At 56.3% G+C, this 56281-nt stretch carries 54 protein-coding genes and 1 riboswitch (1 of these 55 only partly in view); of the genes, 29 read left to right on the forward strand and 25 right to left on the reverse strand.

The genetic code is table 11. The features are described 5' to 3' along the window. Positions 1-44 precede the first annotated feature (44 nt). Positions 45-1085, forward strand: a complete 1041-nt coding sequence (locus ACOTZD_RS06330; protein WP_032610129.1) for an aldo/keto reductase — start codon at positions 45-47, stop codon at positions 1083-1085. A gap of 58 nt (positions 1086-1143) precedes the next feature. Here the strand turns inward: ACOTZD_RS06330 and ACOTZD_RS06335 are convergent, their stop codons facing one another. Then, positions 1144-1632, reverse strand: coding sequence for a TIGR00645 family protein (locus ACOTZD_RS06335; protein ID WP_003862473.1), 489 nt, complete (start codon positions 1630-1632; stop codon positions 1144-1146). Between the two features lie 43 nt (positions 1633-1675). Beyond that, positions 1676-2179: an ESA_00282 family adhesion-associated protein gene (locus tag ACOTZD_RS06340; RefSeq protein ID WP_003862475.1), complete on the reverse strand. Its 504-nt coding sequence runs from the start codon at positions 2177-2179 to the stop codon at positions 1676-1678. Positions 2180-2281: 102 nt separating this feature from the next. Between ACOTZD_RS06340 and ACOTZD_RS06345 the strand changes: the two genes are divergently transcribed. Both ACOTZD_RS06345 and ACOTZD_RS06350 read left to right on the forward strand, forming a co-directional pair. Beyond that, positions 2282-2686 carry a hypothetical protein gene (locus ACOTZD_RS06345; protein WP_032610130.1) on the forward strand — a complete coding sequence of 135 codons (405 nt, stop codon included), beginning with the start codon at positions 2282-2284 and terminating at the stop codon, positions 2684-2686. 1 nt (position 2687) lies between these two features. After that, positions 2688-3113: a hypothetical protein gene (locus ACOTZD_RS06350; protein ID WP_003862479.1), complete on the forward strand. Its 426-nt coding sequence runs from the start codon at positions 2688-2690 to the stop codon at positions 3111-3113. An 80-nt stretch (positions 3114-3193) separates the two neighbouring features. Here the strand turns inward: ACOTZD_RS06350 and exbD are convergent, their stop codons facing one another. Both exbD and exbB read right to left on the reverse strand, forming a co-directional pair. Then, positions 3194-3619, reverse strand: a complete 426-nt coding sequence (gene exbD, locus ACOTZD_RS06355) for a TonB system transport protein ExbD (RefSeq protein WP_001251472.1) — start codon at positions 3617-3619, stop codon at positions 3194-3196. Positions 3620-3623: 4 nt separating this feature from the next. After that, entirely contained in the window at positions 3624-4355 is a 732-nt protein-coding gene (gene exbB, locus ACOTZD_RS06360) for a tol-pal system-associated acyl-CoA thioesterase (protein ID WP_003862482.1), read from the reverse strand. A gap of 251 nt (positions 4356-4606) precedes the next feature. Between exbB and metC the strand changes: the two genes are divergently transcribed. After that, positions 4607-5794, forward strand: a complete 1188-nt coding sequence (metC, locus tag ACOTZD_RS06365) for a cystathionine beta-lyase (RefSeq protein WP_003862484.1) — start codon at positions 4607-4609, stop codon at positions 5792-5794. A 142-nt stretch (positions 5795-5936) separates the two neighbouring features. Continuing rightward, a complete protein-coding gene (yghB, locus tag ACOTZD_RS06370) occupies positions 5937-6596 on the forward strand; it encodes a DedA family general envelope maintenance protein YghB (RefSeq protein ID WP_023314846.1) in 660 nt (219 codons plus the stop codon). A gap of 43 nt (positions 6597-6639) precedes the next feature. Here yghB and ACOTZD_RS06375 read toward each other — a convergent pair whose 3' ends face one another. Continuing rightward, positions 6640-7539, reverse strand: a complete 900-nt coding sequence (locus tag ACOTZD_RS06375) for an AraC family transcriptional regulator (RefSeq protein ID WP_032660319.1) — start codon at positions 7537-7539, stop codon at positions 6640-6642. 195 nt (positions 7540-7734) lie between these two features. Between ACOTZD_RS06375 and yqhD the strand changes: the two genes are divergently transcribed. Both yqhD and dkgA read left to right on the forward strand, forming a co-directional pair. Then, complete coding sequence (gene yqhD, locus ACOTZD_RS06380) at positions 7735-8898, forward strand: alcohol dehydrogenase (protein ID WP_003862492.1); 1164 nt, start codon at positions 7735-7737, stop codon at positions 8896-8898. Positions 8899-9003: 105 nt separating this feature from the next. Continuing rightward, positions 9004-9831 carry a 2,5-didehydrogluconate reductase DkgA gene (gene dkgA, locus ACOTZD_RS06385; RefSeq protein ID WP_174402429.1) on the forward strand — a complete coding sequence of 276 codons (828 nt, stop codon included), beginning with the start codon at positions 9004-9006 and terminating at the stop codon, positions 9829-9831. Positions 9832-9917: 86 nt separating this feature from the next. Here dkgA and ACOTZD_RS06390 read toward each other — a convergent pair whose 3' ends face one another. The 5 genes from ACOTZD_RS06390 to ACOTZD_RS06410 form a co-directional block, all read right to left on the reverse strand. Then, positions 9918-12092: a YgiQ family radical SAM protein gene (locus tag ACOTZD_RS06390; protein ID WP_023323746.1), complete on the reverse strand. Its 2175-nt coding sequence runs from the start codon at positions 12090-12092 to the stop codon at positions 9918-9920. A 130-nt stretch (positions 12093-12222) separates the two neighbouring features. After that, entirely contained in the window at positions 12223-13635 is a 1413-nt protein-coding gene (ftsP, locus tag ACOTZD_RS06395; protein ID WP_003862496.1) for a cell division protein FtsP, read from the reverse strand. Between the two features lie 61 nt (positions 13636-13696). Further along, entirely contained in the window at positions 13697-14434 is a 738-nt protein-coding gene (gene plsC, locus ACOTZD_RS06400; RefSeq protein ID WP_003862497.1) for a 1-acylglycerol-3-phosphate O-acyltransferase, read from the reverse strand. 162 nt (positions 14435-14596) lie between these two features. Continuing rightward, positions 14597-16855, reverse strand: a complete 2259-nt coding sequence (gene parC / locus ACOTZD_RS06405) for a DNA topoisomerase IV subunit A (protein ID WP_003862499.1) — start codon at positions 16853-16855, stop codon at positions 14597-14599. Between the two features lie 118 nt (positions 16856-16973). After that, the gene (locus ACOTZD_RS06410; RefSeq protein ID WP_003862501.1) at positions 16974-17375 is read right to left on the reverse strand and encodes a YgiW/YdeI family stress tolerance OB fold protein; all 402 of its coding nucleotides are present in this window, start codon (positions 17373-17375) and stop codon (positions 16974-16976) included. Between the two features lie 139 nt (positions 17376-17514). Between ACOTZD_RS06410 and qseB the strand changes: the two genes are divergently transcribed. The 6 genes from qseB to ACOTZD_RS06440 all read left to right on the forward strand — a co-directional run bounded on the left by qseB (position 17515) and on the right by ACOTZD_RS06440 (position 21710). Beyond that, on the forward strand, positions 17515-18174 hold the full coding sequence (gene qseB, locus ACOTZD_RS06415) for a quorum sensing response regulator transcription factor QseB (RefSeq protein ID WP_023323747.1): 660 nt from the start codon (positions 17515-17517) through the stop codon (positions 18172-18174). Then, complete coding sequence (gene qseC / locus ACOTZD_RS06420; RefSeq protein ID WP_174402461.1) at positions 18171-19520, forward strand: quorum sensing histidine kinase QseC; 1350 nt, start codon at positions 18171-18173, stop codon at positions 19518-19520. Before qseB ends, qseC begins: the two co-directional genes overlap by 4 nt. A gap of 103 nt (positions 19521-19623) precedes the next feature. Beyond that, complete coding sequence (locus tag ACOTZD_RS06425; protein WP_032607911.1) at positions 19624-20205, forward strand: NAD(P)H-dependent oxidoreductase; 582 nt, start codon at positions 19624-19626, stop codon at positions 20203-20205. A 30-nt stretch (positions 20206-20235) separates the two neighbouring features. Then, complete coding sequence (locus ACOTZD_RS06430) at positions 20236-20550, forward strand: putative quinol monooxygenase (protein ID WP_003862506.1); 315 nt, start codon at positions 20236-20238, stop codon at positions 20548-20550. Between the two features lie 152 nt (positions 20551-20702). Continuing rightward, positions 20703-21143 (forward strand): peptidoglycan-binding protein LysM, encoded by a 441-nt coding sequence (gene lysM, locus ACOTZD_RS06435; protein WP_421636259.1) that lies wholly within the window; start codon positions 20703-20705, stop codon positions 21141-21143. A 39-nt stretch (positions 21144-21182) separates the two neighbouring features. Then, the gene (locus tag ACOTZD_RS06440) at positions 21183-21710 is read left to right on the forward strand and encodes a hypothetical protein (RefSeq protein WP_023314858.1); all 528 of its coding nucleotides are present in this window, start codon (positions 21183-21185) and stop codon (positions 21708-21710) included. A 12-nt stretch (positions 21711-21722) separates the two neighbouring features. Here the strand turns inward: ACOTZD_RS06440 and ACOTZD_RS06445 are convergent, their stop codons facing one another. Genes ACOTZD_RS06445 through ACOTZD_RS06455 form a run of 3 tightly spaced genes read right to left on the reverse strand, consistent with a single transcriptional unit; the run spans position 21723 to position 26050 of the window. Further along, positions 21723-22910, reverse strand: a complete 1188-nt coding sequence (locus tag ACOTZD_RS06445) for a glycoside hydrolase family 88 protein (protein WP_032660336.1) — start codon at positions 22908-22910, stop codon at positions 21723-21725. A 28-nt stretch (positions 22911-22938) separates the two neighbouring features. Next, complete coding sequence (locus tag ACOTZD_RS06450) at positions 22939-24204, reverse strand: oligosaccharide MFS transporter (RefSeq protein WP_023314860.1); 1266 nt, start codon at positions 24202-24204, stop codon at positions 22939-22941. Between the two features lie 31 nt (positions 24205-24235). Beyond that, positions 24236-26050, reverse strand: coding sequence for a DUF2264 domain-containing protein (locus ACOTZD_RS06455; protein WP_174402462.1), 1815 nt, complete (start codon positions 26048-26050; stop codon positions 24236-24238). A gap of 166 nt (positions 26051-26216) precedes the next feature. Between ACOTZD_RS06455 and ACOTZD_RS06460 the strand changes: the two genes are divergently transcribed. Continuing rightward, positions 26217-27053: an AraC family transcriptional regulator gene (locus ACOTZD_RS06460; RefSeq protein WP_174402463.1), complete on the forward strand. Its 837-nt coding sequence runs from the start codon at positions 26217-26219 to the stop codon at positions 27051-27053. Between the two features lie 101 nt (positions 27054-27154). Here the strand turns inward: ACOTZD_RS06460 and parE are convergent, their stop codons facing one another. Genes parE through nudF form a run of 5 tightly spaced genes read right to left on the reverse strand, consistent with a single transcriptional unit; the run spans position 27155 to position 31563 of the window. Then, on the reverse strand, positions 27155-29047 hold the full coding sequence (gene parE / locus ACOTZD_RS06465) for a DNA topoisomerase IV subunit B (protein WP_003862513.1): 1893 nt from the start codon (positions 29045-29047) through the stop codon (positions 27155-27157). Between the two features lie 28 nt (positions 29048-29075). Continuing rightward, positions 29076-29657 (reverse strand): esterase YqiA, encoded by a 582-nt coding sequence (yqiA, locus tag ACOTZD_RS06470; RefSeq protein ID WP_023314863.1) that lies wholly within the window; start codon positions 29655-29657, stop codon positions 29076-29078. Beyond that, positions 29657-30484, reverse strand: coding sequence for a 3',5'-cyclic-AMP phosphodiesterase (cpdA, locus tag ACOTZD_RS06475; RefSeq protein WP_023314864.1), 828 nt, complete (start codon positions 30482-30484; stop codon positions 29657-29659). Before cpdA ends, yqiA begins: the two co-directional genes overlap by 1 nt. Positions 30485-30511: 27 nt before the next feature. After that, positions 30512-30934, reverse strand: coding sequence for a DUF1249 family protein (locus ACOTZD_RS06480; RefSeq protein ID WP_003862516.1), 423 nt, complete (start codon positions 30932-30934; stop codon positions 30512-30514). Then, positions 30931-31563 carry an ADP-ribose diphosphatase gene (gene nudF, locus ACOTZD_RS06485; protein ID WP_003862517.1) on the reverse strand — a complete coding sequence of 211 codons (633 nt, stop codon included), beginning with the start codon at positions 31561-31563 and terminating at the stop codon, positions 30931-30933. Before nudF ends, ACOTZD_RS06480 begins: the two co-directional genes overlap by 4 nt. A gap of 203 nt (positions 31564-31766) precedes the next feature. On the opposite strand from nudF, the gene tolC reads away from it, so the two are divergent. The 3 genes from tolC to ACOTZD_RS06500 all read left to right on the forward strand — a co-directional run bounded on the left by tolC (position 31767) and on the right by ACOTZD_RS06500 (position 35265). Then, positions 31767-33245 carry an outer membrane channel protein TolC gene (gene tolC / locus ACOTZD_RS06490; RefSeq protein ID WP_023314865.1) on the forward strand — a complete coding sequence of 493 codons (1479 nt, stop codon included), beginning with the start codon at positions 31767-31769 and terminating at the stop codon, positions 33243-33245. 191 nt (positions 33246-33436) lie between these two features. Beyond that, positions 33437-34102 (forward strand): DUF1190 family protein, encoded by a 666-nt coding sequence (locus tag ACOTZD_RS06495; protein WP_003862522.1) that lies wholly within the window; start codon positions 33437-33439, stop codon positions 34100-34102. Between the two features lie 2 nt (positions 34103-34104). Then, positions 34105-35265 (forward strand): glutathionylspermidine synthase family protein, encoded by a 1161-nt coding sequence (locus ACOTZD_RS06500; protein WP_023314866.1) that lies wholly within the window; start codon positions 34105-34107, stop codon positions 35263-35265. 82 nt (positions 35266-35347) lie between these two features. On the opposite strand, the gene ygiD is transcribed toward ACOTZD_RS06500, so the two are convergent. Beyond that, positions 35348-36136, reverse strand: coding sequence for a 4,5-DOPA dioxygenase extradiol (ygiD, locus tag ACOTZD_RS06505; protein ID WP_023314867.1), 789 nt, complete (start codon positions 36134-36136; stop codon positions 35348-35350). A gap of 130 nt (positions 36137-36266) precedes the next feature. Between ygiD and zupT the strand changes: the two genes are divergently transcribed. The 5 genes from zupT to ACOTZD_RS06530 all read left to right on the forward strand — a co-directional run bounded on the left by zupT (position 36267) and on the right by ACOTZD_RS06530 (position 42205). Further along, entirely contained in the window at positions 36267-37040 is a 774-nt protein-coding gene (gene zupT / locus ACOTZD_RS06510) for a zinc transporter ZupT (protein WP_023314868.1), read from the forward strand. A gap of 267 nt (positions 37041-37307) precedes the next feature. Beyond that, complete coding sequence (locus ACOTZD_RS06515; RefSeq protein ID WP_003862529.1) at positions 37308-37868, forward strand: fimbrial protein; 561 nt, start codon at positions 37308-37310, stop codon at positions 37866-37868. 76 nt (positions 37869-37944) lie between these two features. After that, positions 37945-40389 (forward strand): fimbria/pilus outer membrane usher protein, encoded by a 2445-nt coding sequence (locus ACOTZD_RS06520; protein ID WP_421636261.1) that lies wholly within the window; start codon positions 37945-37947, stop codon positions 40387-40389. A 9-nt stretch (positions 40390-40398) separates the two neighbouring features. After that, positions 40399-41160 carry a fimbrial biogenesis chaperone gene (locus tag ACOTZD_RS06525; RefSeq protein ID WP_022651871.1) on the forward strand — a complete coding sequence of 254 codons (762 nt, stop codon included), beginning with the start codon at positions 40399-40401 and terminating at the stop codon, positions 41158-41160. After that, positions 41144-42205, forward strand: coding sequence for a fimbrial protein (locus ACOTZD_RS06530; RefSeq protein ID WP_003862536.1), 1062 nt, complete (start codon positions 41144-41146; stop codon positions 42203-42205). The genes ACOTZD_RS06525 and ACOTZD_RS06530 overlap by 17 nt, the downstream gene beginning before the upstream one ends. Before the next feature lie 44 nt (positions 42206-42249). Here the strand turns inward: ACOTZD_RS06530 and ribB are convergent, their stop codons facing one another. Then, entirely contained in the window at positions 42250-42903 is a 654-nt protein-coding gene (gene ribB, locus ACOTZD_RS06535; protein WP_003862538.1) for a 3,4-dihydroxy-2-butanone-4-phosphate synthase, read from the reverse strand. A 105-nt stretch (positions 42904-43008) separates the two neighbouring features. Next, a riboswitch (FMN riboswitch) is annotated at positions 43009-43159 on the reverse strand. A gap of 120 nt (positions 43160-43279) precedes the next feature. Here ribB and ubiK point away from each other — a divergent pair. Next, positions 43280-43576 carry a ubiquinone biosynthesis accessory factor UbiK gene (ubiK, locus tag ACOTZD_RS06540; RefSeq protein WP_003862539.1) on the forward strand — a complete coding sequence of 99 codons (297 nt, stop codon included), beginning with the start codon at positions 43280-43282 and terminating at the stop codon, positions 43574-43576. Positions 43577-43653: 77 nt separating this feature from the next. On the opposite strand, the gene hldE is transcribed toward ubiK, so the two are convergent. Genes hldE through ACOTZD_RS06555 form a run of 3 tightly spaced genes read right to left on the reverse strand, consistent with a single transcriptional unit; the run spans position 43654 to position 49303 of the window. After that, positions 43654-45084 (reverse strand): bifunctional D-glycero-beta-D-manno-heptose-7-phosphate kinase/D-glycero-beta-D-manno-heptose 1-phosphate adenylyltransferase HldE, encoded by a 1431-nt coding sequence (gene hldE, locus ACOTZD_RS06545; RefSeq protein WP_003862540.1) that lies wholly within the window; start codon positions 45082-45084, stop codon positions 43654-43656. Positions 45085-45124: 40 nt separating this feature from the next. After that, positions 45125-47980, reverse strand: coding sequence for a bifunctional [glutamate--ammonia ligase]-adenylyl-L-tyrosine phosphorylase/[glutamate--ammonia-ligase] adenylyltransferase (gene glnE, locus ACOTZD_RS06550; RefSeq protein ID WP_421636260.1), 2856 nt, complete (start codon positions 47978-47980; stop codon positions 45125-45127). 21 nt (positions 47981-48001) lie between these two features. Continuing rightward, positions 48002-49303 (reverse strand): inorganic triphosphatase, encoded by a 1302-nt coding sequence (locus ACOTZD_RS06555; protein ID WP_048209624.1) that lies wholly within the window; start codon positions 49301-49303, stop codon positions 48002-48004. A gap of 237 nt (positions 49304-49540) precedes the next feature. Between ACOTZD_RS06555 and ACOTZD_RS06560 the strand changes: the two genes are divergently transcribed. Beyond that, entirely contained in the window at positions 49541-50161 is a 621-nt protein-coding gene (locus tag ACOTZD_RS06560; protein ID WP_001303390.1) for a TIGR04211 family SH3 domain-containing protein, read from the forward strand. A gap of 60 nt (positions 50162-50221) precedes the next feature. Then, on the forward strand, positions 50222-51463 hold the full coding sequence (locus tag ACOTZD_RS06565; RefSeq protein WP_047654220.1) for a multifunctional CCA addition/repair protein: 1242 nt from the start codon (positions 50222-50224) through the stop codon (positions 51461-51463). 13 nt (positions 51464-51476) lie between these two features. On the opposite strand, the gene bacA is transcribed toward ACOTZD_RS06565, so the two are convergent. Both bacA and folB read right to left on the reverse strand, forming a co-directional pair. Next, positions 51477-52298, reverse strand: coding sequence for an undecaprenyl-diphosphate phosphatase (bacA, locus tag ACOTZD_RS06570; protein ID WP_003862545.1), 822 nt, complete (start codon positions 52296-52298; stop codon positions 51477-51479). Between the two features lie 105 nt (positions 52299-52403). Next, complete coding sequence (folB, locus tag ACOTZD_RS06575; protein WP_003862547.1) at positions 52404-52772, reverse strand: bifunctional dihydroneopterin aldolase/7,8-dihydroneopterin epimerase; 369 nt, start codon at positions 52770-52772, stop codon at positions 52404-52406. A 107-nt stretch (positions 52773-52879) separates the two neighbouring features. On the opposite strand from folB, the gene plsY reads away from it, so the two are divergent. From plsY to ACOTZD_RS06595, 4 genes are all read left to right on the forward strand, one after another. Then, entirely contained in the window at positions 52880-53494 is a 615-nt protein-coding gene (gene plsY / locus ACOTZD_RS06580) for a glycerol-3-phosphate 1-O-acyltransferase PlsY (RefSeq protein ID WP_003862548.1), read from the forward strand. Positions 53495-53586: 92 nt separating this feature from the next. Beyond that, positions 53587-55053, forward strand: a complete 1467-nt coding sequence (locus ACOTZD_RS06585) for an MFS transporter (protein WP_048209626.1) — start codon at positions 53587-53589, stop codon at positions 55051-55053. A 156-nt stretch (positions 55054-55209) separates the two neighbouring features. Next, positions 55210-56037 carry an urease accessory protein UreD gene (locus tag ACOTZD_RS06590; RefSeq protein ID WP_047654222.1) on the forward strand — a complete coding sequence of 276 codons (828 nt, stop codon included), beginning with the start codon at positions 55210-55212 and terminating at the stop codon, positions 56035-56037. A 10-nt stretch (positions 56038-56047) separates the two neighbouring features. After that, positions 56048-56281 carry the 5' portion of an urease subunit gamma gene (locus tag ACOTZD_RS06595; RefSeq protein ID WP_003862556.1) on the forward strand. It continues 69 nt past the right edge of the window, so only the first 234 of its 303 coding nucleotides appear in the window; it begins with the start codon at positions 56048-56050; its stop codon lies beyond the right edge, outside the window.

The following is a 56281-nucleotide window of genomic DNA, read 5'->3' on the forward strand; positions in this document are numbered from 1 at the left end:
TGAAAACGTTGTTTCGAAAATTCACCGACAAGAAAGGAGACATCATGTCCTGGCACCCTTACACCGGCCGATACGAAAACATGCAGTACCGATACTGCGGCAAAAGCGGCCTGCGCTTACCGGCACTGTCGCTGGGCCTGTGGCACAGCTTCGGTCACGTTCAGCCGCTCGATTCCCAGCGCGCGCTGCTGCGTAAGGCCTTCGATCTCGGCATTACCCACTTTGACCTTGCCAACAACTACGGCCCCCCTCCGGGCAGCGCTGAAGAGAATTTTGGCCGCCTGCTGCGGGAGGATTTTGCCGGCTATCGTGACGAGCTGATCATCTCCACCAAAGCGGGCTACGACATGTGGCCAGGACCGTATGGTTCGGGCGGTTCACGTAAGTACCTGCTCGCCAGCCTCGACCAGAGCCTGAACCGCATGGGTGTGGAGTATGTGGATATTTTCTATTCTCACCGCGTAGACGAAAACACGCCGATGGAAGAGACCGCCGCCGCGCTGGCACACGCGGTGCAGAGCGGAAAAGCGCTGTATGTCGGCATTTCGTCTTACTCCACGGAACGCACGGCGGCGATGACCAAATTGCTGCGCGAGTGGAAGATCCCGCTTTTGATCCACCAGCCGTCTTACAACCTGCTTAACCGCTGGGTCGACAAGACCGGCCTGCTGGACGCGCTGGAGAAAAACGGAACGGGCTGTATCGCCTTTACCCCGCTGGCACAGGGCCTGCTCACCGGAAAATACCTGAACGGCATTCCGGACGGTTCACGTATGCAGCGCGAAGGGAAAAAAGTGCGCGGCCTGACGGAGAAAATGCTGACGGAAGCCAACCTGAGCAGCCTTCGTCTGCTGAACGAGATGGCGCACGCGCGCGGGCAGACGATGGCGCAGATGGCGCTAAGCTGGTTGTTGAAAGATGAGCGTGTAACGTCGGTACTGATTGGCGCGAGCCGCCCGGAGCAGCTGGAAGAGAACGTTCAGGCGCTGAATAACCTGCGCTTTAGCGAAGATGAACTGATGCGGATTGACCAGCACGTTGCGGATGGTGAGCTGAATTTGTGGCAGGCGTCGTCGGATAAATAGTGCGGCCTGCTGCCCTTACCACGCCCCCTCTCCCACAGGGAGAGGGGGCGTGGTGAATTTATTTCTTACTGATCTTATCCAGATACCCCATCACAAACGCCGACAGCACAAACGTCAGGTGGATAATCACATACCACATCAGCTTATTATCCGGGACGTTTTTCGCGTCCATAAAGACGCGTAACAGGTGAATAGACGAAATTGCAACAATCGACGCCGCGACTTTATTCTTCAGCGATGAGGCGTCCATTTTCCCCAGCCAGCTGAGCTTTTCTTTGTGCTCGGCGATATCAAGCTGAGAGACGAAATTCTCATAACCGGAGAACATCACCATCACCAGTAATCCTCCCACCAACGTCATATCTACCAGCGACAGTAGAACCAGAATCAAATCGGCTTCTGCCACGGAGAAAATGTTTGGCAGGACGTGGAATATCTCCTGAAAGAACTTAATCGTCAGGGCGACCAGCGCCAGGGAGAGACCAAAATAGACGGGTGCGAGCAGCCAGCGAGAGGCATACATTGCGTTTTCAAAGAAGCGTTCCATAAAATCCTGTCTGCAAACGAAACCAGCGCTGAGTATATCTCAACTATACCTCGTTGGGATCTACATCCGGACGCGCATACTCCGGCCAGACCAGCGCGACCAGTTCCGGGTAGGCTTCCAGGCTAAACTCACGAAAACACTGGCGCAGATTTAATACATCTAAATCGGAGTACGACACCTTCTCGCCATTCAGACAGCGCTTTTTGATATTGTCGTAATATTTATAAACCGCCGAATTAAGGTCGCTACAGCGGCGCTGCGCGTCGAACAGGCCGGGCGTATCATTAATTTCGGCCATTTTCATTCGCTTAATTGTCGCATGGAGGAAATCGATATATTCGTGATTTACTCGCCAGTACCAGACCGGCGTCACGGCGTTCATCAATACGGAGAAATGATCTTCCCCCTCCTCTTTCGACATCAATTCAGGCTGCGGCGGTTCACTGACGTCTTTTGACACTTTCGTTTTATTGAACTCTTGCATCAATAAAAGCACGCCAGCGGTCAGTAATAGTAACGTTATGACCGTGAAGAAAATGCTGTTCATGGGTAGGCTCCATTTTTTTTGATTTTAAAATTGCCTCATGATATTGTCAACGAATCTCACCCTTTTTCCAACCCCACCCTTTTGAAATTAAAGGAAATTAAAATGCTGCCCGACAATCTTGTCCCGGCAAAGTACCACATTACGCCTGTGGAACAGCCTTCGACGGAAGCAGATAAAGAGGCGAATTTCACTCAAGGAAAAAGAAAACTCTCCGACTATGAAGCCGACATATTAATTGGTGTTACACGCACCGGCAAATCCCGTAATATGGTGCTGGAAGAGCACGATCGCCATTTAAAAGAGCGTTTATTTCGCGCGATCAAGATTGAAGCCTTAGTTCATCTGCTGAATGATTTACAGGCCGAAGGGGAAATAGACGCCCAGACGCTAAGTCAAATAATGGTCGGGAAAACGCAGCAAATAAATGAAGCCGGCAATGAAATTTGGCTTAATTTAATTACGCGTGAAAAAAACAATCCCATTTTTTATAACCTGGGGGAAGATTAACGTGAATGATGATAGCGGTAATAACGTTTATTTGACTTTAGATGATAAAAAAAGCGATGAATTTATCTTAAAGCAGAATCTCGACGCCCTGAAAAAGATAAAAAATGACGAGATGACGCGAATTACGCAGGATTTGGTTTCGATTCCGGCCACGCTGGTACGCCTGAAATGGCAGAACCGTCGGGAGATTTACGCCTTGCAGGCCAAGGAGGAGATTTACGGCGCGGTGATGAACGCCATTATTGAACAGCGTCCTGAGCTTAAAGAGAAGATCCTCGGGCGACTGGAGGCGAACTATCAGTACCTGCTGGCACGCGAGACAGCCACCCTGCGCCTGACCCGTAAACTCTCGGAAGGCAATTACCGTACATCAAACGTGACCTGTGTGGCGCTTGATGAAGAGGCGCCGACGGCGCCTTCAGAGTGAGACAACAATGATTGTTGCGGAATGCAGGCCGGGTAATGCGACGCCGCCACCCGGCAGGCAAGGCTGCAAGAGCCTTCGTTTTACTTCGCGGCCGCTTTCTCTTCGCCGACCAGACCAATCTTCAGGTATCCCGCCTGATGCAGCGTGTCCATTACCTTCATCATGGTTTCATAATCGACGGTTTTATCCGCGCGGAAGAAGACGGTGGTGTCTTTCTTGCCGCCGGTGAGCTGGTCCAGCGCCGGAATAACCGAGGCATCCGTTACCGGATCGTTGCCCAGGAACATGGACTTATCGGCCTTCACGGACAGGTAGATAGGCTTTTCCGGACGCGGCTGCGGCTGGCTGGAGGACGCAGGCAGATTCACCTTCACATCCACCGTCGCCAGCGGTGCGGCAACCATAAAGATAATCAGCAGAACCAGCATGACGTCGATAAACGGCGTCACGTTGATCTCATGCATTTCACCGTTATCGTCCAGATTTTCATTAAGACGCATTGCCATACAATCAACCTACGCGCAGTTTGGACGCCGCATGAACCGGTTTAACGGCGCTGGCGTTCAGGTCCAGATCGCGGCTTTGCAGCAGCAGAACCTGCGCGGCAACGTCACCCAGTGTGGCTTTGTAACTGCCAATCATGCGCGCGAAGATGTTATAGATAACAACCGCCGGGATAGCGGCAACCAGACCGATAGCCGTTGCCAGCAGCGCTTCTGCGATACCCGGCGCGACGACCGCAAGGTTAGTGGTCTGCGTCTGGGCGATACCGATAAAGCTGTTCATGATGCCCCAGACGGTACCGAACAGGCCGACGAACGGGGAGATAGCGCCGATAGTCGCCAGGTAGCCGTTACCGCGGCCCATATGACGACCCACGGCCGCAACGCGACGCTCCAGACGGAAGCCGGTACGCTCTTTAATGCCTTCGTTATCTTCACTGCCTGCGGAGAGTTCCAGCTCGTTCTGCGCTTCGTTCACTAACAGGGTAGTCAGGCTTTTCGCATGGAAGGATGAGGTGATATCAGAAGCCTGATCCAGAGAACGGGCTTCCGCCAGCTGCTTCTGCTCACGCTTGAGGCGGCGTTTTTGTGAAAGAAGTTCGGCGCTCTTGCTGAAGAAGATAGCCCAGGTGATCACGGACGCCAGAATCAGGCCGATCATCACAATCTTAACTACGATGTCAGCATGTTGATACATGCCCCAAACGGAGAGATCCGTCTGCATCAAATTATTACCCACTCTGTATCTCCAGGACGCAAATCACAAAATCTGAACGTAATAATATCAAAACGTCGTCGAATTGATAGTAGTTCTCATTAGTATTTACATAGTGCCGTAATTTTCGCTCACTTTCCTTGCGCTTACGCAGTAAAAATTTCTTATGCGAATTTTTGATAATATTTTCTGCTTATTCGATAAGCATCCGGATGCACATTCTGACAATCGTGGTAGTCTGGACGTCCAGACGTATAAAAATAGGGTTAGCGAACATGACTAAAAAGCAGCTTGAGACCACGCTGGTGCAGGCAGGACGCAGTAAGAAATACACTCAGGGCTCGGTCAACAGCGTGATCCAGCGCGCCTCCTCGCTGGTGTTTGATACCGTTGAAGATAAAAAAATCGCTACGCGTAATCGCGCGAAGGGCGGGCTGTTTTACGGTCGTCGTGGCACGTTAACCCATTTCTCGTTGCAGGAAGCCATGTGCGAACTGGAGGGCGGCGCGGGCTGCGCGCTGTTCCCGTGCGGCGCGGCGGCGGTCGCCAATACCATTCTGGCGTTTGTGGAACAGGGTGACCACGTCCTGATGACCAATACCGCTTACGAGCCAAGCCAGGACTTCTGCACCAAAATACTCAGCAAGCTCGGCGTCACCACCAGCTGGTTCGATCCGCTGATTGGGGCCGGTATTGCCGGGCTTATTCAGCCCAACACGCGCGTTGTGTTCCTGGAATCTCCCGGCTCCATCACCATGGAAGTGCATGACGTCCCGGCCATCGTGAAGGCGGTGCGCAGCATAGCGCCGGAAGCGATCATCATGATCGACAACACCTGGGCGGCAGGTGTGCTGTTTAAAGCCCTGGAATTTGACATCGATATCTCCATTCAGGCGGCGACCAAATACCTGATTGGCCATTCCGACGGCATGATCGGTACGGCGGTATCTAACGCCCGCTGCTGGGATCAATTGCGTGAAAACGCCTACCTGATGGGCCAGATGGTGGATGCCGATACCGCCTACATGACCAGCCGGGGCATCCGTACGCTCGGCGTGCGTCTGCGTCAGCATCACGAAAGCAGCCTGCAAATTGCACAGTGGCTGGCGCTGCATCCGCAGGTGGAGCGCGTTAACCATCCGGCGCTGCCGGGCAGCAAAGGCCATGAATACTGGCAACGTGACTTTACGGGCAGCAGCGGGTTGTTCTCATTTGTACTTAAAAAGCGCCTGAATGACGCCGAACTGGCAAGCTATCTGGATAACTTTACCCTCTTCAGCATGGCCTATTCATGGGGTGGGTTTGAATCGCTGATCCTGCCCAACCAGCCGGAGCAGATTGCGGCCCTGCGCCCGGGCGGCGAGGTGGACTTCGAAGGGACCTTAATCCGCCTGCATATCGGGCTGGAAAATGTGGACGATTTAATTGCGGATTTATCGGCAGGATTTGAGCGCATCGTGTAAAGTGCTGACTGAAATGTACTCCCCGGACGCAATTCTGAACACCGCAAGCAGAAAAGTCTGTATGAGATGCGCCTGCGATCAACCCCGACAGGCAAAATTGGGAGTACAATAGCGTTATATCTGCTGTTCCACAGGAAAGTCCATGGCTGTTATTCAAAATATCATCACGGCGCTCTGGCAACACGATTTTGCCGCGCTGGCGGACCCGCATGTCGTCGGGATTGTCTATTTCGTGATGTTCGCGACGCTGTTTCTGGAAAATGGATTACTGCCAGCCTCATTTTTACCCGGTGACAGCCTGCTCCTGCTCGCAGGGGCGTTAATCGGCAAGGGCGTGATGGACTTCGCACCGACAATGGTGATCCTCACCTCTGCGGCCAGTCTCGGCTGTTGGCTGAGCTACCTGCAAGGGCGCTGGCTTGGAAACACCCGCGTGGTGAAAGGCTGGCTGGCACAGCTGCCGCATAAATATCACCAGCGCGCCACCTGCATGTTTGACCGCCACGGCCTGCTGGCGTTACTTGCCGGGCGTTTTCTGGCGTTTGTTCGCACCCTGTTGCCTACCATGGCGGGTATTTCAGGCCTCCCTAACCGCCGCTTCCAGTTCTTCAACTGGCTGAGCGCTCTGCTCTGGGTGGGCGTGGTCACCACGCTCGGCTACGCGCTGAATATGATCCCCTTTGTTAAGCACCATGAAGACCAGGTGATGACGTTCCTGATGGTGCTGCCGATCTTCCTGCTGGTTGCGGGCCTGGTCGGCACAATCGCGGTGGTGATTAAGAAGAAGTATTGCAGCGCCTGATACCCCATCCTGATTCTCTTCCCGCGGGGAGAGAATCAAAAGCCTAAGCGCCCTGCATCGTTCTGATGCGCGACGCATCTTCCCCCGGCGTGACGCCGAAGTAGCGCTTAAACTCCCGACTAAACTGCGACGCGCTTTCATACCCAACCCGCATCGCCGCGGCGCTGGCCTTCATGCCATCGTGGATCATCAGCATCCGCGCCTTATGTAGACGGTAGGTTTTGAGGTACTGCAACGGCGACGTGCTGGTGACGGATTTAAAGTTATGGTGAAACGCCGAGACGCTCATATTGGCTTCCGCCGCCAGCTGGTCAACGCTGAGGTTTTCCGTGTACTGGCTCTCAATGCGCTTCAGCACGCGGCTAATCAGGCTGAAGTGCGTTTGCCGGCTTACCAGCGCCAGCAGCGCCCCGCCGCCCGGTCCCAGCAGCACATGGTAAAGAATTTCTCGGATAATCTGCTTTCCGAGAATACGCGCATCCAGAGGCCTTTCCATCACGTCTAACAGGCGTTCAATCGCGCAGAGAATTTCCTCCGATAGGGTCGCGGAGTTGATACCGCTTGCCGCCATCGACGGCCGGAAAAGTTCGTCCTCCCCAATATCCATCAGCAGCTCCTGCAACTGGAGGATGTCGACGTTGACGCGGATCCCGGCCAGCGGTACCTCCTCTGTCGCGAAAGTTTCACATTCGAAGGGTAAAGGTACTGTCAGAAGCAGATATTCATTGGTGTCGTAACGGAACACGCGCTCATTGATATAGCCAATCTTATGGCCAGAAAAGAGAAACACGATGCCGGGCTGATACATCACCGGGGTGCGCGTCCCGGGCTGGGTACCGTACAGCAATCGAATATCCGGCAACAGCTCAGCCGAATCATTTCCGTTATCAATCAGTCTTTTAATCTGCGACGTTAGCTGGCGGCAGATGGCATCACGGTTCATTTTCAGTTACTCCGGGTACGGTTTCCGACGCTGACAGTGTGCGCATTTTCTTACCGTTTCTCCAGCGCGCTGTAGAAATGGGCAAGACATCGGCAGGAATGTGCATTGAGAGGATAGCGCCTGCCCGCCACAATGAGCAGCATCAGGTTGCCTTCTGCGCCACCACGATTTTTTACCCACTACAGGGAACAAGCCATGAACAACTTTAATCTTCATACCCCAACCCGCATTCTGTTTGGTAAAAACGCTATCGCTGACCTGCGCGCGCAAATCCCGACGGACGCCCGCGTCCTGATTACCTACGGCGGCGGCAGCGTGAAAAAAACCGGCGTACTGGATCAGGTGTACAGCGCTCTGGAAGGTCTGGACGTGCGCGAGTTCGGCGGTATCGAGCCTAACCCGTCTTATGAAACGCTGATGAACGCGGTAAAAATCGCCCGCGAGGAGCAGATCACCTTCCTGCTGGCGGTGGGCGGCGGTTCCGTGCTGGACGGCACCAAATTCATCGCGGCGGCGGCCCATTACGCTGACGGCATCGACCCGTGGCATATTCTGGAAACGGGCGGCAGCGACATCAGCAGTGCGATCCCGATGGGCTCCGTGCTGACGCTGCCGGCCACCGGATCAGAGTCCAACAAAGGCGCGGTCATCTCCCGTAAAACCACCGGTGACAAGCAGGCCTTTATGAACGAACACGTTCAGCCCGTGTTCGCGATCCTCGATCCGGTTTACACCTATACCCTGCCTGCGCGTCAGGTGGCGAACGGCGTGGTCGACGCCTTTGTTCACACCGTTGAGCAGTACGTTACTTACCCGGTAAACGCCAAAATTCAGGATCGTTTCGCGGAAGGCATTCTGCTGACGCTGATTGAAGAAGGTCCGAAAGCGCTGAAAGAGCCTGAAAACTACGACGTGCGTGCCAACGTGATGTGGGCAGCCACCCAGGCGCTGAACGGCCTGATCGGCGCAGGCGTGCCGCAGGACTGGGCTACCCACATGCTCGGCCACGAGCTGACGGCGATGCACGGCCTGGATCACGCCCAGACGCTGGCGGTGGTTCTGCCTGCGCTGTGGAACGAAAAACGTGACGCTAAACGCGCCAAACTGCTCCAGTACGCCGAACGCGTGTGGAACATCACCGACGGTTCCGACGATGCGCGTATCGATGCCGCGATTGAAGCCACCCGTCACTTCTTTGAAAGCCTGGGCGTGCCAACGCGTCTCTCTGGCTACGGCCTGGACGGCAGCTCCATCCCTGCCCTGCTGGCGAAACTGGAAGCACACGGTATGACGCAGATCGGCGAGCATGGCGACATCACCCTTGACGTCAGCCGTCGTATTTACGAAGCGGCACGCTAAGCGTTTTTAGGATCCTGACTTTCGTTTTTTGACATTTCGTCCAGACTTAATGCACATCACATCGTCGGAGGTTCCCTCCGGCGATGAGCACCTGAAGGAGGAAAAATGGCAAACCAAACCGTAATCAAGCTACAGGACGGCAACGTGATGCCCCAGCTGGGGCTAGGTGTATGGAAAGCCGGTAACGACGAGGTCGTCTCCGCCATTCATAAAGCCCTGGAAGTCGGCTATCGGTCCATCGATACCGCCGCCGCCTATAAAAACGAGGACGGCGTGGGAAAAGCGCTTGCCAGCGCCGGCGTTCCCCGGGATGAGCTTTTCATCACCACCAAGCTGTGGAACGACGATCAAAAGCGTCCCCGCGAATCGTTGCAGGAGAGTCTGGAGAAACTCCAGCTCGATTTCGTCGATCTTTATCTCATGCACTGGCCGGTACCGGCTATCGACCATTACGTTGATGCCTGGAAAGGGATGATTGAACTGCAAAAAGAGGGGCTGATAAAAAGCATCGGCGTCTGTAATTTCCAGGTTCATCATCTGCAACGCCTGATTGATGAAACGGGCGTCGCGCCGGTGATTAACCAGATTGAGCTGCACCCGCTGATGCAGCAGCGCCAGCTTCATTCATGGAACGCCACGCACAAGATCCAGACCGAATCCTGGAGCCCGCTGGCCCAGGGCGGCGAAGGGGTGTTTGACCAGAAAATCATCCGTGAACTGGCGGATAAGTACGGTAAAACCCCGGCGCAGATCGTCATTCGCTGGCATCTGGATAGCGGTCTGGTGGTGATCCCGAAATCGGTCACGCCATCGCGTATCGCCGAGAACTTCGACGTCTGGGATTTCCGCCTGGATAAAGACGAGCTGGGTGAAATTGCGAAGCTGGATCAGGGCAAGCGGCTTGGGCCGGACCCGGATCAGTTTGGCGGGTAATCCCCTCACCCTGCCCTCTCCCAGGAGGGGAGAGGGTTAGACCTGTAGACCCGGTAAGCGCAGCGCCACCGGGTATTGTTACAGGTTTAACCGGTCTTACGTTTTACGTTCTTCTTCGTTCCCGCAACACCATTCGAACGCTGATGCGCAATCGGGGTATGTTTGGTCAGCGCCGGGCGCGTGTTGCGGTTCTGGCGGCGCGCTTCGCGCATCTCTTCCAGCGTTGGCGCAGGCACCAGGCAATCACGACGCGAGCCGATCAGGTGCTTTTTCCCCATCTCTTCCAGCGCCTGGCGGATCAGCGGCCAGTTTTTGGGATCGTGATAGCGCAGCAGCGCTTTATGCAGACGGCGCTGTTTATCCCCTTTCGGCACCACCACGTCTTCGCTCTTATAACCAATCTTACTCAGCGGGTTTTTGCCGGTGTAATACATGGTCGTCGAGTTGGCGAGCGGCGACGGGTAGAAGTTCTGCACCTGATCCAGACGGAATCGACGCTGCTTCAGCCACAGCGCCAGATTCACCATGTCTTCATCACGGGTGCCGGGGTGTGCGGAGATGAAGTATGGGATCAGATACTGCTCTTTCCCCGCCTGTTTTGAGTAGGTGTCGAAGAGCTGTTTAAAGCGGTCGTAGCTGCCCATGCCCGGCTTCATCATTTTGGACAGCGGGCCTTCTTCGGTGTGCTCCGGGGCGATCTTCAGATACCCGCCCACGTGGTGCGTCGCCAGCTCTTTAATGTAGCGCGGATCTTCCACAGCGATGTCGTAACGCACGCCAGAGGCGATCAGGATCTTCTTGATGCCTTTCAGGTCACGGGCGCGACGGTAAAGGTTGATCGTCGGCTCGTGGTTGGTGTCCATATGCTCGCAAATGCTCGGATAGACGCAGGAGAGACGACGGCAGGTCTGCTCGGCGCGCGGCGATTTACAGCGCAGCATGTACATGTTGGCCGTTGGACCACCCAGATCGGAGATCACACCGGTAAAGCCCGGCACCGTGTCGCGAATGGCTTCGATCTCGTTAACAATCGACTCTTCGGAACGGCTCTGAATAATACGGCCTTCGTGTTCGGTGATCGAACAGAAGGAGCACCCGCCGAAGCAGCCGCGCATGATGTTGATCGAGAAACGAATCATCTCGTACGCCGGAATGCGGCTGCTGCCATATGACGGATGCGGTACACGCTTGTACGGCAGAGCAAACACGCTGTCCATCTCTTCGGTAGAGAGCGGGATCGCCGGCGGGTTAACCCAGATATAGCGCTCGCCGTGCTTTTGCATCAGCGCTCGCGCGCAGCCGGGGTTGGTTTCATGGTGTAAGATGCGCGACGCGTGGGCGTAGAGTACTTTATCGCTTTTTACTTTTTCGTAGGACGGCAGCAGCACATAGGTTTTTTCCCACGGCTTCGGACGCGGCGGCTGCACCACCACGGCCTTTGCTTCCGCTTTTTTTGGCTCAACCGGTTTGTTATCCGCGCACGGCAGATCGTCACCGTACGGATGCGGGATAGGATCGATTTTGCCCGGCATATCGATAATGCGGGAATCCACCCCGCTCCAGCCCGGCAGCGCCTCTTTCACCATGATCGCGGTGTTGCGCACGTCGCGGATCTCGCTGACCGCTTCGCCCTGCGCCAGACGGTGTGCCACCTCTACCAGCGGACGCTCACCGTTACCGAAGATCAGCATGTCGGCTTTCGAATCCACCAGCACCGAACGGCGCACGGTGTCGGACCAGTAGTCATAGTGTGCGGTACGGCGCAGGCTCGCTTCGATGCCGCCCAGGATCACCGGCACGTCTTTCCATGCTTCTTTGCATCGCTGGGTGTAGACGAGGGTCGCGCGGTCGGGACGTTTACCCGCCACGTTGTCAGCCGTATAAGCGTCGTCATGGCGCAGCTTACGGTCGGCGGTGTAGCGGTTGATCATGGAGTCCATGTTGCCCGCGGTCACGCCGAAGAACAGGTTCGGCTTGCCCAGACGCATAAAGTCGTCTTTGCTGTTCCAGTCAGGCTGGGAGATGATCCCCACGCGGAAGCCCTGGGCTTCAAGCATACGGCCGCAGATCGCCATGCCAAAGCTCGGGTGATCGACATACGCATCGCCCGTCACCAGAATGATATCGCAGCTGTCCCAGCCCAGTTGATCCATCTCTTCCCGGGACATCGGCAGGAACGGCGCCGGTCCAAAGCAGGCTGCCCAGTACTGGGGCCAGGAGAAGAGGTCGCGATCCGGCTGGATCAGGGAAATAGCGCTCATAATGCTTCCGAAGAAAAAATAGACAAAAGGAGCGGGATTATACGCTGGTTTACCGGGGGAAATGAAGGGGTATTGTGCGGGCTGTTGCCCTCACCCCAACCCTCTCCCACAGGGAGAGGGAGAAAGTGTTTTACGGTGCCGGATTCACCAGCATCTGCCCTACCGATCCCCTGTCCATCATCTCCAGGGTCTGGCTGTGGAACAGGAACGGGAAGTGCGGCCAGGAAGGCTGGCCGTAGTAGACGAGCAGTTCGACCTGGCCATCCACCCAGACGGTATCTTTCCAGCCCCTGTCTTCCGGGAACGGCATCGCCCCGTTGACGTTGCGGATCAGGAATGACACCCCTTCAATATGGAACGACTGCGGCATCTCCGAGCGGACGGTCCAGCGCTCCCAGGTTCCCTGCTGGGCGGTGATATCAATGCGGTTTACGTCCCACAGCGCGCCGTTGATGCCCGGATCGTCGCCAAGGCTGATATCGCGACTGCGTACTGCCGGGCCGGTCACAATTTCCTGCGGCAGCAGGCGCATCGGCAGGCTGTCGGTCACCAGCGGCAACAGGCCGGTCGGGCGCAGCGTCAGCACCAGCGTGGAGACCAGCACGCTCGACGGTTCAAAGAAGCCGCGAATACGGTCAACAATGCTTGCCGCTTCGCCGCAGGTCACGGACACTTCATCCCCGTTGGTCATATCCACGAGGATTTCACGACGTTCGCCTGGCGCCAGCGCCAGCTGCTTCACCGACACCGGCGCAGGTAATAACCCCTGATCGCCTGAAATCACGTGCAGCGCGCGGCCGTCGCTCATCTGCAACTGGTAGCGGCGCGAGTTAGAGGCATTCAGCAGACGCAGGCGCACCCAGCCACGAGACACTTCGACATACGGGCTTTGCGCGCCGTTAACCAGCAGCGTATCGCCCACAAAGCCACCGCTGCCCGGCTCGCTGTACTCCGGGGTACCAAAGTTATCCAGTCGCTTATCCTGAATAATGATCGGGAAATCATCGACGCCGTAGTGATTCGGGATCGGCAGCGTTTTACTGACCTCATCTTCAATCAGCCACATTCCGGCCAGGCCGTTGTAGACCTGCTGGGCGGTGCGGTTCGGGGTATTGGCGTGATACCACAATGTCGCCGCGCTCTGACGAATCGGGAGGACGGGCGCCCAGTCGGCATTCGGCGACATCATGCGTGCCGCGCCGCCAATCAGCGGCCCCGGCACCTGCAAACCACTGACGGTCATCGCGACATTTTCCGTCGTACGGTTACTGTAGATGAGCTTAACGTCATCGCCATTCCACACGCGAATGGTCGGCCCGAGGTAGCGTCCGTTAATGCCCCATACCTGCGCGCGCGTTCCCTGGGTAAAGGACCAGTGGCTACGCTGAAGCGTGAGGAATAGCGGCTGCCCGCGACGGGATTCAATCAACGGCGGAATAGGCAGCGGCTGTTGCTGCCCGGCGGCGCTGGCTGTCCGCGGTATCGCACCCGCACAAAGGGCGATACCCGAAGCCTGAATAAACTGACGCCGACTGAGTGACATATAAGCTCCATCTGAAACGACTAACAACGCGGGAATTCGTTTTCCCTTACACGACACCGGGTTAAATCTTACCGGCGGCTTCTCGCTCTGCAACTTCTTTATCGAGCTGCGCAATATGCTGAGCCATCAGCTCGCGGCAGTGCGTGGCCAGCTCGCGCACCTGGTCTTTACCGTATTTAGAGGTATCTACCGGCGGCAGCATTTCGACAATGACCAGTCCGTTATTCAGACGGTTAAGATTAATCTTATTCGATGTATTGGAAACACACACGGGAATAATTGGAACGCCAGCCGCAATTGCAGCATGAAACGCGCCGGTCTTGAACGGCAGCAGGCCGCGACCACGGCTGCGCGTCCCTTCCGGGAACATCCAGATGGAAATCCGGCGCTTTTTAAACTGATCCACCACTTCCGCAATGGTGCCATGCGCTTTGGCGCGGTTGTTGCGGTCAATCAGCAAGTTACCGGTGAGCCAGTACAGCTGGCCGAAAAAGGGGATCCACAGCAGGCTTTTTTTGCCCACGGTTACGGTCGGCGGAAGAACAATATTTGAGGCCGTCACCATATCGTAGTTGTTCTGATGGTTAGCGATATAGATGGCGTTACCGAAATTCTCCGCCCCTTCAGGCAGACGCTTTTCAACCTTCAGGCCAAACAGCGGCGCAAGACGACCAAACATGTGGCCAAACGTCGCGACATGCTTTGGGTTACGCGGGCTGAACAGGCAATAAATCGATCCGAAAATACAGACCAGAATGCAATAAATAACGGTAAGAATGAGACGAACAATGTATAGCATAGCGACCTCTGAAGCCCTGACAGCTGACAATTATACTTCACCTGTGGCCAGGTAAGGACTTTATTACGAGCGCGTATTGTTAATCGCAACGCACGAATTAACAACGTTTTTACGGGAAATTTTATGGTAATACCCCCTCCGGAAAGAGGGGGATGAAACAGGTTACTCTTCGCTGTCGTCCGCTTTGCTGCGCGCCGGCGAGTCAATCTCCACGCGGTCGATTCGCTGGAGGCCGCGCATCAGTGAGCCGCGACGTCCGCGCTCACCCACCACCTTCTGCAACTCTTCCGGACGCAGTTTGATTTTACGCTTGCCGACATGAATGGTCAGCGTGCTCTGCGGTGGCAGCAGGAAGAGATGCGCGAGGCTATCTTCGCCTTTTGCCGCTTCCGCTGACGGGATACTGATGATCTTGTTGCCCTTGCCTTTCGACAGCTCCGGCAAATCGCTGACCGGGAACATCAGCATACGTCCGGCAGCGGTGATCGCCAGCAGCATGTCGCTTTCGTTCTCGATGATCAGCGGCGGCATGACGTGTGCGTTATCCGGCAGGCTAATCAGCGCTTTACCGGCACGGTTACGCGACACCAGATCGTTGAAGGTACAGATAAAGCCGTAGCCCGCATCAGACGCCATCAGCAGTTTTTGATCGTCGGCTTCCATCAGCATATGCTCAACCGTGGCACCCGGCGGCAGCGTCAGCTTACCGGTGAGCGGTTCGCCCTGGCCGCGCGCAGACGGCAGCGTGATCGGGTCGATGGCGTAGCTGCGGCCCGTGGAGTCGATGAACGCCACCGGCTGGTTACTCTTGCCCTTCACCGCCGCCTTGAAGCTGTCACCGGATTTGTAGCTCAGACCCGGCGCGTCGATATCGTGGCCTTTGGCGCTACGCACCCAGCCGCTCTGGGAAAGCACAATGGTCACCGGCTCGGACGGCAGCATGTCGTGCTCGTTCATCGCCTTCGCCTCTTCGCGCTCGTGCAGCGGAGAACGACGGTCGTCGCCAAAGGCGTCGGCATCGGCCTGCAACTCTTTCTTCAGCAGGGTGTTCATCTTGCGCTCGGACGCCAGAATCGCCTGAAGCTGATCGCGCTCTTTTTCCAGCTCGTTCTGCTCGCCGCGGATCTTCATCTCTTCCAGTCTGGCGAGATGGCGCAATTTCAGTTCGAGGATCGCTTCGGCCTGGGTTTCGCTGATGCCAAAGCGCGACATCAGGGCAGGCTTAGGTTCATCCTCGGTACGAATGATCTCGATCACTTCGTCAATGTTGAGGAACGCCACCAGCAAACCTTCGAGGATATGCAGGCGCTTAAGCACTTTTTCCAGGCGATGGTTCAGACGACGGCGCACCGTATCGCGGCGGAAGGCCAGCCATTCGGTAAGGATCTCCAGCAGGTTTTTCACCGCCGGACGACCGTCCAGACCAATCATGTTCAGGTTGATGCGGTAGCTTTTTTCCAGATCGGTAGTGGCGAACAGGTGGTTCATCACCTGCTCCATGTCCACGCGGTTAGAACGCGGCACAATCACCAGACGGGTCGGGTTTTCGTGGTCCGATTCGTCGCGCAGGTCGTCCACCATCGGCAGCTTTTTATTGCGCATCTGGGAGGCGATCTGCTCCAGCACCTTCGCACCGGACACCTGGTGCGGCAGCGCGGTGATCACCACGGCACCATCCTCTTTATTCCACACCGCGCGCATGCGCACGGAGCCGCGACCGTTCTGGTAGATTTTGCGGATTTCCGCACGCGAGGTGATGATCTCGGCTTCGGTCGGATAGTCCGGCCCCTGCACGATATCCAGCAGATCGTCCAGCGAGGTTTTTGGCTGCTCAATCAGGGTGATGGCCGCTTTTGCCACTTCACGCAGGTTGTGCGGCGGAATGTCCGTCGCCATGCCCACGGCGATACCGGTCGTGCCGTTCAGCAGGATGTTCGGCAGACGCGCAGGCAGCATTTTCGGCTCCTGCATCGTACCGTCGAAGTTTGGCACCCAGTCGACCGTGCCCTGCCCCAGCTCGCCCAACAGCACTTCGGCATATTTAGACAGGCGAGATTCGGTATAACGCATTGCCGCGAAGGATTTCGGATCGTCCGGCGCCCCCCAGTTCCCCTGGCCATCCACCAGCGGATAGCGATAAGAAAACGGCTGGGCCATCAGCACCATCGCTTCATAGCAGGCGCTGTCGCCGTGCGGATGGTATTTACCCAGCACGTCGCCGACGGTACGGGCGGATTTCTTGAACTTGGCGGTAGCGTTCAGCCCCAGTTCGGACATCGCATAGACGATGCGGCGCTGAACGGGCTTCAGGCCATCCCCGATAAACGGCAACGCCCTGTCCATGATGACGTACATGGAGTAGTTCAGGTAGGCATTTTCCGTGAATTCATGTAGCGCGAGGCGCTCTGCCATATCGCTCATTACGTGTGATTCCTCAACTCAGAAACCGATGGGTTTCAGGCAATATTGCCGCAGATACTACCTCATCTGGCGAGTTGAGTCACAAAGAAAAAGGGCCGCTCATGCGGCCCTTTCCAGGTTATTTGTTCAGCTTGATAACCTGCTTCACGTCGATTTCAAACTCGTTCCAGTCTTTATCGATTTTACCCTGGAGTTCGACTTTATCCTGCGGCGTCACCGTCACGCCGTTCCAGCGCTTGTGGTCGATCTCCACCACCACCGTGCCGCTTTCATCGCGGAAGGTGTAACGGTCATCGGACAGGCGCTCGGTAATGTTCCCGCGCAGCTTCACCCAGGCATCGTCCTTCAGGTCTTTCACTTTAGCCGCGGTGGTGAGGTTGGCGTTGTTATCGACAAAGCCACCCTGCTGGGTTTGCGTCTGATTCTGTGTCGCAGATGGGCCAGAGAAGCCACCCTGTGCAGCAAAGACAGGGGCCGTGGTCATCATCATGATGGCAGCAATTGCAGCGAATTTTTTCATCTTTATCTCTCCCTTTAATGTCGTTTCACAATCCATTAAACAGGGTAAACCTTAACAACTTCTTAAGGGGAAAATTTATTTATTTTTACTGTACAGCAGGCGCTTGCAGAAGGTTTACTGACGGCATCAAGGAGGAAATATGCGCATTTTACTGGTAGAAGACGACAAGCTCATTGGCGACGGCATCAAAGCGGGCTTAAGCAAAATGGGCTTTAACGTGGACTGGTTTACCGACGGGAAAACCGGGCAGGCGGCCCTGTACACCGCGCCGTATGATGCCGTGGTGCTTGATCTGACGCTGCCGGAAATCGACGGGCTTGAGATCCTGCGCGCCTGGCGCGAAAGCGGAAAGAGCGAACCGGTGCTGATCCTGACCGCGCGGGATGCGCTGAATCAGCGCGTCGAAGGTTTACGCCTGGGGGCGGATGATTACCTGTGTAAGCCGTTCGCGCTGATTGAAGTGGCGGCCCGCCTCGAAGCGCTGGTACGCCGCAGCCACGGTCAGGCGCGCAGCGAGTTGCGTCACGGCAAGGTCACGCTCGATCCGGCAAGCCTTGTCGCCACGCTGGAGGGCGAAACGCTGGTGCTCAAACCCAAAGAGTTCGCCCTGCTGGAACTGCTGATGCGCAACGCGGGCCGCGTGCTGCCGCGCAAGGCCATCGAGGAGAAGCTCTACAACTGGGATGATGACGTCTCCAGCAACGCTGTCGAAGTCCACGTTCATCATTTACGCCGCAAGCTCGGCAGCGACTTTATCCGCACCGTGCACGGCATCGGTTATACCCTGGGTGACGCATGAAACTGACCCAACGCCTGAGCCTGAAGCTGCGCCTGACGCTCCTCTTTTTGCTGCTGTCCCTGGCGGCCTGGTTTGCCGCAAGCGTGGTGGCCTGGCACCAGACGACCGACAAGCTCGATAAGCTGTTCGATACCCAGCAGATGCTGTTTGCCAAACGGCTGCTGACGATGGACGTGGACGAACTTCGCGCCCCGGAACGCATGCGCGAGGTGCCGAAAAAAGCCAAACACGGCCATCTTGACGACGATGCGCTGGCCTTCGCAATCTTCACCGCCGACGGCAGCATGGTGCTTAACGACGGCGAAAACGGGCGCGACATACCTTACCTCTACCGCCGGGACGGGTTTGATGACGGTCGGTTGCAGGATGACAACGACGAATGGCGTTTCCTGTGGCTGACTTCTCCGGACGGGAAATACCGCGTGGTGGTTGGCCAGGAGTGGGAGTACCGACAGGATATGGCGCTGGACGTGGTCAGCTCGCAGCTGACGCCGTGGCTGGTGGCGCTGCCCATAATGCTGCTGTTGCTGATTGTTCTGCTGAGCCGGGAGCTGAAACCGCTGAAAAAGCTGGCGCAGACCCTGCGCTCGCGCTCCCCGGATGCGACCGATACGCTGCCCACCCACGGCGTGCCGACGGAGGTTCGCCCGCTGCTTGATGCGCTTAACCATCTTTTCGCCCGTACGCAGGAGATGATGGCCCGCGAGCGTCGCTTCACCTCGGATGCCGCCCATGAGTTGCGCAGCCCGCTGGCCGCGCTGAAGGTGCAAACCGACGTGGCGCAGCTTTCCCTTGACGATCCCGGGGCGCAGTCTAAAGCGCTGGGGCAATTGCATGCAGGCATCGACCGCGCCTCCCGGCTGGTGGACCAGCTTCTCACTCTGTCGCGCCTGGATTCACTGGATAATCTTGATGACGTCGAACCCGTGATGATGGCCGATTTGCTGCAATCTGCGGTGCTGGATATCTGGCATCCGGCGCAGCAGGCGGGCATTGATGTTCGGCTCAACGTTAATGCGCCCGAGGTGATGCGTCACGGACAGCCGCTACTGCTGAGTCTGCTGGCGCGAAACCTGCTGGACAACGCCGTTCGTTACAGCCCGCGCGGCAGCGTGGTGGACGTGACGCTGAACACCCAAAGCTTTACCGTGCGCGACAACGGCCCGGGCATTTCAACCGATGCGCTGACGCGTCTCGGCGAGCGCTTTTATCGTCCACCGGGCCAGGACGCCACTGGCAGCGGTCTGGGGTTGTCTATCGTCATGCGTATCGCGGCGTTGCACGGGATGCGCGTCTCGCTGGGCAATGCGCCGAAAGGGGGTTTTGCGGTGACCGTCAGCTGGTAAGATTATTGCGCTGAGCGCAAAAGACTTTGCACATTTTGCTTATTTTTCCGCTCCGTCCTCGCGCGTAGAATACCCGGCATACTCTCATCATCGAGGACAAATAATGAGCAACATTCTGATTATCAACGGCGCGAAAGAATTTGCGCACTCTAAAGGCCAGCTCAATGACACCCTGACCGAGGTCGCGGATGGTTTCCTGCGCGACGCCGGACATGATGTTAAGGTCGTGCGCGCGGACAGCGATTATGACGTGAAGGCCGAAGTGCAGAACTTCCTGTGGGCCGACGTGGTGATCTGGCAGATGCCGGGCTGGTGGATGGGCGCACCGTGGACCGTGAAAAAATACATGGACGATGTGTTTACCGAAGGTCACGGTTCGCTGTATGCCAGCGACGGCCGCACCCGCTCTGACGCGTCCAAAAAATACGGTTCCGGCGGTCTGATTCAGGGCAAAAAATATATGCTCTCCCTGACCTGGAACGCGCCGCTGGAAGCCTTCACCGAGAAAGATCAGTTCTTCGAAGGCGTGGGCGTAGACGGCGCGTATCTGCCGTTCCACAAGGCGAATCAGTTCCTGGGAATGGAGCCGCTGCCGACCTTTATCGTCAACGACGTAATTAAAATGCCGGACGTCCCGCGCTATATCGCAGAATATCGCAAGCATCTCGCGGAAATTTTTGCTTAACTGGTAGCCTGGAATTAGAAGGAGTTAATTATGCTTACCGTTATTGCTGAAATCCGTACGCGTCCTGGCCAACATCACCGCCAGGCAGTACTGGATGAGTTCGCGAAGATCATCCCGACCGTACTGAAAGAAGAAGGCTGCCACGGCTACGCGCCGATGGTAGACGCCGCCACAAGCGCAAGCTTCCAGGCGACCGCGCCAGACTCTATCATCATGGTGGAGCAGTGGGAAACCGTCGCGCACCTTGAAGCCCATTTGCAGACCGCGCATATGAAAGCGTGGAGCGACGCGGTGAAAGGGGACGTTCTGGAAACCCACATCCGTATTCTGGAGCAAGGGGTTTAAGTTCTGTGAAATTTGCCGGGTGGCACTACGTTTACCCGGCCTACAACTTTCCCCCGCAGGCCCGGTAAGCGTTAACGCCACCGGGCTTTTTTTATCACCTTACCGCTCAACTGCTATGCTTATTCTGACTTCATGTTTAACAGGAGGATGGAATGGGTCTTTTTAACTTCGTGAAAGAAGCAGGCGAAAAGCTTTGGGACAACCTGACCGATCATAAGGGTCAGAGCGACAAAATCACCGAGCACCTCAAGAAACTCAACATTCCCGGTTCCGATAAAGTTCAGGTTAACGTCACCGATGGCAAGGCCAGCGTAACGGGCGACGGGCTAACGCAGGAGCATAAAGAAAAAATCCAGGTCGCCGTCGGCAACATCGCAGGCGTCAGCGAGGTGGAGAACAACATCACCGCGACAGACGCCAAAGATGAAGCTACTTACTATACGGTGAAATCCGGCGATACCCTGAGCGCGATCTCTAAAACCGTGTACGGCGATGCCAATCAGTACAACAAGATCTTTGAGGCGAACCGCCCGATGCTCTCCAGCCCGGATAAAATTTATCCCGGCCAGACGCTGCGTATTCCTAAGGCATAACGTCTGAGGCTATTGGTTCACGTCGCGCAGAGGAACAGCATGAAAATCGCTTGTCTTGGCTGGGGCTCGTTAATCTGGAAAAGCGGCGCGCTACCGGTAGCCGGTGAGTGGCAAACCGACGGGCCATCACTGCCCGTCGAGTTCTGTCGGGTCAGTGATGGCGGTGAACTGGCGACCGCCATCTGTATGAATGCCCCTGCCGTGCCGGTGCTTTGGGCATGGCTGGAGGCCACAACGTTGAGCGTGGCCTGCCGCGCTTTGCGTGAGCGCGAAGCCATTCCCGAGGATCGCTGCGATGGCATTGGCTCGTTGCTAATCACCGGACGCGACACGGGTATCCTGACAACATGGGCCAGGGAGAAAGGTATTGAAGCGATCATCTGGACCGGGCTCCCGCCGAGAAGCGCGTCACAGGAAGGCAGGGTTCCTGCCGTGGACGAAGCCATCGCTTATCTCGACGGCCTCAGCGGAGAGACCCGCAGCCATGCGCGGGACTATATTTGCCGCGTGCCTGCCCAGCTTGATACGCCCTACCGGCGCGCCATTAAAGAGGTGCTTGGGTGGTGATACCGCTGCCCGTTACCAGTACAGCTTCCAGCTCTGGGTGAAGCGCACCAGCGCCTCGACGTAGAAGTAATCGCCCCAGCTCGCGCACTCATCCACGCCTTTATTGCTCGCCAGGTGATACACCGAGTGCTTAAGCAGCCCGTTGCCCTTCTCTTCTTTGCCCATCAGATAGTGCTTTGTCAGCGTGGACATAATCCCTTTCGCCCATTCGAGGTAACGTTCGCGATCCGGATCCGTGACCGGCAGGTGTTTTACCAGCTCCAGCAGCCCACATACCGCAATCGCCGCCGAGGAAGAGTCACGCAGCGCGTCGGTGCCCACCAGCGCCAGATCCCAGTGGCAGACGTAGTCTTCCGGAAGGCGATTGAGGAAGTAGTTCGCCAGCCGTTTTGACAGAGCGATCATCGTTTCGTCGCCGGTATAGATATAGCTCAGCAGGAAACCGTAAATGCCCCAAGCCTGCCCGCGCGACCAGCAGGAGTCGTCGGCGTAGCCCTGCTGGGTGTTGCCGTAGCGCGGTGCGCCGGTTGCTACATCCATATAGTAGGTGTGGAAGGTGGAGGCATCGTCACGAATGAGATACGTCGCCGCCTGCATGACGTGCGCTTTTGCGGCGTCGGCAAAGCGCGGATCGCCCGTCTGCTCTGTTGCCCAGTAGAGCAGCGGCAGGTTCATGTTGCAGTCGATGATCATTCGCCCGGCCTGCTCCGGATCGGAGAGATCGCCCCACGCCTGGATGATCTTCGCCTTCTCGTGGAAGCGTTCCAGCAGGGCTTCCGCCGCCAGCAGCGAGAAGCCGCGCGCCTCGCGGTTTCCGGTCAGCCGCCACGCGGCTACGCAGGAGAGCGTGTAAAGGAAGCCTAAATCGTGGGTATTGGTGTCGTTGCGCCCGGCGATGCGCAGGCCAAACGAGCGCACGTGTTTTTCCGCCATCGCACGGAATTTTTCCTCGCCGCTCATCTCCCACGCCAGCCACAGCTGCCCGGTCCAGAAGCTGGTGGTCCACTCCACGTTGTCAGTCAGCGGATAAAAACCGTTCTGGCAGGTTTCCGCCGGGAATTTGTCGCCGAACTCCGTTAAATGACGGCTAATCAGGTCCAGAACGTGGCTGCGCGCCGAATTCAGTTCATCGCTGAATGCGCGGGAGTCAACGGGCGCAGCGATAACAGGCAGACGTTCTTCTTTGATACGACTTAACATATTTCGGTTCCTTCTTTGACGGCGTAATTTATCGTGTTGACGTTTCTGCTACGTTCAGCGCACGAGCCCCGCGCCATTTGCTCTGACAGGCGGATAACGTAAAAGCAGAAATAAGGGTAAAGGTCAGCGCCGTTGCGCCCATGATGATATAGGTGTGCTCAAAGCCAATACGGTCATACATATAGCCGGCAGGGGAAGAGACCACCACGTTGCCAACGTAGAGCATCGCCTGATAGCCGAGTAAATACATGGTGGCATTGACGCGCTTGTCGAAATGCTCGGCGATATATTTAAATACCGACACCAGCAGGAGACAAATTTCCAGACCGTACAGCGGCTTAAGCACTGAAATTAACAGGTGTGAATCACACATGCCGGAAATAATCAGACGCGCCCCAACCACCAGCCCGACAATTAATAGCCCGCGTTTGGCGCCAATAAAGTTCACAAACAGCGGGACCACCATATACATGACAAATTCCATGCCCGACTGCACGGTCCCGAGATAACCGAATACCGCGTTGCCCTGGTGAATATCGTCGAAGAAGGTGACGAAATAGCGCGAGAACTGCTGCTCGGCGATAAACATCATCCACGCCACGCCCGCCACGTACAGGCAGAAGGCCCAGAATTTGCGGTTTCGCAGCAGGGCGTAAACGTCTGACGGGGCGATTTTCTCTTTCGTCAGCACCTCGCCCGCGTGAATGGAGTTAGTGTTCACTTTCAGGCTCAGCAGGACGATCAGCATCAACACCGACGCCACGCTGCCGAGAATAAAGTTATACGCCGGTGAGAGGTTGAACAGCAGGCCGGAGAAAGATGACGCCACCGCCCAGCCGAGCGATCCCCACATACGGATCTGCCCGAACTCCATGCCGTTTAAGCGGCTAAAGCGGTCAGAATACGATTCGCACGCCGCCACACCCGCGTACCAGGCAAAGCTTAAATAGAGCGCGCCGATAATAATCCCGAGCAGGGTATTAGACATTAACAGCGGCTGGTAAACATAAATAAAGAATGGCGCCATCAGGGCCGACATGATCACCACAAAATAGAGCAGATATTTGCTCATGCCGATCTTATCGAGAATATAGCCGTAGATCGGCTTGAGAATAACGGAGAATATTCCGTTCACCGCAAAGACGGTTCCAATCACCGATCCGCTCAGGTTGGCTTTCTGACCGAGCCAGATCGCCAGCAGTCCAATACTGGCAGACCAGGTAAAGAAATAGAGAAAGATAAAGCTGCTGATTTTGTAATATTCAGTTCTGTTGGTTGTCGATGTGCTTTTCATATCATCCTCGCCGGGGTGTAGGGCCAGATTTTTATAATGTGAACGACAGCTTACGTTCGCTTCCGGGTTCGCTAATAACGACCTGGTTATGGGTTATATTCAGCTGCGGCGTCGCCGCAGCAGGCTGTCTTCCGCCAGCCAGGACGGCGCAACAGAGCCAGCTTTCCCCTTGCGGGAGGTCAGCTTTTAACAGCGGAATGGAGGCGCACTCCGCAAACATAATGCTGCTGTTCGGCGGCGTGACGATGCTGTCTGGCTGGCGCTGAATGATCGGCGAAAGATCGACAATGACGCTGCTGCCGTTTTCAGCCAACAGATAACAACCGCGTTCGCGCACCTGGTGGGCGGTTTTCATCACCGCAAAGCCGCCCTCGACGGTTTGCAGAGTGCGCGTGCTGTTGATACGGTGCAGGCGCAGGTGCCACTCCCCGAACGGGATCTGCCAGGTCGTAATCTGCACGTCGCGCCGCGGCGACCAGCGCGAGAAAATGTAATTTTCATCCACCCGAACCTCTTCGCACTCGCGACGACCGCGGAAATAGTCATCTCCGTCCGCCAGCAGCAGCATGGAATCGCAGGCGGCATGCTTCAGGCCAAAACGCCCGCGCTCAAGGGTGAATCCGAAGCGGCTGGAGTAGGCAAATTTGGTGTATTTCGCTTCGGTGTTGACGTAGTTGTTCAGCTCCAGCTGACCGGCGGTGAGCATGACGACGTGCTGCGAATCTTTCGAATGCATCAGGATCTGCTGCGCATGCGGGATCACATGTTTTTCAGCAAGCGCGGGCAGCGGTTGTTCTTCCGCCTGCCAGAACGGGTGTGCTTCCGGCAGCGCCAGGATCAGATAGGTTTTCAGCGCCCAGTACGGTGAACCGGGGGAGTTGTAATCCTCGCACATCGCCAGGTTCGGATACGCAAACCCCAGGGTGAGAATGCCGTCGCGATCGACAATCGACTGCTGCTGCCACCAGCGCAGATGCCGCAGCACAATGCCTTTCACGATGCCCGGGGTGAAGACGTCCAGCTGAGAAAAGGCCACCGCGCTCCAGAAGGCAACCATGGCAAAGCGGTAGGTCAGGCTGCGGCCAAACGGCACCGAGGCGCCATCGGCGGCGGACCAGTAGATAAAGTCTTCCGCGAAGAGGCGCGAGCGCTCGCGCAGCACATTCGCCCTCGCCTCGTCGTTACTCAGGGTGGCGTAAATCAGGCCGTAGAAATGGAAAGCCATGGAGATGTAGTAATCTTTCGGGCGGCCGGGACCGTCGGAATACCAGCCGTCGCCGAGGTAGTAGGCGTCCATCAGCGCAAAGCGGTGGTCAATGGCGGCCTGATCGTACGGCAGGCCAGCGCGCTTAAAGCCTAGCTGAACCATAATGGCAAAATAGTTCCAGTTGCTGTCCGGCATCTGCGCGTCGGTGATTTGGTTGAGCCACGCGTGCAGGTTCATCACCTCGCGACCGGTAAAGTGCGCGGTGAGTTTATCTCCCAGCAGAGCGAGCCCCAGACCGTAGGCCGCCATCTCCACCAGACGCTGATCGTACGGGCCGGTTTCACCCCAGTAACCGCTGCTTTGCGGGTCGGTACCAAGCTTAATGGCAGTAAGGTACTTCTCGCTGAACGGCGTGCTTTCGCCGGACGCCATCAGCGGAAACAGCCCCCACAGCGCGCGGGAAAGTCCCTCCATCTGCGCAATATCTGCTGTGTAATGGGCGCAGGTGTCGCCCAGCGGGAATCGTGAACGGTTCGCCGGAAATTGCGTGTCCAGCGCCTGTAAAAGTGCATTCAACGACGCCACTACCTCCTGGCGTGAAGACAACGGATTTGATTTTTCTTTGTTTGCCGCCCACATCGGTTCGCCCTCGTAATCAACTGCGGCAAAGCATAGTGAATCCGCAAGGTGCAGAAATGTTAGCCGTGTCACAGGCATGAACGATGAATAAACCTCCAGTTGAGAAAATTTAAAAAGGTGGTTTATAAAGACGATCAGACGGGAAAAAGTTGAGTTTTATTGCACTATGCACGACACGCCGACAACCGACCTTCTGGAACTGATCGCCCTGAACGATACCGTGGCCTCGTTCAGCCGCCTGTTTGCCAATACGGTGCGCTACCATCACTGGCATCAGTGTCTGGAGATCCTCTATGTGGAAGAGGGCTTTGGCGTGGCGATTGTCGATAAACGTCACTACACCATGCGCCCCGGACGACTGTTTTTCTTCCCGCCTTTTACGCTGCACAAGGTCATGGTGGACGAACAGGCGGAGGCAATTTACCGCCGCACCATTATTCATCTCGACCAGCACGCGGTGCTGAAGATCCTGCGGGATTTTCCCCAGACCCGGCAGCGCCTGGAGCGGCTGTCACGCCGTGGTGGCGAAGCGTGGGTCGCCGATTTAGCCCACTGTCACCACCATATCGACCATCTGTTTAGCTGCTATAAACCGCCGATGAACGGCGAGAGCATCGCCAGCCTGCTGATCGGCCTGTTCGCGATGCTGCCCGACGATCGCGACGGCGAGCCGGGCAACAGCCAGGGGATCGCCAGCCAGGTCATGATCTGGCTCGACGAGCATTATCAGGAGAAATTTCGTCTGGATGCGCTGGCTGCAGAGCTGGGTAAATCGCGCAGTTACGTATCGCGAAGATTCCATGCGGAAACAGGCGAAAAAATTCACGACTACCTGAACACGCTAAGGTTGCGTAAGGCGTGCGAGTGTTTACTCCACACTGATTCGAGCGTGCGTGACATTGCCGCACAGGCGGGATTTTCCGACGTGACGTGGTTTATCAGCGCGTTTAAAAAGGGGATTGGCGAGACGCCATTGCAGTACCGGAAAAACCATTCATCGTGATGAGCTGCATTTCTTGTCCGGCGGCGCTACGCTTGCACGGGCCTACGGGTTAAGAAGGCCGGGTAAGGCGCAGCCGCCACCCGGCAAAAAGACAGCGTGTATCAGGCCTCTATATCCGCCATGTCGCCTTTCTCCTGTAGCCAGTTACGTCGATCTTCAGAACGTTTCTTGGCCAGCAGCATGTCCATCACGGCGTTAGTTTGCTGTTCATCTTCATCGCTGATGGTCAGCTGCACCAGACGGCGGGTATTCGGATCCAGCGTGGTTTCACGAAGCTGCATCGGGTTCATCTCACCCAGCCCCTTAAAGCGCTGAACGTTCGGTTTGCCCTTCTTGCGCTTAAGCTGTTCCAGCACGCCCGCTTTCTCTTCTTCCGTCAGTGCATAGTAAACTTCTTTGCCGAGGTCGATTCGGTACAGCGGCGGCAGCGCCACGTGGACGTGACCGTTTTTCACCAGCGCGCGGAAATGCTTCACAAACAGCGCACAGAGCAGCGTGGCGATGTGCAGGCCATCGGAGTCCGCATCCGCGAGAATGCAGATCTTGCCGTAGCGCAACTGGCTCAGATCGTCGCTGTCCGGATCGATACCGATCGCAACCGAGATATCGTGTACTTCCTGCGAGGCCAGCACTTCATCAGACGAGACCTCCCAGGTGTTGAGGATCTTACCCTTGAGCGGCATGATCGCCTGATATTCACGATCGCGCGCCTGCTTGGCCGATCCGCCTGCCGAGTCTCCTTCCACCAGGAACAGCTCGGTGCGGTTGAGATCCTGCGCGGTACAGTCCGCCAGCTTGCCCGGCAGCGCGGGGCCGCTGGTCAGCTTTTTACGCACCACTTTCTTCGCCGCGCGCAGACGACGCTGGGCGCTGGAGATCGCCATTTCAGCCAGCATTTCTGCGGCCTGAACGTTCTGGTTCAGCCACAGGGTAAATGCATCTTTCACCACGCCGGAGACGAACGCCGCACACTGGCGTGACGACAGGCGCTCTTTAGTCTGACCGGCAAACTGCGGATCCTGCATCTTCACGGAGAGCACGTAGGCGCAGCGGTCCCAGATATCTTCCGCCGACAGCTTCACGCCGCGCGGCAGAATGTTGCGGTATTCGCAGAACTCGCGCATCGCATCCAGCAGCCCCTGACGCAGGCCGTTGACGTGGGTCCCGCCGAGCATAGTGGGGATCAGGTTAACGTAGCTTTCGGTCAGCAGCTCGCCGCCTTCCGGCAGCCACAGCAGCGCCCAGTCCACCGCTTCAGTATCGCCTTCGAAATTCCCGACGAACGGTTTTTCCGGCAGGGTTGGCAGGCCGTTAACCGCTTCGCACAGGTAGTCGTTCAGACCATCGGCGTAGCACCAGGTTTGTTCGGTATTATTAACGTGGTCTTTAAAGGTGATTTCCACGCCCGGGCACAGCACCGCTTTGGCTTTCAGCAGGTGCGTCAGGCGGGAAACAGAAAAGCGTGGGCTGTCGAAGAAGCTTTCGTCAGGCCAGAAGTGGACGCTGGTGCCGGTGTTGCGTTTACCGCACGTCCCGACGACCTGCAAATCCTGCACTTTTTCGCCGTTTTCAAACGCGATGTTATACACCTGGCCGTCGCGACGGACGTTCACTTCCACGCGCTTTGACAGGGCGTTAACCACGGAGATCCCCACGCCGTGCAAGCCGCCGGAGAACTGGTAGTTTTTGTTGGAGAACTTACCGCCCGCGTGCAGACGACAGAGGATCAGCTCAACGGCGGGAACACCCTCTTCCGGGTGGATATCTACCGGCATGCCGCGGCCGTCGTCGATGACTTCCAGCGACTGATCGGCGTGCAGGATAACGTCCACGCGTTTGGCATGGCCTGCCAGCGCTTCGTCCACACTGTTATCAATTACTTCCTGGCCCAGGTGGTTTGGGCGCGTCGTATCGGTGTACATCCCCGGGCGGCGGCGAACCGGCTCAAGCCCGGTGAGTACCTCAATGGCATCAGCGTTATAGGTTTGCGTCATGATTTAAGCTAGCAATTCGCATTGATTGTCAGTGGCTGTGCAGTCCAAGAAAATCGACAATCTGGGTGAAATGATCTTCAAAGCCCGTGAAAGCATGGTTACCGCCCTCTTCTACAGTCTGGCGGCAGGATGCGTAATACGCCACTGCCTGGCGGTAATCCAGCACTTCATCTCCCGTCTGTTGCAGCAGCCAGATAAGATCGGGCGCTTCAAGCGGGTCGACCTGCATAACTTTGAGATCGTAAATATGGCGTGACTCTAGCACATATTGTTGGCCGGTGTAGGGGTTCTCGTTTTCGCCAAGAAAGTCCCTTAACAGCTCAAATGGCCGGACCGCCGGGTTGACGACGACAGCGGGCAACATAAAGCACTGCGACAGCCAGGTGGCGTAGTAGCCGCCGAGCGACGACCCGACAACGCCAAACGATTCGCCGCCGTGTTCCAGCACTAGCGATTCCAGCATCTCTGCCGCATCCGCCGGATAAGGGGGCAACTGCGGAATAATCATCTCCACGTGGGGATGATGCGCGCTCAGCCACTGGCGAAGCTGCGTCGCTTTCGCCGAACGCGGTGAGCTGTTAAACCCATGCAGATAGAGAAGCGTCGACATCAATAGCCTTCCGAAGCGGTATCCGGGCGGAATTGTGCCCCGGCCAGACGGCAAACTTCGGTGGTCAGCGAGCCATCGGCATGCAGCTCCAGCCAGCGCCAGCCCGGTGCGATGGTATCCAGCGTAAAGTTGGCGCAGTGCGGCTTAAACTGCACGCAGGTAGAGGGCGTCGCGAGCAGACGTCGACCGTTCCAGTCGAGATCCTGTTCCTGGTGAATATGACCGCACAGCAAATTTTTTACGCGCGGGAATTTCGCCAGCACGCCGTCCAGCGCCGCAGAGTTGCGTAAGCTGTGCTGATCGAGCCAGCTACAGCCCGCCGGCAGCGGGTGATGATGCAGTAACAGCAACGTATTGCGATTCGGTTCGGCGGCCAGTTTTGTCTCCAGCCAGTCAAGCTGATAGTCGCTCAACTCACCGTGCGGAACGCCAAACACCTGACTGTCGAGGAGCAGAATTTGCCACTGGTCCCCCGCAAAGACACATTTTGCCGGTGAAATCCCCGCATCCTGAAGCGAACTGTACATCGCGGGCTGAAAATCGTGATTGCCCGGCAGCCAGACGCAAGGCACGCTAAAGCTCGCAATCCCTTCAGCAAAATGCTGATAGGCTGCGGAGGATTGATCCTGCGCCAGATCGCCCGTCGCGACGATCAGATCGCATGGCCGCTTTTCAGCATGGATCGCGTCAAGAACCGCCTGATAACTCTCCCAGGTGTTCACGCCCAGAAGCGTCTCATGCTTTTCGGCAAAAAGGTGGGTGTCGGTGATTTGTAATATCCTGACTGGCGCCCCACCAGCAACAGTCAGGTTCAACAGGCTTTCCAAATGGTGTCCTTAGGTAGGTTTATGACGCTAACAAACCGGAATCGCCATTGCTCCATGTGCTAAACAATATCTTAGCCAGTCGGCTAAAAACTGGTTAATTTGATGCTTTTCGTCGCGTTGATGCAACTTTTTATTCGGATAATCATACCGCGCTTTAAAGCGAAAGATCTGCTGGCTTGAACACACTTCAGCGACCATCGCGTCATGATAAAGACGTACCGTCATCGACGGCAGGCTCCAGTAGCTGATGCTCGGCGCCGTTTGCTCAATCTCCACCAGCGTAGTGTAGCGCGTTGATTCTGTTATCGTTAACCGATACTGCGCGTTGCTCACCTGATAGCTCACCGTTTCGCCGGGCGCGTCGTTTCGCGGCAGCAGGCGGCGCAGCTGGGCGAAATTTGTTTCGCACAGGCGCATCATTTCTGGGAAGTCAGGTGTATAACGCTTCATTTTTTCCACTCGTGTCGTAATGTCTGATAATGCAGCTGTAGCCATTGCAGAGCGATGACAGACGCTGCGTTGTCGATTTTCCCCTCTTCTACCCACTGGTAAGCCAGCTCCCGACTCACCACATGAACCCGAATATCTTCGTTTTCATCTGCCAGACCATGGATCCCTTCCGCTGTCGTGGCGTCCACTTCGCCCACCATAATAGATGAACGTTCCGTTGTCCCACCCGGGCTTGCCAGGTAGCTCAACACCGGCTTCGTCCGGCCAACCACCAGGCCCGCCTCTTCCAGCGCCTCGCGGCGAGCGACGTCTTCGACCGACTCACCTTCTTCGATCATCCCGGCCACCATCTCCAGCAACCACGGCGTTTCGCTGGTATCATAAGCCGCAATACGCACCTGCTCGACCAGCACAACTTCGTCACGCACTGGGTCATAGGGTAGCAACACAGCCGCATGCCCGCGCTCAAAAATTTCGCGTTTGATTTCACCGCTCATCTCACCGTTAAACAGACGATGCCTGAAACGGTAAAGTTCCATTGAAAAAAAACCGCTATAAAGCGTTTCTCGTGCAATAATTTCTACATCGTTTTTGGCGAAGGTGACAGGCACGTTTTCTGGTTTTTGCATCGGTCGAGTCCTGGTAGCAATGGTGATGAAATTGTGAATTTCAAGGCTGTTTGGCTGCCGTTTGTATGGCTATATGGTAGATTGGAGCAAATTACCGCCAGATGGCACGTTACGCCAACCTTTTGGTGTGGATGATTCTGTTAGAATCGGCAATTATTTTTAATTAGATCAGCGCTAATACTGCTTCACAACAAGGAATGCAAATGAAGAAATTGCTCCCCATCCTTATCGGCCTGAGCCTGACGGGCTTCAGTGCAATGAGCCAGGCAGAGAACCTGTTACAGGTCTACCAGCAGGCACGTCTGGGCAACCCTGATTTACGTAAATCAGCGGCCGATCGTGATGCTGCGTTTGAAAAGATTAACGAAGCACGTAGTCCACTGCTGCCGCAGTTAGGCTTAGGTGCAGATTATACCTACACTAACGGTTTTCGCGATAATAACGGCATCAACTCAAATGCCACCAGCGCCTCTTTACAGTTAACGCAAACCCTGTTCGACATGTCCAAATGGCGTGAGCTGAGCTTGCAGGAAAAGAGCGCCGGCATTCAGGATGTCACCTATCAGACAGATCAGCAGACGCTTATCCTGAATACCGCGACCGCCTACTTCAACGTACTGAGCGCGATTGACGCCCTCTCCTACACCGAAGCGCAGAAACAGGCGATTTATCGTCAGTTAGATCAGACCACCCAGCGTTTTAATGTGGGTCTGGTTGCGATCACTGACGTGCAGAACGCCCGTTCACAGTACGATACCGTACTGGCTAACGAAGTGACCGCACGTAACAACCTCGACAACGCGCTGGAAGCACTGCGTCAGGTCACCGGTAACTACTATCCTGAGCTGGCCTCTCTGAACGTGGACAGCTTCAAAACAGACAAGCCGCAGGCGGTTAACGCCCTGCTGAAAGAGGCGGAAAACCGCAACCTGACCTTGCTGCAGGCACGCCTGAGCCAGGACCTGGCGCGCGAGCAGATCCGTCTTGCACAGGATGGTCACCTGCCAACCCTGAGCCTGAGCGCCTCTACCGGCGTATCGGATACCAGCTACAGCGGTTCTAAAACCAACACTGCCCAGTATGACGACAACAATATGGGCCAGAACAAAGTGGGCCTCAGCTTCTCTCTGCCGCTGTACCAGGGCGGGATGGTTAACTCTCAGGTTAAGCAGGCGCAGTACAACTTCGTAGGCGCGAGCGAGCAGCTTGAAAGCGCGCACCGCAACGTGGTCCAGACCGTGCGTTCTTCCTTCAACAACGTGAACGCGTCCATCAGCAGCATCAACGCCTATAAACAGGCCGTTGTCTCTGCGCAAAGCTCTCTGGACGCGATGGAAGCGGGTTACTCCGTCGGTACGCGTACTATCGTTGATGTGTTAGACGCAACGACCACGCTGTACAACGCGAAACAGCAGCTCTCCAGTGCGCGTTACCAGTACCTGATCAACCAGCTGAACATCAAGCAGGCGCTGGGTACGCTGAACGAGCAGGATCTGCAAATGCTGAACAGCACGCTGGGCAAACCGGTTTCCACGTCGCCTGACAGCGTCGCGCCGGAAAATCCACAGCAGGATGCCGCCGTGGATAATTTCACCGCTAACAGCAGCACCCCGGTTGCACAGCCAGCGGCAGCGCGTAGCACCTCACCTGCCAGCAGCGGCACGAATCCGTTCCGCAATTAAGCGTGTCATCAGGCCCACTGCGGCCTGATGCCCTCACCTCAGCCCTCTCCCACAGGGAGAGGGAGCACATTAATCCCCCCCCGAACGTAAGCCAACGTAAAGATCCCCCGGATTTCGCCCCTCGTCGCTTCATTTTCAACCACTCATCCTCTATCCTGAGCGTTATTACCACTGGGTCCTGGAAGACAAATATGAAACGGACAAAAACGATGAATCACGCGTCGTTCCGCAAAAGCTGGAACGCACGCCACCTGACACCTGTCGCGCTGGCGGTCACCGCCGTCTTTATGCTGGCAGGCTGTGAGCAAAACGACGAAACGGTTTCGCTGTATCAAAACGCCGACGACTGCGCGAGCGCAACCGGTAAAGCCGCTGAGTGTACGACGGCGTATAACAACGCCCTGAAAGAAGCGGAACGTACCGCGCCGAAATATGCCTCACGCGAAGACTGTGTAGCCGAATTCGGTGAAGGCCAGTGCCAGCAGGCACCTGCTCAGGCGGGTATGGCACCGGAAAACCAGGCGCAGGCACAGTCCAGCGGCAGCTTCTGGATGCCGCTGATGGCGGGTTATATGATGGGCCGTTTGATGAGCGGCGGTGCGGGCTACCAGCAGCAGCCGCTGTTTAGCTCCAAAAACCCGAACAGCCCGGCCTACGGGAAATACACCGATGCCACCGGCAAGGGTTACGGTGCTGCAACGCCTGGCCGTACGATGACCGTACCGAAAACCGCAATGGCGCCGAAACCAGCCACCACCAGCACCATTACCCGTGGCGGCTTCGGTGAGTCTGTTGCCAAACAAACCACCATGCAGCGTAGTGCGACCGGCTCCTCAACTCGCTCAATGGGCGGCTGATCATGGAACGAGTCAGTATTGCCGAGCGCCCGGACTGGCGCGAAAAAGCCACCGAATACGGTTTCAACTTTCACACCATGTACGGCGAGCCGTACTGGTGTGAAGATGCTTACTATAAGCTCACGCTTGCTCAGGTCGAAAAGCTTGAAGAAGTGACCGCAGAGCTGCACCAGATGTGCCTGAAGGTGGTTGAGAAAGTCATCGACAGCGATGAGCTGATGACCAAATTCCGCATTCCGAAGCACACCTGGAGCTTTGTTCGTCAGTCCTGGAAAACGAACCAGCCTTCGCTCTACTCTCGCCTCGATCTGGCATGGGATGGCGTGGGTGAACCGAAGCTTTTAGAAAATAACGCAGATACGCCAACCTCCCTGTACGAAGCCGCGTTCTTCCAGTGGATCTGGCTGGAAGATCAGGCGAATGCCGGAAACTTGCCGGAAGGCAGCGATCAGTTCAACAGCCTTCAGGAAAAGCTGATTGAACGTTTCGTCGAACTGCGTGAACAGCACGGTTTCAACCTGTTGCACCTCGCCTGCTGCCGCGATACCGAAGAAGACCGCGGTACGGTTCAGTATTTGCAGGACTGCGCAGCCGAAGCGGAAGTGGCGACGGAATTTCTCTATATCGAAGATATCGGTTTAGGTGAAAAAGGTCAGTTTACGGACATGCAGGATCAGGTGATCAGCAACCTGTTCAAGCTCTATCCGTGGGAATACATGCTGCGGGAAATGTTCTCTACCAAACTGGAAGACGCTGGCGTGCGCTGGCTGGAACCAGCCTGGAAGAGCATTATCTCCAATAAAGCCCTGCTGCCGATGCTGTGGGAGATGTTCCCGAATCACCCGAACCTGCTGCCTGCTTATTTTGCCGAAGATGATTTCCCACCGATGGAGAAATACGTCGTTAAGCCAATCTTCTCCCGTGAAGGGGCAAACGTCTCGATTATCGAAAACGGTAAAACGCTGGAAGCAGTTGAAGGGCCGTACGGTGAAGAAGGGATGATCGTCCAGGCGTTTTATCAACTGCCGAAGTTTGGCGACAGCTATACGCTGATCGGCAGTTGGCTTATTAACGATCAGCCTGCCGGGATTGGCATTCGCGAAGATCGCGCGCTGATTACGCAGGATCTGTCACGTTTCTACCCGCATATTTTCGTCGAGTAAGACTTGCCGGGTGGCGGCTTCACCTTACCCGGCCTACATGTCGAGCGTAGGCCCGGTAAGCGCAGCGTCACCGGGCATGTGTTTACCCCACCTGCACCGACAGCATACTCAAACTCCCCATCTCAATGCCGTCGACCGGGGTTGTAATAACCTCCTGACCGTCCCATGCGCCTAATACATACAGCAATGGCAAGAAGTGTTCCGGCGTCGGGTTAGAGAGCGAACCGCCATCGTGCTCCAGATAGTTCACCAAAGGGTGCCGTTCGACCGGCCCTTGCCAGGCCAGGTTGTCTTTTACATAGTCATTAAAGGCTGTTGCCCAGGGGTACGGCGTATTTTCACCGTGCCAGCGTACCGTACGCAGATTGTGTACCACGTTGCCACTGGCTATCAGCATGATGCCCTCATCACGAAGCGAAGCCAGCTTACGCCCCATCTCCATGTGCCAGGCAGCTGGTTTGGTGCTGTCGATACTCAGTTGTACCATCGGAATATCGGCATCCGGATACATTTTGATCAACACCCCCCATGAGCCATGGTCAAAGCCCCAGGCTTCTTTGTCCAGCGCAACCGGAACAGGGGCAAGCAGATCAACCAGCCGCTGCGCCAGCTCAGGGGAGCCCGGCGCAGGATAATGCGTGTCATACAGCGCCTGCGGAAAGCCGCCAAAATCATGAATCGTTTTTGGCGTTTCCATGGCCGTCACGCCGGTACCCCGGGTAAACCAGTGCGCAGAGACCACCACAATTGCCTTCGGACGCGGTAACGTCTCACCCAACTGACGCCAGGCGCGGGTATAGACGTTATCTTCCAGGACGTTCATTGGGCTGCCATGGCCTAAAAACAGTGCTGGCATACGAGAAGAAGACATGGTGATATCCTTAGAGGAGGTGTCAATGTGATAGGCCTACATTACGCGCATTCAGGTGAAGATGAACGCAGATAACCGTGAAGATCATCATCAGGAAATTTGAATGCCAGATATCGCTTAAGGAGAATGCATGTCAGTACCGTTGATTTTGACCATACTTGCGGGCGCCGCAACCTTTATCGGTGCGTTCCTCGGGGTACTCGGGCAAAAACCCTCTAATCGCCTGCTGGCCTTCTCGCTGGGTTTCGCCGCCGGGATCATGCTGCTTATCTCGCTGATGGAGATGCTGCCCGCCGCGCTTCACACCGAAGGGATGTCGCCTGTTCTGGGCTATGGCATGTTTATCATTGGCCTGCTGGGTTATTTTGCACTCGACCGTATTCTTCCTCACGCGCACCCGCAGGATTTAATGCAAAAAAGCGTTACCCCCATTCCGGGAAATATCAAACGCACGGCCATTCTGCTGACGCTGGGTATCAGCCTGCATAACTTTCCGGAAGGTATCGCCACCTATGTCACGGCCAGCAGCAACCTGGAAATAGGTTTTGGTGTGGCGCTGGCCGTGGCTTTGCACAATATTCCTGAAGGACTTGCCGTTGCCGGGCCCGTTTATGCCGCCACGGGTTCAAAACGTACAGCTGTCTTTTGGGCAGGTATCTCCGGCATGGCTGAAATTCTCGGCGGCGTGCTGGCGTGGCTGATCCTCGGTAGCCTCGTATCCCCGGTTGTAATGGCTGCAATTATGGCTGCCGTGGCCGGGATTATGGTCGCGCTCTCTGTCGATGAGCTGATGCCGCTGGCAAAAGAGATCGATCCCAACAATAACCCAAGCTACGGCGTGCTGTGTGGAATGTCAGTGATGGGGATGAGCCTGGTTCTGCTGCAAACGGCAGGTATTGGCTAAGAATTAATGCCTCCGTTTTTATACGGAGGCTTTATATTATTCAAAAAAACAATCCTATATATTTTACATATAATAACCCACAAAATATAAATCTATTAAAACCCCGAAAAAAGAAGCCTCTTCAGATAGCCTGAAAATATTAATTAAAACCATCTAAAAATATATTTAAGTCACGTTAATCGCGTCTCCCCGCCCCAATCCGTATACTTTGCGAGTATTCTGAAATTAATATTCACATTACGAATCAATCTGAAAAAGGATATTTTCATGTATATGGGTAAAAAATTGCTGTTAGCGGCAGCTATGGCTGCCATTGTATCGGGTTCTGCGTTTGCTGATGATCAAGGCTCAGGCAAAATCAAATTCAAAGGCGTGGTTATTGACGCACCATGCAGCATCGCTCCAGACAGCGTTGATAAAGAAGTCGACCTGGGTGAAGTGACTACGGCCGTTATCAACGCCAACAAAAAATCCACGCCGGTTCCGGTCGATATCAATCTGGAAAACTGCCAGCTTGACGATCCGGCAGACGAAACCGACACGCCAATTACTAAAGTGGAAGTGACCTTTACCAGCGCAGCGACAGATGCGACGGATACCAGCCTGATGAGCAACACCTTTGCAAACGGTGCGCAGAACGTGGGCGTCCGTCTGCTGGATAACGCGGAAGGCAACATCACGCTTGGTCAGCCAAACGTGCTTGATCTGCTGGCGGGTTCAACCACCCAGACGCTGCATTTCAAAGCGGTTATGGAAGTCCCAACAGGTAAAACTGCGACGGCAGGCCAGGTTGAAGCCACGGCTAACTACGTCCTGATGTACAAATAATTCCGTTACGTCACGGTATCAGCCGACTGGCAATCCATGCCGGTCGGCACTCTTTATTTATTCGAGTAACAGGATGATGACATACAAAGTACAATGGATAATCATCATTGCGTCCCTGTTAATGACGATAGTTGCCTCTGCCACTGAATTTAATATAAACGCCATCGATAAAGATCAGCGCGGCAGCGTCGATTTATCACGTTTTAAAGATCAAATATCGGTTACGCCGGGAAGCTATTTCGTTACGGTTTCAGTTAATGATATTCCGCTGGCAAATGGCTGGCAGCTTCGCTGGCGAGAAATAAATAACGCAGTTCAGGTCTGTATTCCCCCCGCGCTGGCCGATACATTCGCATTGCAGGATGACGTTCGTCACGCTTTGCCGGTAAAAGAGGGATGCGTTGATTTCGCCACCAGACCAGACATCAAATTTATTTTTGAGCAAGGCAGCCAGACCCTGAAAGTAACGATCCCCCAGGCGTGGCTGCAATACCGTGCGGTTGACTGGATGCCGCCATCCACCTGGGACAACGGCGTGCCAGGCGTACTGCTGGATTACAATCTTTTTGCCAGCCATTATCAGCCCAATAGCAGCGGCAGCAATGACAACGCCAATACCTATGGTACCGCCGGTGCGAACATGGCCGCGTGGCGTCTGCGAAGCGATTACCAGTACACGCGAAGCGATACTGAAGCAGGCTCAGAGCAGGATGGCCGTTTTTCACGCGTGTATATGTTCCGCCCTCTGCCCTCGATCGGTGCGAAACTGACGCTGGGTGAAACGGATTTCCAGTCCTCCATTTTTGACGCCTTCACCTACACCGGCGCATCGCTAATCAGCGATGAACGTATGCTGCCATGGTCGCTGCGCGGCTATGCCCCACAGATTACCGGAATAGCACAAACCAACGCCACCGTGGCCGTAAGCCTTGCCGATCGCGTGATTTACCAGAGTAAAGTGCCACCAGGACCCTTTGTTATTCAGGATCTTAACCAGTCGGTTCAGGGCACGCTGGACGTCAAAGTCACGGAAGAAGACGGACGCGTCAACACCTTCCAGGTCTCGGCTGAATCCGTGCCGTTTTTAACGCGCAAGGGCCAGGTGCGCTATAAGCTCGCGGCGGGTAAAGCGCGCCAGGGCGCCTCCCATGATGTTGAAGATAATGCCTTCATGAGCGGCGAATTTTCCTGGGGCATGCTGTCGCACACCTCTCTGTATGGCGGCACGCTGGCCGATGGCGACCGTTATCGTTCCGTCGCTGCCGGGATCGGCCAGAATATGGCCTGGCTGGGGGCGCTCTCTTTTGACGTCACGCAGGCTACCAGCCAGCTGCCACACCAGCGCAGCCAGACGGGTTACAGCTATCGCATTAACTACAGCAAGCGTTTCGATACCACCGGCAGTCAGCTTACGCTCGCCAGCTACCGCTACTCAGACCCACAGTTTTTGAGCTACGCCCGCTACCTGGATTATGACAACGGTGACCGCCAGTCGGAAAAACAAACCCTGAGCGTGACGGCAAGCCAGTACATTTCAGCGTTATCCCTTAACCTGTACGTCAATATGCTGCGTCAGACATGGTGGAATGATTCACCCTCCACGACCGGCAGCATCACGGCGGGCTACAACTTTGATATAGGTCGCTGGAAGAACCTTGGCGTAACCCTGTCCTGGAGTAAAACGCATTACGAGGAGGAAGACGAAAATGACGATACTCAGTTTTATCTCTCGCTCAGCGTACCGCTCGATCCCGATCATCGACTTAACTATGACCTGCGTAACAGCGACACGCTGAGCCATAACGTGTCGTGGTATGACACGTCGGATCGCAATAATACCTGGGGCGTTTCCGCAGGTACGGAGAGCGGGAAGCCAGATTCCGGCGCGCAGGTCAGCGGGAATTATCAGCATTATTCTGCGTACGGCGATCTCAATCTCTCCGGCAGCTATAAAGCTAACGAATATAACTCCCTCAGCGCGAGCTGGAGCGGTTCCTTCACCTCAACGGCGAAAGGCGCCGCGCTGCACCGGCGCAGTTACGGTAATGAACCCCGCGTAATGGTCAGCACCGACGGGGTAGGCCATATCCCGCTGAACATGTCGCGCGATGAAACTAACCGTTTTGGCATCGGCGTTTTACCGTCATTCTCCAGCTATTCCCCCTCTAGCGTGCAGGTCAATATGAACAACCTTCCGGATGGCGTAGACGTGGACAACCGCGTCGTGACCTCAACCTGGACTGAGGGGGCCATTGGTTATCGTCAGATTGCCACGCGCGCAGGTCAGGACGTAACAGGCGTTTTGCGGATGTCGTCAGGAACACCACCACTCGGGGCGATTGTTCGCCTGGATGAAAGCAATTTACAGGTTGGGATGGTGGCCGATGAAGGCCGCGTCTGGCTCGGCGCCGTTGAGCCAGAACAGCAGTTTCGCGTGACATGGGGCGACAACCAACAGTGTCGCTTCTCGTTACCTTCTCACTTAGAAAACAGTATGCAGTTGATACTGCCGTGCCAGTAAGAAATCATCATGAAATTAACGCCGATTAAAAGCCTGTGCCTGATGCTGATCAGCACAACATTTACCGCCCACGCGGCCATTAACCTGGACCGCACGCGCATTGTTTTTCCAGAAAGCGACAAGGCCAGCAGCCTGAAAGTGGACAATCAGAGCAAGGCGCTGCCTTATCTGGCGCTCTCCTGGATTGAAGATGAAAAGGGGCAAAAAGAAGATGTGCACTTTATGGCGCTTCCCCCCATTCAACGTATCGAAGCGGGCGCCTCGTCGCAGGTAAGAATTGTTAAACAAGCCGCTACCCGCCAGTTGCCAAAAGACAGGGAATCGCTGTTTTATTTCAACCTGCGTGAAGTACCGCCTAAAAGCACCAGCGCCAGCGAGGAGCGCAGCGTGATGCAGGTTGCCATGCAGAGCCGAATTAAGCTCTTCTGGCGTCCGGAAGCGATTCGCAAAAAATCTGGCGAACTGACTGAAATGCGTATGGAAATTACCGCCAACGCGAAAGGGCTCACGGTCCACAACCCTACGCCGTACTACATCACGCTGGCGTGGCTGAGCAAAAATGCCAAAACCATGCTGCCGGGTTTTGACAGTCTGATGATTGCGCCTTTCGCCACGGCAACCGCCTCTACCGGCGATTACCACGGTAGTTATTACAGCATCGGCTACATCGACGATTACGGCGCACTGAAAAAAGTCGACGTACAGTGCACCGGAACGGTGCTATGTAAGCTTAACGAACGGAAAATCGATAAAGATGCGAAAGCTCACTAGTTTCCTGCTTACATTGCTGCTTACAACGCTGCCTTTGAAAGAAGCGCTGGCGCTCAACTGCTATCTGGGTGGATCTGGCGGCCCCGTCGAGGAGACAAAAACGATCTCCCCTTTTGCCATACCCAGCAACGCTCAGGTTGGCCAAAAAATATGGGAGTCTGATGACATTAAAATTCCGGTGACGTGTGACAATAACGTCACAAGCGGTTTCAAGCCGGAAGATGTTTTTGCCTGGGTAAACCCTTATCCTGCCGCAACCGATCCCTATTATGAACTGGGCGTCACCTATGAAGGCATAGATTACGATGCCACAGGCCAGCCCAACGGCGTGGATACCCGCCAGTGCCTGGACAACGATAACATCACCATTTACACCCCGGATCAAATCCGCCAGATGGGTTGGGAGAATCGCATCTGCTCTGGCAATCCGGATGATATCCACATTACGCGCACGTTCGTCGCCCGTTTACGACTTTTCGTGAGAATTAAGGCTATGCCGCCACATGGCTATGTCAGCTCGCTCAGCGATTACATCGTTGTGCAGTTTGACGGTAAGGGCGGCGTTAATCAGATGGCCGATGCGAAGAACCTTAAGTATCACATCAACGGACTGCAAAACATTACGGTGCTTGATTGCGGGGCGACGTTTACCATTTACCCTGAGAATCAGGAGATCGACTTTGGCACCTTCAGCGCGCGCGACATCGTGAATCAGCAGACGCGTTTGCGCACGTTTTCAATACGAACCACCAAAGTCCAGGATGCCCAGTGCTCGGATGGATTTAAGATGGACTCGTCGTTTTACACAACCGAAACGCTCAGCGCAGACGACACTGCGGTGCTGATAGGGAATGGGTTAAAACTGCGTATTCTTAACGGAACGGCCCCTTACACCTTCAACCAGTACAAAGAGTACGCCGATTTTACGGGCGATAAGATGAATGTTGAGCAAAACTACACAGCTGAACTTTCACGGGAAGAAGGAAAAGCGATTCAGTCCGGGCCGTTCGAAACCGTGGTACTGTTCAAAATTAACTACCACTAGAAACAAAAAAACCGGGTTTCCCCGGCTTTTTTACATCAGCATGTTCAGCTGGCTTTGCGCTCGTGCGCGCGGCGGTACTCAACCAGATCTTCAATCGTCACCACTGGCATATTGTGCAGACGCGCAAAGGTGATGCACTCCGGCGCACGCGCCATGGTGCCATCATCGTTGGTCAGTTCGCACAGCACGCCTGCGGGTTTGAAGCCAGCCAGCGTCACCAGATCGATGGTCGCTTCGGTATGACCACCACGGGTCAGCACGCCGCCCGGCTGCGCGCGCAGCGGGAAGACGTGACCAGGACGGTGCAGATCGGAAGGTTTCGCACCATCAGCAATCGCTGCACGCACGGTGGTCAGACGGTCAGCCGCCGACACACCGGTGGTTACGCCATGCGCCGCTTCAATGGTCACAGTGAAGCCAGTACCAAAGGCGCTGGTGTTGTTTTCAACCATCATCGGCAGATCAAGCTGCTGGCGACGGTCTTCGGTGATGCACAGGCATACGATGCCGCTACCGTGACGGATGGTCAGCGCCATCTGCTCAACGGTCATGTTCTCGGCGGCAAAAATCATGTCGCCTTCGTTTTCACGGTTTTCATCGTCAAGCACCATCACACCGCGGCCTTCGCGCAGGGCATCCAGTGCATGTTCAACACGTTGAGTTGAAGTGCCAAAAGAGGAAAGTAGCGTCTGATTCATGGTAAAAAAACCTCATTAACTTTATGGTTACCAGAATCAGGGCAGTCTTAGGAGCGCCGTACAAGCGGCAAAAAAATAACGTGAGCGGGCTTTGCCCGACTGGATCGTTACTCTCTCCCATCCGGACTCTAACCGTCGGCCCCGGAATTACACCGGATCTGCTGACCTTTGAGAATTCACCCAAAGCGCTCGCGGGCTTTCAGCGTTAAGCTGATTTACCGCCGGTGGGGAATTTCGCCCCGCCCTGAGAATAAGCGAGATAACTATAACGCTATTGATTACCCTGGGCAATGCATAAGCTTCAAACAATTTTGTTTAACCCGCGGCATGACACGCTACAATAGGCACTAACACCTTTTCATCAAGGGAAACGACAATGATTGACCCAAAGAAAATTGAGCAGATCGCGCGTCAGGTTCATGAGTCCATGCCGAAAGGTATTCGTGAGTTTGGTGATGACGTTGAGAAGAAAATCCGCCAGACGTTGCAGGCACAGTTGGTTCGCCTTGATTTAGTCAGCCGCGAAGAGTTTGACGTGCAGACGCAGGTGCTGCTGCGCACCCGCGAGAAGCTGGCGCTGCTGGAACAACGTTTGACCGAGCTGGAAAACCGCAATGCGCCGGAAGAAGTGAAGCCAGCGCCAGCTATTCCACCGGTGGATGACCAGGCATAAGTGCGGCCTGATGCCCTCACCCCAGCCCTCTCCCACAGGGAGAGGGTGAAAAACGAACGGGCCAACAGGCCCGTTTTTTACTGACTGTCTTTCTGGATCTTCTTAATGATGTTGGTGGTTGAACACCCGTCCTCAAAGTTGAGCACCATTACTTCACCACCATTCGCCCAGACCTCTTCGCTACCTGCGATTTGCTCTGGTTTGTAATCACCGCCCTTCACCAGCAGGTCAGGCAAAATTCCGGCAATCAGGCGCTGCGGGGTGTCTTCTTCAAATGAGACCACCCAGTCCACCGCTTCCAGCGCGCCGAGCACTATCATGCGCTGCTCCAGCGGGTTAACCGGACGCGTTTCACCCTTCAGACGTTTGGTTGAGGCATCGCTGTTGACCGCCACAATCAGGCGGTCGCCCAGCTTGCGCGCATTCGCCAGATACGACACGTGGCCCGCATGCAGGATGTCGAACACGCCGTTCGTCATCACCACTTTTTCACCGCGTTTGCGCGCGGCGGCAACGGCCACTTTCAGCTCGTCTTCGGTCATGACGCCAAAGCCGGTATCCGCACGCCCACGCACCGCGTTTTCCAGCTCAATTGGCGAAACGGTGGAGGTCCCGAGTTTACCGACGACCACGCCCGCCGCGGCGTTCGCGAAGTAGCATGCTTCTTCCAGGGAGTTACCCGCCGCCAGCGTCGCCGCCAGCACGCCAATCACCGTATCACCGGCACCGGTCACGTCGTACACTTCCTGCGCCTGGGTTGGCATATGCAGCGGCGCCTTGCCCGGTTGCAGCAGCGTCATGCCCTGCTCGGAACGGGTCACCAGCAGCGCAGACAGCTCGAAATCAGCGATGATTTTCATGCCGCGCTCAACCAGCTCTTCTTCAGTTTTGCACTTGCCCGCCACCGCTTCGAATTCAGAGAGGTTTGGCGTCAGCAGGGTTGCGCCGCGATAGCGCTCAAAATCGGTGCCTTTCGGGTCGATCAGCACCGGTACGCTGGCCTTACGCGCCAGCTGGATCATGGTCTGCACGCTCGCCAGCGCGCCTTTCGCGTAGTCGGACAGCACCAGCGCGCCAATATTGCCCAACGCCTGGTTAATGCGCTCGTGCAGCGGCTCGGGATCAACGCCTTCGAACCCTTCTTCAAAGTCGAGGCGGATTAGCTGCTGGTTACGCGACAGCACGCGAAGCTTGGTGATGGTTGGGTGGGTCGGAACAGAAACGAAGTCACACTTCACATTCACGTCCGCCAGCGACTTGCTCAGCGCACGCGCCGCATCGTCAATGCCGGTCAGGCCAACCAGACGCGAATGTGCGCCCAGAGAGGCTATGTTCATCGCCACGTTTGCCGCGCCACCGGGACGCTCTTCAATGGTGTCGACCTTTACCACCGGTACCGGTGCTTCCGGAGAGATGCGGCTAGTCGGCCCATACCAGTAGCGATCCAGCATCACATCACCGACAACCATAACTCCAGCACGTTCAAACTCTGGCAGTGTTACTTTCATTCCTGACTCCAGAAAGATTCACAATTTGCGCGCGATAATATCACACTTGTTTTGTTACGCACGGTTCCACTAGCCACTTCTGCCAGCTTGTAGTCACCTGCGCGCGTTCGTCGGCGAAACAGTCCAGCGCCACATGGCCCGGCTGTTCCTGTAATGCCAGATGGTGCAACTCATCACGCAGTGTGGTGTAGGCGCGGGTTAAGGCCTGCGCCTCCTGCTCATCCATAATGTCGTTCTGCGCCAGCAGTTCCAGTATGCGCACGTTATCCGACCAGCGGGTCAGCTTCGGTTTATCGTGCGCGTGCAGCAGCACCAGGTACTGAGTGATAAACTCAATATCGGTAATCCCGCCTTCATCGGCTTTGATATCAAAGCGATCGCGATGTTTGTTGCCAAGGTGCGCGCGCATCTTCTCCCGCATTTCCCGCACTTCGGTTTGCAGCGTACTGCCCTCGCGCGGGGTCGTCATGACCGCCTTGCGGATCGCATCGAACTGCGTTTTGAGCTGCGGATCGCCATACACCACGCGGGCGCGCACCAGCGCCTGATGCTCCCACGTCCAGGCTTCGTTCTTCTGATAGTCGGTGAAAGCCTCCGTCGAGGTGACCAGCATGCCTGCCGCGCCGGACGGGCGCAGACGCGCATCCACTTCATACAGAATGCCGGATGAGGTGCGGGTGCTGAACAGGTGCATAATGCGCTGGGCCAGACGCAGGTAGAACTGCCGTCCGTCAATCTCACGTTCGCCGTCGGTCATGACGTCTGCCGGACAGTCGTGGAGGAAAATCAGATCCAGATCGGAGCTGTAGCCCAGTTCCCAGCCGCCCAGCTTGCCGTACCCCACCACCGCAAAACCGCGGCCTTCACGGTCAGCAAGGTGCTTCGGCTGGCCGTAGCGGGCTACCATCTGCACCCACGCCTGATGGACAACCGCGTCGATGATCGCTTCCGCCAGCCAGGTTAAGTGATCGCTCACTTTCATTACCGGCAGGGTACCGGCGATATCTGCCGCCGCCACGCGCAGCATCTGTGCCTGCTTAAACTGACGCAGCGCCTCAAGCTGTTGCTCTTCGTCCTCTTCAGGTACGCGCAGCAGATACTGACGCAGCTCGTCGCGGTAGGCATCCGTCGCCGTCGGCTGATAGAGGGTATTCGGGTCGAGCAGTTCGTCCAGCAGCAGCGGATAACGCGCCAGCTTGTTCGCCACCATCGGCGAGGCGGCGCAGAGGGAAATCAGGTGCTTCAGCGCGCCGGGAAACTCGCTTAACAGCTCAAGGTAAGTGGTACGCGTGACGATCCCACTCAGCAGCGGCATCATGCGCGACAGCGGCACCGGCGCATCGTCGCGGGAGCAGACATCGCTCAGCAGATGCGGCATCAGATGATCCAGCACCTGACGACCGCGTGGGCCAATAGCGCGTTTGTTTAGTTCGAGACGGAAATCAGCAATCAGCGCCACCACGCGATGGCGGGCATCGTCGCTTAAGTGCGCCAGCACCGGCGTGGTGTCATCTTCCTGGAGTGCGTCCTGCCACAGTTCGCGCCAGTGCTCGGAGAGCGCATCGTCCTGCGATTCAGTTTCGTCGTCGCCGATCAGATCGTTAAAGATGCGGCGCACGCCCGCCATATGCGCTTCCAGCCGTTGCGTCAGCGCCGCCCAGTCATCCACCCGCATCCCCCAGGCCAGACGCGCCCGGTTCAGCTCATCGCCCGGCAACGTCTGGGTCTGTTCGTCGTTGATACTTTGCAGCAAATTTTCCAGACGACGCAGGAAGAGATAAGAGTCACGCAGCGTTTGCGCGTCGCCTTCCGGCAGCAGATGCAGCTGATCGATAGCGCTTAGCGTCGGCAGCAGCGAGCGGGATTGCAGAGAAGGTTCACGCCCGCCGCGTATCAGCTGGAAGACCTGGACGATAAATTCGATCTCACGAATACCGCCAGCACCGAGCTTGATGTTGTCTTTCAGGCCACGGCGACGCACCTCGCGGGCAATCATCCCTTTCATATTTCGCAGGGACTGGATAACGCTGAAGTCGATGTAGCGGCGGAACACGAACGGGCGCAGCATGGCGCGCAGCTCGTTGGCGTAGGCATCGTCGCTGTCGCCCATGATCCGCGCTTTGACCATCGCGTAACGCTCCCAGTCGCGACCCTGCTCCTGGTAGTAATCTTCCAGCGCGGCAAAGCTCAGCACCAGTGGCCCGCTGTCGCCAAACGGACGCAGGCGCATGTCCACGCGGTAAACAAAACCATCCTGCGTGGGCTGATCCAGCGCCTTAATCAGCCGCTGCCCCAGACGAGTAAAGAACTGGGCATTGTCCAGCTCGCGACGGCCGCCGCGCGTGGAGCCGTTCTCGGGCCAGGCAAAAATCAGATCGATGTCTGAGGAGAAGTTCAGCTCGCAGCCGCCCAGCTTGCCCATCCCCAGGATCAACAGTGGCTGAGGAACCCCTTCCTCGCTGCACGGCGTGCCCCACTCTTTACAGCAGGCGGCGTAGAGCCAGTCCCGCGCGGCGACAATCAGCGTCTGCGCCAGCTCGCTCAACTGCTGCAAGGTGCTCTCTTCACTCACCAGCTCCAGCGCCTGCGCCCAGGCAATGCGTACCATCACCCGGCGGCGGAACTGACGCAGAACGCGCATCAGCGTGGCTTCGTCTGCCACCTCTGCCAGCGCGGTTTGCAGCCAGCCAGCATAATGCCGCCACTCGTCAGCCTGCGGCGGCGCGCTTTCCAGCTCTGCCAGCCAGTCCGGGTTAGCGCTGACGCTCTCCTGTACAAAATCACTGAACGTGAGCACGCTTTTCGCCTGCTCGCCTAACGACGACGCGGGTAACGACTCAGGCAGCCGTTCACAAACGGTCTGCCAGTGCTGCTGTAACTGCGAAGAAAGCGGCATATCAGGGGTTCCTTGCCAGAATTAACGTTTTCCGCTGTGCAGCCAGTACGGATCCTGCGAAATGGCCTCGTTGCGGAAATGCTCGATCTCAATCTGCTGACGGGTCTCGATGGCATGCTTAAGCCCCTGCCAGTTCTCCAGCCAGGCCTGCGCCTTCACGCCCTCATACGCACCCGACAGCAGCAACATGCTGTCGATGTTACGCGCCAGGCGGGGAAGCTGATCGCCATACTGGTCGCCCAGCGGATGCGCAAAGGTGGTTCTCAGTTCGGCCGCGTGACGGGAGAGGTGGATATCCGCAAAACGTTTGAAGTTTTCCGCAATTTTGGCCTGCCCTTTCGCATCGAGGAAGGTGCGCCAGCCGCGCGTCACCAGAAATTCGGTCAGCGCCAGTTTCGCGCTGGCGTTTTGCGGGCTGTAGATCGCCGTTTGTGCCGACACGTCGGAAAGCATCAGCGTTTCGGTTTGAGTGAGCAAATCACGTAAGTGAGTGCTGGCTTTACGCGGTACAATGCCGCCAAAGAGCGTCAGGGTATGACGTACCAGCCCCATAGCGGCCAGCACCTGTTTTTTGGCATTTTTCACGTTACGCGCCCACAGCTCCTCGTGGAACTGCCACTGAGAGAGTGCCAGCTCCAGCGCCGCTTCCATGCCCTGCTCAACGGAGGCTTTCGGCACAACGCGCAGAATCGGGGTTTCTCGCAGCACGCGCGGCGCATTCCCGGCGGCCAGGTGATAGCCGCGCGCCGCTTTACTCAGGCTGCCCTGACGCAGCCCAGGCTGGTTCACCAGCTTGCGCGCCAGCTTCAGCACATCGCTCGCGTCGCCATCAAGCAGTTCGAGTTCCAATTCGCAGATCGGCTCCTGCTCTTCACCAGCCTTAATTTCACCCCGATCAAACGCGATCTCAATGCGGCTCTTGCCTTCCGTCACCAGCCATTTCTCGCGCCAGAAATCGGTGCTGAACAGCGGTTGCGCCTCTGCCGACAGCGTTGCGGGCAGCGTTCCTTCCGGCCACACTTCCGCCGGAAAGCGATCCAGCTCAAGTTCTGGCTTACTGATGTCGATATTGTATTCCGGACGCTGGTGTAAACCGCCCACCACGCGACCGGCGATTTTCATCGTCATCTCGTAGCGCCCGTTCGCACCCCGGATGCGCAGGCCCATATCATGGTTGCGCAGCCAGTTGTCCGGCGTTTCGTAATAGATGTTGAGCAGCTGTACGGGTTCATGGTGCTCGCCGGACAGCGTATTCAGATGCTGGCGGAGCGCGTCAGCGCTGTCTTTTTCGACGATAAACTTTAATTCGATCTCTTGTGCCATAGCCTTGTACTTTTGCGTGCGTCACAGACGCGTCGATGAAGGCGAACTTACTCGCCATTTGTTTGTCAGTACATAGTATTTTGCGCCAAATTGCCACGCAATGAGCAATTTGACGGGCGTAAAAGTTTAAAGCGGTGGAAATCATGACACAGATGATTCCGATTGATGATGAATCCTTTGCGTAGCGACACTGATACCACTACTATCGTTCCACTTTTTATGAAAATAACGACTGATATGCTTAAATTACGCCTGATTGGACTTACTTTACTCGCTTTTAGCGCCGCAACCGCGGTCCACGCTGAAGAGAAACGTTACGTTTCTGATGAACTGAATACCTGGGTACGCAGCGGCCCTGGAGACAATTATCGCCTCGTGGGTACGGTAAATGCCGGCGAGGAAGTGACCCTGCTGCAAACTAACGCAGACACCAATTACGGTCAGGTTCGTGACAGCTCTGGCCGCACCTCATGGATCCCGCTGAAAGAGCTGAGCACGGTGCCAAGCCTGCGCACCCGCGTGCCGGATCTGGAAAATCAGGTGAAAACCCTGACTGACAAGCTGAACAACATCGACGGCACCTGGAACCAGCGCACCGCAGAGATGCAGCAGAAAGTGGCGCAAAGCGACAGCGTGATCGCCGGTCTGAAAGATGAAAATCAGAAGCTGAAAAATGAGCTGATCGTCGCGCAGAAGAAAGTGAACGCCGCGAATCTACAGCTGGATGACAAACAACGCACCATCATCATGCAGTGGTTTATGTATGGCGGCGGGGTGCTGGGCGTCGGTCTGGTGCTGGGTCTGGTGCTTCCTCACCTTATCCCAAGCCGTAAACGTAAAGACCGCTGGATGAACTAACTCGTCTTCTCTGCCACACTTACGTATCATCTTGCGAAAAGAGAAAACGGGAGTGTTGGCGTGAAGAGTTATCTGGTCGGTGGTGCGGTACGTGATGCGTTATTAGGTCTGCCGGTCAAAGATAAAGACTGGGTCGTGGTCGGTGCCACGCCCGAAGCGATGATTGACGCGGGCTACCAGCAGGTAGGCCGCGATTTTCCTGTGTTCCTCCATCCGAAAAGCCGGGAAGAGTACGCCCTGGCGCGAACCGAACGGAAATCCGGTTCCGGTTATACCGGCTTCACCTGCTATGCCGCGCCGGATGTGACGCTGGAGCAGGACTTACTGCGCCGCGATCTCACCATTAATGCCCTGGCGCAGGACGAAAACGGCCATATTATCGACGTCTACGGCGGCCAGAACGATCTGCGCGACCGTCTTTTACGCCATATTTCCCCCGCCTTTTCTGAAGATCCGTTACGCGTACTGCGCGTGGCGCGTTTTGCCGCCCGTTATGCCCATCTCAGCTTCCGCATCGCCGACGAGACGATGGCGCTGATGACGGCCATGACCGACGCGGGCGAGCTGGAACACCTGACGCCAGAACGCGTCTGGAAAGAGACCGAAAACGCCCTGACTACCCGTAATCCGCAGATCTTTTTCCAGGTTCTGCGCGACTGCGGGGCGCTGAAAGTGCTGTTCCCGGAAATAGATGCGCTGTTTGGCGTGCCCGCCCCGGCGAAATGGCACCCGGAAATTGATACCGGCATTCACACCCTGATGACGCTGAGCATGGCCGCTATGCTCAGTCCTGAAGTGGACGTGCGCTTTTCCACTCTCTGCCATGACCTCGGCAAAGGGTTAACGCCAAAGGAATTGTGGCCACGCCATCACGGGCACGGTCCGGCTGGCGTAAAGCTGGTTGAAGGGATTTGCCAGCGCCTGCGCGTGCCGAATGACATTCGCGATCTGGCAAAGCTGGTCGCCGAGTTCCACGACCTGATCCACACCTTCCCGATCCTGAAACCCGCCACCATCGTCAGGCTGTTCGATAACATCGACGCCTGGCGCAAGCCGCAGCGCGTGGAGCAAATTGCGCTGACCAGCGAAGCCGACGTGCGCGGCCGCACCGGGTTTGAAGCGTCCGATTATCCGCAGGGTCGTTTGCTGCGTGAGGCGTGGGACGTAGCGAAAGCGGTGCCAACGAAAGAGGTGGTGGAGGCAGGGTTTAAAGGCCCGGAGATCCGCGAAGAGCTGACGAAGCGGCGGATTGATGCGGTTGCGGCGTGGAAGGAAAAACGTTGCCCTCAGCCGAAAGACTGAGGGCGGTCGGTCATCAGAAGAAGACCACGTACACGGCAGCCGCGACGATAAAGCGGTAGATCGCGAACGGAATAAACGAAATACGCTTAATCAGTTGCAGGAAGGTTTTGATGGCGATCAGCGCCACAATGAAGGCGGTGATAAAGCCCACGGCGAACATCGGAATGTCACCCACGGTCAGGAAGCCGATGCTTTTGTAGAGATCCAGCGCGGTGGCGCCCATCATCATCGGCACCGCCAGCAGGAACGAGAACTCAGACGCCGCGTAACGGCTCACGCCCATCAGCATCCCGCCGGAAATGGTTGCCCCTGAACGGGAGAAGCCCGGCCACAGCGCCAGACACTGGAAGCAGCCAATCATAAACGCCTGACGATACGTCATATCGTCCAGACCTTCCGCACGCGGGGTTTTTGGCTTCAGCACTTCGGCGGCAATCAGCAGGAAGCCGCCGACAACCAGCGCGTACATCACGTTAATCGGGTTGAAGAGCGATTTAATGGTGTCGTGGAACACCAGCCCCAGCACCACTGCCGGGATCATCCCGAGCAGAATATGAATCAGCGTCAGACGCCCCTTGCCCTCTCCTTCACGCTGCGGCAAACGCCCGAAGTGGATGCCGATCAGACCAAACAGACGACGCCAGAACATCACAACCACCGCCAGGATAGAGCCCAGCTGGATCACCACCTCAAACGTCTTTGCGGTATCACCTTCAAAGCCCAACAGATGGCCAACGATAATCATATGGCCCGTACTGGACACCGGCAAAAACTCCGTCAATCCTTCGACCACACCCAGTATTGCCGCCACCAGCAGCGAGTGCATATCGCTCATCTATAAACCCCTAAAAAGATATAAAAAAACGGTCGCCACAACGGCTACCGTGAAACATACAGCTCTAAGACCGATATAACCTAAAATGGTTTAGCTATTATGACGTTAAATCTTTCCTTTCAGATTTGTGCCACGCTCGATAATCACGCCCACGTTGGCGGCGCGCGCCACCGCGCCCGGCTTGCTTAGCTTAATGCGCACCCACGGGGAGTTAAATTTGCTCAGCAGCAGGTCTGCCACCTCTTCCGCCACGCGTTCTACCAGCGCAAATCGTTGCCCTTCCACATGGCCGATGACCGTTTCACTGATGTCGGCGTAGCTCAGACAATCATTCACATCATCGCTTTTCGCTGACTTGCGGTTATCCCAGCCCATTTCGATATCGAACACCAGTTTCTGCTCGATGGTCTGTTCCCAGTCGTAAACACCAATTGTGGTGATTACCGAAAGTTGCTCTATAAATACAATATCCATCACGACCTGCCTGCTTTTTGGCTAAACCGGATACCACTTCCGGCGAATTATGCGTATTATCCACAGATGCTGAGAATACAGATACATTTTCAAAACGGAACAGCGTTATGAGTGCAATCGCGCCTGGAATGATTATCCTCGCCTACCTTTGCGGCTCAATCTCCAGCGCCATTCTGGTCTGCCGCATCGCCGGGTTGCCTGACCCGCGTGAAAGTGGTTCCGGGAATCCGGGGGCGACCAATGTACTACGAATTGGCGGCAAGGGAGCAGCCGTAGCGGTTTTGATTTTTGACGTTCTGAAAGGAATGCTTCCCGTCTGGGGCGCGTATGCGCTCGGCGTCACACCCTTCTGGCTGGGGCTGATAGCCATCGCCGCCTGCGTCGGCCACATCTGGCCTGTTTTCTTTGGTTTTAAAGGCGGTAAAGGCGTGGCCACTGCGTTTGGCGCGATTGCGCCGATCGGCTGGGATCTCACCGGCGTGATGGCGGGCACCTGGCTGCTGACCATCCTGCTGAGCGGTTATTCGTCGCTGGGCGCCATCGTCAGCGCACTGATCGCCCCGTTCTATGTCTGGTGGTTTAAACCGCAGTTTACCTTCCCGGTGTCGATGCTCTCGTGTCTGATCCTGTTGCGCCATCACGACAACATTCAACGCCTGTGGCGTCGTCAGGAAACGAAGATCTGGACGAAGCTCAGACGTAAAAAGAAAGACGCTCAGTAAACCGTTCGTTATGCCTTATAACCAAATGTGATTTTTGTCACCTTCTGCCTGTGGTAACTGTTAGAGACACAACACAACCACACAAAAAGAAAATGGCAGAAATCACAGATTCAACTCCCCTTCCAGCGGCAGGAAACACCCCGGATGGCGATATCAAGTGGGTACGCAGCGCATCGGACGTTTCACGTCTCGTTAATGACGGCTCTCAGGGCCGGGCCAATGCCCGCATCGTGGTCGGTATCGCGCTCGGGGGAATTTTTCTCGATGCCTACGATCTCGGCGCGCTGGCATTCGGCATCAAAGACATCACCCGCGAATTTAACCTGACGCCCGCCGGTACCGGCATGGTGGCTTCAGCCATTACGTTTGGCGCGATTGTCGGGGCGCTGCTCGGCGGCTATCTTACGGATAAAATCGGGCGCTACCGCGTCTTTATGGCCGATATGGTATTCTTTGTCGTTGCCGCTATCGCCTGTGCGCTGGCCCCGAACGAATATGTGCTGGCGGGCGCGCGCTTTGTGATGGGTCTTGGCGTTGGGATCGACCTTCCCGTCGCGATGGCGTTTCTCAGCGAGTTCGCCAGACTGAAAGGCCCGGGGAATAAAGCCTCCAGCGTCGCGATGTGGTGTCCCACCTGGTATGCGGCCATCAGCATCTCTTATCTTCTGGTGCTCTTCTTTTACGCCGTGCTGCCGGAAAGCCACAGCGACTGGCTCTGGCGTCTGATCCTTGGCTTTGGCGCGGTGCCCGCGCTGGTGATTATCGCCATCCGCAGCCGCTATATGAGCGAATCCCCGGTCTGGGCGGCGAATCAGGGCAATCTGAAGGAGGCGGCGTCTATCCTGCGGCAGTCTTACAACATTAATGCCCACGTACCGCAGGATGCGCTCGACCAGCCCGCGCCTGTTGTGAACAAGGCAAAATGGTCGAACTACCTGAACCTGTTCCGCGGTATCTATCTGCGGCGTACCACGCTCGCCACGCTGCTGTCGGTCGTCTCCTCGTTCGCCTATAACGCCGTAGCCTTTGGCCTGCCGGTGATCATCTCCAGCTTCTTTGTGCAGTCGATGCTGACGACCATTCTGATCTCGCTGGCGCTTAATCTGCTGTTCGCGTTTGTCGGCGGGCTGCTGGCGGTGCGCTATGTTCCGCGCTTCGGCGCATGGCGGATGTCACTGGCGGGTTATGCGTGCCAGCTGGCGGCGCTGCTCGGCCTGGCGCTGATTGGCCGCCCTGACGGGTCCACGGAAGGCGTGGTCGCCGTCGCGATGCTGGCGCTGTTCCTGTTTGGCCAGGGTTTTGGTCCGGGTGCGCACACCATGACGTTTGCCTCTCTGAGCTACCCGACCTCGCTGCGCGGTGTGGGTGTGGGGCTTAACCAGACGCTGATGCGCAGCAGTTCAACGCTATCACTGTTTCTGTTCCCGCTGCTGGTCGCCTCGCTGGATACCGCCGTGTTCTGGGTGATTGCGCTGGCGCCGTTTATCGGCCTGGCCTCGCTGCTGGCGATCCGCTGGGAGCCGTCGGGGTATGATGTGGATGCAGAGGATTATCGCTAGCCTTTCTTGCCGGGTGGCGCTGCGCTTACCCGGCCTACATTACTGAAACCGGCTCACATGAGCCGGTTTTTTTATCCATAAGCGACTCATATGACAGCCTTCATTTCCGCCAGGGCATACTGAAACGTATCCCGATAGTGCGGAAGTGGAAGCACCATGTTAGCAACTCAGGTCACTGATAATTCATACAAAGGCTGGCAGGCCTCGCTTGCCCTCCAGTTTTGTCATACCCCTGAGAAAACCCTCCTCCATTCCGCGCGTCACACCGGGCCACTTACCGTTCAGCGTCCGTTTTATCCCGAAGGGGAAACCTGCCACCTTTACCTGCTGCACCCGCCAGGCGGAATTGTGGGCGGGGATACGCTGGATATTTCCGTGCGGCTCGACGCCAAAAGCCATGCCCTCCTCACCATGCCCGGCGCCAGCAAGTTCTATCGCAGCAGCGGCCCGCTGGCCTGCCTCAGTCAGCATTTTTACCTCGACGAAGAGGCCACGCTGGAGTGGCTGCCGCAGGACACCATTATTTTCCCCGGCGCTAACGCCGCGCTGCGTTCCGTCTTTCACCTGCACGCCACCAGCACGCTGCTGGCGTGGGAGCTGTACTGTCTGGGCCGTCCGGTGATAAACGAAACCTTCAGCCAAGGCACGCTGGAGAGCCGCCTTGAGGTGTGGGTGGATGGCGAGCCGCGTCTGATTGAGCGACTGCATCTCAGCGGTGGCGATCTGACGCCCGTCGCGGACCATCCGTGGGTCGGCACGCTGCTGTTCTATCCGGCCCGGGAAGCACATCTCGACACGGTGCGCGAGCGGCTCGCCCCGCTGGAAAACTTTGGCGGGGCGACGCTCACCGACGATCTGCTGTCGGTGCGTTTTCTCTCGCACGACAACCTGATTTGTCAGCGGGTGATGCGCGATATCTGGCAGTCGCTTCGCCCGCTTTTAACCCCCAAAACCGCCTGTTCGCCGCGCATCTGGCAGACATAAGAGAAACGCTATGGAACTGACTCCCAGAGAAAAAGACAAGCTGTTGCTGTTCACCGCCGCGCTGGTTGCCGAACGCCGCCTCGCGCGCGGGGTAAAGCTCAACTATCCGGAATCGGTCGCGCTGATCAGCGCCTTTATTATGGAAGGCGCGCGCGATGGCGAAACCGTCGCCTCGCTGATGGAAGCCGGCCGCCACGTCCTGACGCGCGATCAGGTGATGGAGGGCGTACCGGAGATGATCCCG

Origin of the sequence: Enterobacter cloacae complex sp. SHL022, assembly GCF_049237785.1 — a bacterium.
Lineage (GTDB): Bacteria > Pseudomonadota > Gammaproteobacteria > Enterobacterales > Enterobacteriaceae > Enterobacter > Enterobacter hormaechei_C.

What these genes read in the sequence shown, in the direction of transcription:
- ACOTZD_RS06330 (WP_032610129.1), top strand. Translation starts at nt 45, where the DNA reads ATGTCCTGGCACCCTTACACCGGCCGATACGAAAACATGCAGTACCGA.
- ACOTZD_RS06335 (WP_003862473.1), bottom strand. Translation starts at nt 1,632, where the DNA reads ATGGAACGCTTCTTTGAAAACGCAATGTATGCCTCTCGCTGGCTGCTC.
- ACOTZD_RS06340 (WP_003862475.1), bottom strand. Translation starts at nt 2,179, where the DNA reads ATGAACAGCATTTTCTTCACGGTCATAACGTTACTATTACTGACCGCT.
- ACOTZD_RS06345 (WP_032610130.1), top strand. Translation starts at nt 2,282, where the DNA reads ATGCTGCCCGACAATCTTGTCCCGGCAAAGTACCACATTACGCCTGTG.
- exbD (WP_001251472.1), bottom strand. Translation starts at nt 3,619, where the DNA reads ATGGCAATGCGTCTTAATGAAAATCTGGACGATAACGGTGAAATGCAT.
- metC (WP_003862484.1), top strand. Translation starts at nt 4,607, where the DNA reads ATGACTAAAAAGCAGCTTGAGACCACGCTGGTGCAGGCAGGACGCAGT.
- yghB (WP_023314846.1), top strand. Translation starts at nt 5,937, where the DNA reads ATGGCTGTTATTCAAAATATCATCACGGCGCTCTGGCAACACGATTTT.
- ACOTZD_RS06375 (WP_032660319.1), bottom strand. Translation starts at nt 7,539, where the DNA reads ATGAACCGTGATGCCATCTGCCGCCAGCTAACGTCGCAGATTAAAAGA.
- yqhD (WP_003862492.1), top strand. Translation starts at nt 7,735, where the DNA reads ATGAACAACTTTAATCTTCATACCCCAACCCGCATTCTGTTTGGTAAA.
- dkgA (WP_174402429.1), top strand. Translation starts at nt 9,004, where the DNA reads ATGGCAAACCAAACCGTAATCAAGCTACAGGACGGCAACGTGATGCCC.
- ACOTZD_RS06390 (WP_023323746.1), bottom strand. Translation starts at nt 12,092, where the DNA reads ATGAGCGCTATTTCCCTGATCCAGCCGGATCGCGACCTCTTCTCCTGG.
- ftsP (WP_003862496.1), bottom strand. Translation starts at nt 13,635, where the DNA reads ATGTCACTCAGTCGGCGTCAGTTTATTCAGGCTTCGGGTATCGCCCTT.
- plsC (WP_003862497.1), bottom strand. Translation starts at nt 14,434, where the DNA reads ATGCTATACATTGTTCGTCTCATTCTTACCGTTATTTATTGCATTCTG.
- parC (WP_003862499.1), bottom strand. Translation starts at nt 16,855, where the DNA reads ATGAGCGATATGGCAGAGCGCCTCGCGCTACATGAATTCACGGAAAAT.
- ACOTZD_RS06410 (WP_003862501.1), bottom strand. Translation starts at nt 17,375, where the DNA reads ATGAAAAAATTCGCTGCAATTGCTGCCATCATGATGATGACCACGGCC.
- qseB (WP_023323747.1), top strand. Translation starts at nt 17,515, where the DNA reads ATGCGCATTTTACTGGTAGAAGACGACAAGCTCATTGGCGACGGCATC.
- qseC (WP_174402461.1), top strand. Translation starts at nt 18,171, where the DNA reads ATGAAACTGACCCAACGCCTGAGCCTGAAGCTGCGCCTGACGCTCCTC.
- ACOTZD_RS06425 (WP_032607911.1), top strand. Translation starts at nt 19,624, where the DNA reads ATGAGCAACATTCTGATTATCAACGGCGCGAAAGAATTTGCGCACTCT.
- ACOTZD_RS06430 (WP_003862506.1), top strand. Translation starts at nt 20,236, where the DNA reads ATGCTTACCGTTATTGCTGAAATCCGTACGCGTCCTGGCCAACATCAC.
- lysM (WP_421636259.1), top strand. Translation starts at nt 20,703, where the DNA reads ATGGGTCTTTTTAACTTCGTGAAAGAAGCAGGCGAAAAGCTTTGGGAC.
- ACOTZD_RS06440 (WP_023314858.1), top strand. Translation starts at nt 21,183, where the DNA reads ATGAAAATCGCTTGTCTTGGCTGGGGCTCGTTAATCTGGAAAAGCGGC.
- ACOTZD_RS06445 (WP_032660336.1), bottom strand. Translation starts at nt 22,910, where the DNA reads ATGTTAAGTCGTATCAAAGAAGAACGTCTGCCTGTTATCGCTGCGCCC.
- ACOTZD_RS06450 (WP_023314860.1), bottom strand. Translation starts at nt 24,204, where the DNA reads ATGAAAAGCACATCGACAACCAACAGAACTGAATATTACAAAATCAGC.
- ACOTZD_RS06455 (WP_174402462.1), bottom strand. Translation starts at nt 26,050, where the DNA reads ATGTGGGCGGCAAACAAAGAAAAATCAAATCCGTTGTCTTCACGCCAG.
- ACOTZD_RS06460 (WP_174402463.1), top strand. Translation starts at nt 26,217, where the DNA reads ATGCACGACACGCCGACAACCGACCTTCTGGAACTGATCGCCCTGAAC.
- parE (WP_003862513.1), bottom strand. Translation starts at nt 29,047, where the DNA reads ATGACGCAAACCTATAACGCTGATGCCATTGAGGTACTCACCGGGCTT.
- yqiA (WP_023314863.1), bottom strand. Translation starts at nt 29,657, where the DNA reads ATGTCGACGCTTCTCTATCTGCATGGGTTTAACAGCTCACCGCGTTCG.
- ACOTZD_RS06480 (WP_003862516.1), bottom strand. Translation starts at nt 30,934, where the DNA reads ATGAAGCGTTATACACCTGACTTCCCAGAAATGATGCGCCTGTGCGAA.
- nudF (WP_003862517.1), bottom strand. Translation starts at nt 31,563, where the DNA reads ATGCAAAAACCAGAAAACGTGCCTGTCACCTTCGCCAAAAACGATGTA.
- tolC (WP_023314865.1), top strand. Translation starts at nt 31,767, where the DNA reads ATGAAGAAATTGCTCCCCATCCTTATCGGCCTGAGCCTGACGGGCTTC.
- ACOTZD_RS06495 (WP_003862522.1), top strand. Translation starts at nt 33,437, where the DNA reads ATGAAACGGACAAAAACGATGAATCACGCGTCGTTCCGCAAAAGCTGG.
- ACOTZD_RS06500 (WP_023314866.1), top strand. Translation starts at nt 34,105, where the DNA reads ATGGAACGAGTCAGTATTGCCGAGCGCCCGGACTGGCGCGAAAAAGCC.
- ygiD (WP_023314867.1), bottom strand. Translation starts at nt 36,136, where the DNA reads ATGTCTTCTTCTCGTATGCCAGCACTGTTTTTAGGCCATGGCAGCCCA.
- zupT (WP_023314868.1), top strand. Translation starts at nt 36,267, where the DNA reads ATGTCAGTACCGTTGATTTTGACCATACTTGCGGGCGCCGCAACCTTT.
- ACOTZD_RS06515 (WP_003862529.1), top strand. Translation starts at nt 37,308, where the DNA reads ATGTATATGGGTAAAAAATTGCTGTTAGCGGCAGCTATGGCTGCCATT.
- ACOTZD_RS06520 (WP_421636261.1), top strand. Translation starts at nt 37,945, where the DNA reads ATGACATACAAAGTACAATGGATAATCATCATTGCGTCCCTGTTAATG.
- ACOTZD_RS06525 (WP_022651871.1), top strand. Translation starts at nt 40,399, where the DNA reads ATGAAATTAACGCCGATTAAAAGCCTGTGCCTGATGCTGATCAGCACA.
- ACOTZD_RS06530 (WP_003862536.1), top strand. Translation starts at nt 41,144, where the DNA reads ATGCGAAAGCTCACTAGTTTCCTGCTTACATTGCTGCTTACAACGCTG.
- ribB (WP_003862538.1), bottom strand. Translation starts at nt 42,903, where the DNA reads ATGAATCAGACGCTACTTTCCTCTTTTGGCACTTCAACTCAACGTGTT.
- ubiK (WP_003862539.1), top strand. Translation starts at nt 43,280, where the DNA reads ATGATTGACCCAAAGAAAATTGAGCAGATCGCGCGTCAGGTTCATGAG.
- hldE (WP_003862540.1), bottom strand. Translation starts at nt 45,084, where the DNA reads ATGAAAGTAACACTGCCAGAGTTTGAACGTGCTGGAGTTATGGTTGTC.
- glnE (WP_421636260.1), bottom strand. Translation starts at nt 47,980, where the DNA reads ATGCCGCTTTCTTCGCAGTTACAGCAGCACTGGCAGACCGTTTGTGAA.
- ACOTZD_RS06555 (WP_048209624.1), bottom strand. Translation starts at nt 49,303, where the DNA reads ATGGCACAAGAGATCGAATTAAAGTTTATCGTCGAAAAAGACAGCGCT.
- ACOTZD_RS06560 (WP_001303390.1), top strand. Translation starts at nt 49,541, where the DNA reads ATGCTTAAATTACGCCTGATTGGACTTACTTTACTCGCTTTTAGCGCC.
- bacA (WP_003862545.1), bottom strand. Translation starts at nt 52,298, where the DNA reads ATGAGCGATATGCACTCGCTGCTGGTGGCGGCAATACTGGGTGTGGTC.
- folB (WP_003862547.1), bottom strand. Translation starts at nt 52,772, where the DNA reads ATGGATATTGTATTTATAGAGCAACTTTCGGTAATCACCACAATTGGT.
- plsY (WP_003862548.1), top strand. Translation starts at nt 52,880, where the DNA reads ATGAGTGCAATCGCGCCTGGAATGATTATCCTCGCCTACCTTTGCGGC.
- ACOTZD_RS06585 (WP_048209626.1), top strand. Translation starts at nt 53,587, where the DNA reads ATGGCAGAAATCACAGATTCAACTCCCCTTCCAGCGGCAGGAAACACC.
- ACOTZD_RS06590 (WP_047654222.1), top strand. Translation starts at nt 55,210, where the DNA reads ATGTTAGCAACTCAGGTCACTGATAATTCATACAAAGGCTGGCAGGCC.